The sequence below is a fragment of the Leuconostoc sp. BM2 genome, from assembly GCF_002095565.1.
GTDB classification, from domain to species: domain Bacteria; phylum Bacillota; class Bacilli; order Lactobacillales; family Lactobacillaceae; genus Leuconostoc; species Leuconostoc falkenbergense.
Genome location: NZ_MOWQ01000010.1, coordinates 1 through 49,551 on the forward strand (window position 1 = coordinate 1; position 49,551 = coordinate 49,551).

Here is a 49,551-nt window from a genome sequence, read left to right on the forward strand (position 1 = left end):
AATCGCAGACGTGGCGCGCCATAAGCTTTATAGTTATTTTGCCAAATTTCACGCAACAAAGCTTTTAAAATCGTGTCTTCTCGTTGTCGTTGGCTCTCAGTATAGTGAACCCAATCAAAGTAGGTGCTTTTGGGTATTTTGAGTAGGCGAAGCACCATCATGAGTTTAAAATGCTGTTTTAGCAATGATTGGACAATAGGAAAATGGGTCTTACGTGTTACTTGCGATGTTCGCCCAGCAAAACGGCCGCAATTTTTAAAATTTCGTTTTCTTCTTTAAGTCTTGCGACTTCTTTCTGCATTGCGTTAAATTGGGCACGAGTCACTGGCTTACCAGTAACGTCCGTCCCAATGATTTGGGCTTTCTTCACCCAACCCGTGACGGTTTGTACAGCCAAATGGTATTCATTGGCTAGAGAATTAGCAGAACGTCCCTCGTTATACAAGGCGACAATTGATGACTTAAATTCTGTTGAGTATCGCTTAGCTTTCATAATATAAAAAAACTCCTATACTTGATTATCTCGGATTATGCCCTAGAAATAAAGCAGTCCGGATTTTCAGTATACGATCATTTTGCATCCGCCACTGCTTTCTCCGCCGCAGCTAACTTATTTTGATCCTCACCTGACAACTCACTTGACCACCCATAAACCGGCTCATTTTCAATCTCTGTTGCATAAGCATAGTCCACAGCATTCACATTAGCACCCAGTATATTAGTTTCTTGCGAACCGACGAACACACTACTGTTGTTATATTTATAAACCCAATGATTCTTGTCATATTCGTCTAAATCATACGCATTATTATGACCATTATCTGAGCCGACATCATATCCTAAGCGCATTAGATCATCTCGGGCATTTGACCTCAACCCATTAAACAACGTATATGATACCGGACATCTTTTCTTAAATTCATCATCAATTGTTGTGTCATTGGTTTTTGCCGCCGTCACACTTTCCTTATATTCAGCACTTGCCGTAATTTGATCAAGTTGGCCTTTGACACGGAAGTAATCAAAGAATATGGCTGTCATCATATCACTCGCCCATACAGTATAGTGACTCATGACATATTCAGCAAATGCTTCACGCGTTGCGAACGTTTGCGTATTAAACAATTCTCTTAACGATTCATAATTACTCATTACTCGGAAAATATTTTCTTCTTTAAAATTAGCGCTAACTATAGCAGCTCCGAACTTACAAAAGTCGTTGAAAACTTGTAGATTCTCTGATTTTGGTACTTCTACAGCTTGTTGTTTCTTATCATCGAAGCCCCAATCAGAGGTATGGTAGAGCGCAGCGTATTCATTCACATACTTTTGCACATCATCTTTGTCCTTACTGGCAAGGTTAATGTGATGACCTGATTGATATTGAGAAATTTTCCCAGCAACGGTGCCAAATGGTGTTCTCGTATCTTTAAGCTTGTCCTTAAAAGATTCGATTCTATTTTCAATTGAGGCTTGATTAATCTTATCTGATAAGGCACTGCCAAGGTTGTCTAGGTGTATACCAAGATCGTCAAGCTTCTTACTTATCTCATTGAGTTTTTCGTCTGTTTTATTTCTTGCAGCTGGTGTAATCCAGTCAATCAAACAACCCAGTAATGCACCAAGCGGTCCAGCAAAACCAAGTGCTTTCATAATAGTTGGCTTGTTGACTGCTTCAATGAACTTTTCACCAATAATTGTAGCGATATAACTGGCCGATTGAGCTGCTAAGGTCGCATCAGAGGTAGGCTTGTTTTCACCATACATCGCTTTTTGTTGTTGATAATAGTTTGTCTTCTTGAATTTTTGTTGGAAATTCTTATCATCAAAAGCGATGATATCCGATTTCTTTACGTCACTATCTGCTTTATTCGAGTCAGTAGTACCTGAATCATCTTGTTTTGTCGCTGTAACGGTATTAGTCTTTTTGTCGGCAGACTTTTTCTCGTCCGTTTTTTGCGCCGGCTTAGCTTCTGCCGCTTTCTTAACTTGTTGTGCCACCGCCTTTTGAACCACCTCAGCGTGCACAACTTCAATGCCACGCGTGGCACTGACAAAAATTGGGCTTAGAGCAACGCTGATTAATAGCGCTGATTTAAGTTTGGACATGTTTGTTTCTCCCTAATCACATTTTTGTTCATCTCATGAACTCTTTGAACATTTATATAGTTTATACGCCAAATATGTCTACCCCATGAACGAATTATGAATTGAATTTCGACCAAATGGTCATAATTTGGTGAAAAACACTTGTACAGTATACAAATTTTCATGATTTCAGGACAATTGTGGTGTTTTTGTAAACAAAATGTGAAGTTGGAATTTTGATCAATTGTAAGCGTTATCACACAAAAACCGGTTGAATATTGTTAGAATTCAACCGGTTTACTGCAATAAATTTATGCCTCAAGTTAATTTACTTACCAACTTGATGAACCACAACTTCATACGTATCACCCACATTACCAGTATCCGATAACTGATATGGCATAATGTTGTATGTTGCAGTCTCGTGCTTATTTAACTTGTAAGTCTTACTGAACTTCTCTGGGGAAAAGCCAAGATATGGCGTGCCGTACTTGCTAGCACCATCCCAGTTAGTTTGACCAACAAAGACATTTTCACCGTTGACATTCACAGCAACACCTGTGTTATAGGCAGATACCTGCCCGCTCAACGTAAAGCTAGTGTTTGTCGTGTAGACATCAAAATGGTGGCTATTAGGTCGTTGCACCCAATTCGTGTCAGTGTCAAGATGAATTGCTGGTTGACTCAGGTTAGTTTTCAACACATGTTTTTGTGTCTTGGCAGTTGTTTCACCTTGAACTGTTTGATCATATTTCACGACAAACGCTTTTTCAACAACAGGTCCAACGTGATGCGCTACAAACTTAAAGCTACCATCTGGGTTAATGGTGACTTGATTTGATTTGTCGTCTGGGTTAGCACTATTCAAGACAAAACGCAGATTTTTGATAGAAGGAATTGCATAACCCGTGATTGTATAATCTTGTGTGAATGGATTATAGCACGTTAGAGCACCATTTTCATCAAGCAAGTTGCTTGGTGTAACTGCGATATCAGAACCAATCATCATAATTGGCCATTTATCATTAAGCCCCAAAGACTCAGCATTGTGTTCTGGTTTTAATGGTAGAATTGCGTCATTTTCCTCGCCATTGTCTTTAACAGATGATAAGCTTTCGCCTTCTGGTAAACGATAGACCGGCATGCTAAATGTCTTACTAAAATCAGACAATTGCCAACGATAGTGATACAAAGGATCGTTGGGCGAAACATCTTTTTGTAAACAAGCATCATTGAAAAACCAGTTTTCACCACCTGCTGGTGTTACAATACGCGGCAATATATCACTATACTCGGCTTCATAACCAGTAAACTGAACACTCTGAAGACCGTTACTAGCACAATCCTTTGATCCTCCACCTTCATAGTTGCTAGCTTTTTTTAATAGATTAAGACTGTTATTTTGTAAGTTAGCTAATGTTTGTGCGTCCCAAAGGCCGATCTGACCACTATAGGCCCCATCAGCAGGTAATTTAGTGGCCTCAACATTCTTTTCTAGACCATGCTGTCCAGTATAGACTTGCATATTTAAGTGATTATCAGTCCAAGTTGGGTGTGCAACACAAATCGTGCCAGATTCCTTATCAATCACTTGATTATTATAAATCAACACCTTATCTGGCATATGAGCACCAGTGAAAGCACCTTTGATATTTAGGCTACTTGTACTATACGGCACGACAAGAATTTCATGATTTCCTCGCTTAATCCATTTACCATGAGATTCGTTTGCTAAAGCTGTTTGATCTATTTCAGTATCAATTCCCTCGCCAACAGGAATCTCTGGTACCACAGGCTTAGTCAACTCTTTACCAGATTCGTCAGTAAACTTAAGATATCCAAGTTTACCCACTTTAATTCTTGTTGACCAGTTACCCTTTTTAGCCGTCACGGCAACATGGTCAATTTGTTTGTCTTGACTATCAAATGACGTGACATTAAATTGTTTATTTTGATTCCAAGAACCATTAATTTGCATTGACCAATACTTTGAATCTACTGCTTTTAAATCAAAGGCGTTGATACTTTTATGCTCACTTGGCGCACTATTGGGATCAACGTGTTCTCCAGTTTCAACATGAACACGATTTGCATCCATTGACAAGTTACTATTCTCACCATCAACTTTAGTTATTTTAATCATATTTTGATAATCAACAGTAAATTTGCTTGCCAATTGATCTACTTGAGTATTAGTTTCTTTGGTACCCTCAACGGGTAGCTTAAATTGACTTTCATACCAATCGCCATTTCCAGCACGGTCACGCAAAGTAATTTCAACCTTGTTATCTTGCTTTTTCAAGTTTTCAACCTGGTCTTTGTTCAAAAGAATATCAAAATAATTGTGTAACCAGCCAGAAGCTTTCTCCTTCTCAGGTGTGTCAAACTGATTAGAACTTAGGATCGAATTCAAACGTAAATCAACTCTGCCACCCACGTAATCATTAGAAAGGTCAAACAAACCAGAACCTTTTTCATCAATGTCGGCAGTTAAATGAAACCCGTCTTTTTTATACTTCAAATGTGCATTTTTAACTTTCGGCATGATATTATCGACGGTTAACTTACGGAATACCGTCTCAGTTTTAGCACCATCTAACATTTTGGCTTTGGTGCGGATGTAATAGACCCCATCAGCTACCTTTTCAGATTTACCTGTTTTAGTATTTGGTACAGTGCCATTCCATTCTGTACTAATTAGTCCCGGCTTAGACTGCTGATAAGTTGCTAAATGCGTCAGGACGGTCTTTTTATCCGCTCCCAACACGTCAACATCAATTTGTTTCGTCCAACGTAACATGTATTCTAAATCAACTGCTGACTGATGCGCACTACTCTTTTGAAATGAGATAGCCGCGTGATCATTATCACTTGTATATTGTGTAACGTATTCATTAGAAGCAATACCCGTATTTCCTGTGACTAATGGTCGCAAATAATGAGAATCACCTAAATAACCCCAGCCTTTAATTGATCCTTTTTCTTGTGCTGGCTTATCAATGACTTGTCCTGCGTCCCAATCACCATAGTAGCCAAAGTAAGGAATATTGGCTGCAGGTTCGCTGTCTTTGGTAGATTTAACTTGAACATAGCCTTCTACCCAGCTCTGCTTAGTTTGAGTTTTTGGCACAGTGACTGTCACGGCAACCGTCTTTGTCTGACCAGCTGGCACAGAAACTTGATTTTTACTGGTTGTCAATTTAGCGTTAGCAATGTTATGCTCACTCACTAAATCGAGATAGGGTTGTTCATCACGATAATAGTAAGTCCCAACACCATTCAAACTGGTTGTATCTAATGCTATACCGTCGGAGTTATAGGTTGTTCGAATACCCACTTCGTTTGGTGACTTGGAATCAGTGGTACGAATTTCAGTTGCCACACCACCAAGTCCTTTAATCGAATAGGTAGCTGCTTTATTACCGACGTTTTTGATATTCAAGCTAAATGTCTTCGTCTGTCCACTAAAGCTCTTCAAATCAACTGCACCATCTTGATCTTTGGCATCAGTAACAACTGTGCGTGATTTAATAGCATTGTCAACTTGAACTAAACCAGCACCTTGTTGACGTGGTGAATAATAAGCTTGACCATCTTTACTGTATACTGGTTGTGCTGTATTTTGTAGCAATGTCTTCATATTCTTGATGAACTTGTTGCTACCTTGACCAAGATTGATATGTTGTTTTTTAGCTTGTTGCTTCAACAATGCCACTGTTCCAGCAACAAATGGTGATGCCATACTTGTGCCACTCATTTGTGCATAATCTTTATTAGACAATGACCAAATATTACCGCCAACACCGGTAACATCAGGCTTCAAGTTCAAGTCTGGCGTACATCCCCAAGATGTGAACGTACTCATCTTGCCTGTGTTTTGATTATCTGAAGTTGTCGTCGTTGGTGCACTTAGCGACGCGTTTGCTACTTCTTTTCTTTTATTAGCGTCTTCATTTGTTGCATCTTCTGGTAGTACCTCTTTTTCATAATAATCAGGCGCTAATTCTCTTACCTTAGCAAGCAATTGTTTCCCACTTTGATAGGATATCAACATTGCAGGTGCATTTTCATCATCTACCGGTGCAGAATCGCAGCCAGGTAATGGTCGATCTTTATAATCAATTAAAATCACCATGTCGACATTGTTATTTTTTGCAGCCTTCTGCATATCTTTAACTGTCGTACCGGCATTAGGATCCGGATTGTATTGAATGATTTTGATTTTATGAGCGTCCGAAGAACGATCGAAACCTTTTGAAAACCAATCGGCTTTTTTTGTCTCGTCAAAGTTTCTCTCGCCATCAACCCATGGCACATCATTATCCTTAATCGTATGTTCCTTCGTCCAAAAGTTATCTGGAATCCCTGGTGACACACGCACCGGCACTTTATCACTAAATGTCTTGCCTGTGCTATCTGAGAAGTTTGTCGTCAACGCATGTGTTTGCGTACCTTCCATTGATGCTACTGATATAGCCCCGTCAGCAAGTGACATGGAACTAATTGAAATATCTTCTTCAGGATTATGGGCAACAGTATGTAAATCAGATTGTTCAGCTGATGCTCGACCATCATTTGACGCTGCCACAACCGGGACAACACCCAACTTTGCCGCTCGATTTAAAGCAGCCGTTTCTGGCATCAGACTAGAATAGTTAGTCAATGATGATCCCAGTGACAAGTTCAACACGTCAGCGCCAAGCTTCACTGAGTCTTCAATGGCGTCCACAATCGAGTCGGTTGACGCCCCATTGTGATGATTACTGAACACTTTCATATCCAGCAATTGCTCTTCAGGTGCCACCCCTTTGACTTTACCGTTAGCCGCCAAGATACCAGCCACGTGCTGTCCGTGTTCGTGAGTAATACCGCTGTCTTTTAACTCATCTTGAGAATCAATGTTATCCGCATAATTGTGGGCAAATGGCACTTTGTTGGACTGGTAAACACCATACGAACTGAATTTTTGGAACAGTTTTGAACTATCTTTGCTTAACTTAGCCTGTTTACTACCTATGGTGGTTAATTTCAAATCAGGGTGTGTGTAATCGATGCCCGAATCAATGTCAGCAATCAACATGCCACTGCCGTCGCCGCCATGCGCTGAACGCCAGTCGTCAGTCACTTGGGCAAGATCATTATCATTAGAGTTTGCCGGCTGATAAACACTTTGAATGTGGACTTCTTTCACGCCAGCAATCGCTGACAATTGCTTCACTTGTGTTGGCTTAGCCATAATCGACAAAGTATTGACCAAATACCCACTTTGTTTTAGAACTTTTTTACCGGTGATTTGCTCGGCACGATTTTTGATTGGCGTTTGCTGGTCAATTACGTTTTGCTCGGCTTGATTGATACGATTTAGCGTTGCTGACGTACCGTCAGGGTTTGGGGTGCTTGATTTTTGCGCTGCTGCCTCATCTGACAAACTCAAAGTCATTTTGACATAAGTATTAGACTTTTCTGCTAACGTCATTTCCTTAGGCTTTTTGCCTTGCGCAGTGAGTTGCGTGTCATAAGGCGTCTCAATCCCTTTTGTTTTCAAATCATCAGCTTTTTGTGCTTTAGTTTTGACAACCGCTGTCGGGAAGTTCTGGACGACCGTCTGCACCTTTTGCTGTTTTGCGGTCTTGTAGGGCGCTAGGCGATGCTGCTGATAGGTGTTGACACCAACCGTTGTACCAGCAATAGCCATCAAGGCAAAGCCCGAGAACATTAGATAAGCTTGTCGTTTTCTCATATTCTTCTCTCATCTTCAAATTTTTTGTTCATGAACATTGCACCATTATAGTATAAAATTTACCCCATAAACCATTTTTTCACAGTTTATTTACAAACTTCTTTTTTTGAACACAATTCCTCATAAAAGCTATTTTAAAGCCTTTACAGCAACTTTCAGGGGTTTAATTAACCTATTCCACGTCCATTATCAACCACATTTTGAAAATGATAATTTTATTATTTTTAGCACATATTTGCAAAAAAAAAAGCCAATAACATGTTATTGGCTTAGTGAAAGATATTTATTATAAGGTCACGTTGTGGTGAACTTGTTGCACGTCTTCATCTGACTCTAAGGCGTCAACTAATTTTTCGAATGCTTCTAAATCGTCACCTTCAAGTGTCATTTCTGATTGTGGCAACATCGTAATTTCAGTGGTTGAAAATTCAGATACACCACTGTCGCGCAATGCCGCAATTGCTTGATGCAATGCAGTTGGCTCTGTATAAACAACGACTTGATCATCTTGTTGTTCCGCATCACGAACGTCTACTTCGGCGTCTAATAATGTCTCTAAGGCACCATCAGCATCATCCCCTTCAAAGACAATCACACCAGTCTCATCAAAAAGATAGCTAACTGAACCTGAAGCGCCATAAGTGCCACCATTTTTGTTAAAGGCCGTGCGAACGTTGGTTGCTGTACGGTTGACGTTAGAAGTTAAGGTATCCACAATAATTAATGACCCATTGGGACCAAATCCCTCATAGCGTCCTTCAATGAAAGTCTCATCGCCCGAACCCTTGGCTTTTTCCAAAGCACGTTCGATAACGTGCTTTGGCACCTGTGCCTGCTTGGCACGTTCGATAACAAACTTCAAAGTTGAGTTAGCTTCTGGATCAGGACTACCACCTTGCTTGGCAGCAGCATAAATTTCAATCCCATATTTACTGTTAACTTTGGCGGCAGCACCATCAGTCTGCGCCTTTTTCATTTTAATGTTTTCCCATTTACGTCCCATGAGGTCACCTCTTTTAATTTATATCTTTTAATATTATACCGGTTCGTCGCCTATTTCACCACACGATACTGGCCCGGCTTCAAATCAGCAATGTGATATTCCCCAATATGCGTGCGAATCAACCGTAACGTCGGAATTCCCACAGCTGCTGTCATACGACGCACTTGACGATTGCGCCCCTCTTTGATTTTGAGTTGAATAAAACTCGTCGGTTGATTTTGCCGGACGCGGATCGGCTTTTCACGCTCCCATAGCCATTTTGGATAAGGAATTCGTTTCACTTTGGCCGGTAAGGTCATGCCATCTTTGAGCATGACACCTTGCGCTAATTCACGCAGTTGGGCTTTTGTTGGAATACCGTCTACTTGAACGACATAAATTTTGTAGGCTTTATTCTCGGGGTCAGTTAGTTCATGGTTCAACTTGCCATTGTCGGTTAGCAACAACAGCCCTTCACTATCCATGTCTAAACGCCCTGCCGCATAAACGCGCGGAATGTCAATATAGTCAGCTAAAGTGGGTCTCCCTTGATCATCTGTGAATTTTGTCAATACATTATAAGGTTTATTAAATAGTACAATCATGCTGTTGTAGTAGTGTCCTTTTCATTGTAAAAAAAGAAGCAAATCAATGCGGTGATTTGCTTTAATAGCATTATTATTGTATCACATCCACCAATAGTCACTGTAACAAACTGAGAGATTATCCCATTTCTTGTACCATTTTTATCAAACGATAAGGACTTGCTTCAATTTATACTAGTTAGTGAGGGAAAATTATGAAAAATAGTCTATTAATTGTTAATCTTGGCACGCCAGCCGAGCCTACCACACAAGCAGTCAAACAGTATCTCAAAGCCTTCTTGTCCGACCATAATGTCATTCAAATGCCAAAATGGTTATGGCAACCAATTCTCAATCACATTATTTTGCCAACTCGTTCATGGCGTTCAGCGACGTTTTATCAACATGTTTGGCAACCATTGGGTTCACCTTTGATGCAATATACAAAATTGCAAGCACAACAAATTCAAGCGCTTTTGCCTGACTGGCAGGTTAGCTATGCCATGACTTACGGTCAACCAAGTATTGCTGGTGAACTACACAAATTACAAAACGCCGGTGTTGACAACATCGTTGTCCTCCCACTTTTTCCACAATACAGTACTACAACCACAAAATCCATTGTTGAACAAGTCGAAGCAACAGGAATTCCCACACAAATCATTACTGACTTTTACCAACACGAACATTATCAACAACTTCTCGCTAAGACGGTGGCTAGTCAGTGGGATCCTGATAAATACGATCAGTTGCTGGTCAGTTACCACGGCATTCCCAGCTCGTATGTCCGCAAAGGCGATCCATACTTACAACAATGTACGGACACAACCGCAAATTTGATGTCATCGGTGCCGTCACTCAACCGCGACAATGTCACCCAAGTATTCCAGTCAAAGTTTGGTCCCATGCCCTGGTTAAAACCTTATCTACGGCCAACCTTGCAACAATTACCTGTACTCGGTAAACGACGTATCTTGATTGTAACACCATCATTTGTCGCTGATTGTCTCGAAACCCTTGAAGAAATTAATGTCCAAGGCTATCAAACTTTTGGTAGTACGGGCGGCGAATTGTATGATGTCGTGCCACCTTTTAACGATTCCCCTGACTTTTCTAGCTTTTTAGCACAGTTAGCCACTGACGAGGTGGCTCATGACTGAGAAAAGTCTCTCTGAAATTAACAATTCTGTTACCGTGCCAAGCGTTTATGAAAGTGCATTTTGGCGAAAATTCTTAGCTTATAGTGGCCCCGGCGCTCTAATTGCTGTGGGTTATATGGATCCGGGCAATTGGCTCACGTCGATAATGGGTGGTATTCATTATCGTTATTTACTATTGTCAGTCATTTTGATGTCAATTTTAGTGGCGATGCTAATGCAATATTTAGCCGCCAAACTTGGTGTTGTGACACAACTTGATTTGGCACAAATTATTCGTCAGCATGTTAATCGTCCCGTTGCAATCTTATTGTGGTTATTATCTGAACTCGCCATGATGGCAACCGATATCACCTCGGTAGTCGGTTCTGCGATTGCATTAACGTTACTGTTTAAAATACCATTATTTATCGGCATTTTAATTACTAGTTTGGACGTTTTATTGCTACTCGCTTTGCTACGATTTGGTATTCAACGCGTTGAAGCCATTGTGTTTATTTTAATTTTTGCTGTTGGTTTAGTATTTGCTTACGAAGTTGCATTATCACAACCGCAACTAGGTGATTTATTACGTGGCTATTGCCCACAAATTAGCTTAATCCACCATTCGCAATTAATCCTATCACTTGGTATTATCGGTGCCACAATTATGCCTCATAATTTATTTTTACATTCCTCTTTGTCGCAAACCCGTCGTTTTGACCACGACGATTCGGCGCAAGTTGCTGAAGCTGTGAGATTTTCTAAATGGGACTCCAACGTTCATTTACTCGTTGCTTTGATTATCAACTCTTTGTTACTGATTCTTGGCGCTGCCCTGTTCTATGGTACGCAAGCCAATCTGTCTGCTTTCAGCGACTTGTACCATGCGTTGCAAAATCCCCATTTAGCGGGTAAAATTGCGTCACCATTTTTGAGCACTTTGTTTGCTATCGCCTTACTCGCCTCAGGTCAAAACGCCACCATCACTGGTACATTGAGTGGGCAAATTGTCATGGAAGGTTTCACAAACTTGAAACTACCACTCTGGTTAAGACGTGTTATCACGCGTCTCTTGGCAATTATCCCTGTTATTTTACTGGTGATCTTATTTGGCGCAAAAGAAGGTGTGCTCGACCAACTGATTGTTTACTCACAAATTTTTCTCAGTATAGCGTTGCCATTTTCGATGTTTCCACTCGTGTATTTCACCAGCAAAACACGCTACATGACGACAAGATTTGTTAACCAGAAGTGGGTGACTGTACTGGGTTATTTGATTGCGAGTGTTTTGACTATTTTGAATGTGCAGTTGATTTTAAGTGTGTTTTAAAAATGCCATTTTTTCTAAACATAGAAAAATCACAAACAAATCACAATTCAACCACAATCTCACAATATCTAGGTTATATCATGATTATAGAATATATTTTGATTATTAACTACGAAGGAGCATTGTATGAATTCATCACTTGTAAAAACTATTTTCTTAGTTGCCGCAACTATGAGCGCAGCATTTGCCATGTCAAACACGGAGGTCAGTGCAGATACTCATCGTGTCGTTAAAGGTGAAACCGTTTATGATATTGCGCTAGCCAATAATACCTCAGTTTCAGAAATTGTCCGAATTAATGGTCTCCCCTCAAATGGGCATTGGATATATGTTGGAAACGAATTGAAAGTTAATGAACAATCAGAAACCAATACATCGGACAAAGAAAACAATCACGACGCTGCATTCGTAGCTATTGATAAGCGTAACGAAAATATTAATAACGCAAAAAATAGCTATCCATTTGGGCAATGCACTTGGTATGTCAAAGCGAGTTTAGGCTGGGTTGGTAATTATTGGGGTAACGCACAGGACTGGGCCAAGTCAGCAAAAACAGCGGGGTATCAAGTTAACGGAGAAGCCAAGCCGGGTAGTGTTGCTGTATTTTCACCTGGACTCCACGGTGCAGATGCAACCTATGGGCACGTTGCTGTCGTGGAAAAAGTTAATTCAGATGGCACAATCTTAATTTCTGAAGGAAACGCTGGCCGCGGTCTTTATAGCACCAGAACAGTACCTACTGCGAGTGTCCAATTCATTCATCAAAATTAATTGCCATATCTTATCAACATACAATAGCCATAACACTAATATCAGTGTTGTGGCTATTGTTTTACTCAACATAAACTCGTGCAATGTTTGGATGGTTCATTTATAACGACTTATCAAGCCATTTTTTATGATAAATCGCTTGCATATGCATAGCAATGAAAAATCAGTTATTGTACCTTTGGTGCGCCCTTCCAAACAGCAATTTCTCCGGTGCCACTTTTGTTATCAATATAGTCCGCCACATTATCGGATTGATACGCTTTAACAAATTTTTTGATTGCAACACTATTTTTCTTGCTTTTTGTTGTTGCAATAATATTAATGCCGCCATGTGTACTCTTATTAACTGGCTGTACATATATCGCTGACTTGATCGATCGACCAGATCCGACGATAAAGCTAGGATCAATTGAGGCAACATCTACTTCCGGTAAAGTTCTAACCAATTGATCAGTTGCTAATTCTTTAAATTTCAGATTCTTCTTATTCTCAACGATATCTTTTACCGTTGGATCTTTTACATTACTGGCTATTTTAATCAATCCTGCAGATTGCAATACCAACAAAGATCTGCCTTGAGTGACCTTACTATTAGAAATACCAACCGTTCCATTTTCTGGAATATCTTTAATTGATTTGTGCTTGTCGGAATATAAGCGACCAGCCACTAAAATTGTTTCCCCCACAGGTACAATATTAGACTTATGGCTCTTGTTCCAATCATTCAAAAAGATGTAATGCTGAAAAGCATTTGCGTCAATATCGCCGGATGTTAACGCCGCGTTAGGTTGTGTATAATCCGTGAACGTTTTTATTTTTAAGGTCAATCCTTCTTTTTTGGCATTATTTTTTATAATTTTCCATTGCTTGTCTGTGCGTTTATCGCCTGCCATGATACCAACTGTCAGTGTCTCTTGATCTTTACTTTTGGTCTGTGGACCAAAGCTGGCATAGGCAATGCCGGCGATAGCGACGACAGCCACACCACCAACAAGCCATTTAGTTGTTTTACTCATGATACGTATTTCTCCCTGTTTTCTCTAATTGATAATTCCTGATTTTTAGAATGGCGATGAACAAGCTATTTTTTCAATCAAAAAAGCCGCTTCTGTACTTTATAGATACAGAAGCGGCTTACCATAAGCGCGATACCATTCTGAGTTTGGACTATTTGTTACCAAATAGTTGCTCACTAACCATCGGGCATCGGGAAATGATCCTAGCCGAATGGTGTGCCCGTTAACGGGGGCCAAATCGTTGCAAACTAAACGGTAAACCGACTCGTCTGCACCAATCACAGGTCATTTTCACAATCGCACGCACGCTAACTCACATCTCCCGTTAGCTTTCTTGGCTTTGATAAACTGTTACTTTCCTGTTCAATTCGTTTCATTCTAAAAATCGTTATAGATAATACTACATCCCATTCATTCTAATGTCAACACTTTTTATTTTTTGAATAGTAAACCAAAGACGATTAACACAATTAAGCTGGCACCAAATAGGGCGTAAGTGCCTAGTGCCTGAGCCAATAGCCCTGAAATGAAAGCGCCAAATAGAAACGCTAGAACGAGCCAAAGAAAATGAAAAGTATTGCTCAAAAATTGTTTGTCCCCAGTGTAGAAAAAGTTGGTAACGTTAGTGCCGATACTGCGTAAATTGCCTGTTGACATGACGCTTGTGAACGGAAGACCTTGCAATTTAGGAAAGGAATCAAGTTGAATGGCTAGAAAGAAAGACAAAAAAGCAATGAAAAATGTACTGCTCAAGTACTGGTGCATGGCAACGATGGCCGTAATACCAATAAATTCAAGTAAAATACTGTGCTGTTGAAGGGACAAACGTCCTTCAGGCCATCGCTTTTTCAGAATTGTATTGCAAGCGGCACCAATAGTGAAAAAAAGAATTGGCCAAATAAAAATCATGCTGGCGCCAAAGCGTCCATGGGCTAAATTGAATCCAGCCTGAATGAGGTTACCTGTTTGTAGACTAGCAAAACGTGACTCATGATATTGAAATGTGTAAGCGTCAACAAATCCAGAATTCATCGCTAGTAGTAAGCCAATCGGCAATCGTTCGTGAATGGGGTGTTGTGTTGTAAGCATTATTGTCTCCCTAAATAATCGTTGCGTATCTTTCCACTTTAGCACTTTGACATTATTTTAGGCAATAAAACCTTTAATTATCTAATTCTCCTAATGGTGAATGCCTTTTTTGATATAATGGGAACAAAGAATTAGGGGAGAATGAGATGAAGTGGCGATTTTTAATACTGACTTTGTTGTTTGCTATGTTTGGCATACAACAGGTTTCAGCGGATGATGACTATGAGATAACTAATTGGCAGCAAACAGTTGCAATTCAGCCTAATGGTGACGCTAATGTGACTAAGCAGGTGAGCTATTCGTTTGATGATGATATGCATGGCGTGGTTATGCGAGAGGGTTTGGCAGCAGGTAAAAAAGCGTCAGCACTGACGTGGGGTGGCTTAAAATCAATCAAAGTTGCGGTGAATGGCCAAGCTCCGACAGTCATTCAACCAAGACAAGGTGCGGCGCAAACCGGTTACGTTGAAACAAAAACGTCAAACGCAGTTAAAGAAAAAGTGTATTATCCAGTTCGAGAGAATGATAAGTTAGTTGTCACTTATCAGTATGTTTTAAAAGGGCTGGTCACAAATTGGGACGATGTCGCTGAGATTAATTGGCGACCAATTTCTGACTGGGATGTTGATTTAGACAAGGCAAAGTTGGTTATTAAATTGCCTAAAAAATCACCTAAACAACTAAAAGCTTGGGTGCATAGTCGGGCAAAAGGAGATGTTAAGCTAGATAAAGCACAAGGTGAAGTGATTGCGATGAGTGATACTGTTTCGGCAGATGAATCATTAGAAATTCACATGTATTTTGACAGCGATCAGACACCGCTTAATCAATTACGTCGCTCTGGCAAACGTGCGAAACGGATTAACCAGCAAGAAGCAGCGATCGTGGTTAAACATAACCGATTTGTTTTTTGGATGATGATTATTGCTTTCTTGGTTTCACCAATTCTGTTTGTGATCGTACTGTTTATCGTATTTTTGCAAAACAAAAAAGTGCGTTATCAACAGAATTTGGCAAAACAAAAAAGCGGTACTACTGGTGAACCAGTCCATATTTTTGATTTACCAAACGATCTTGGACCGGCATTAATTGCTGAGCGATTAGCAGAAAAGTCCGATGACGCCAAAATTGTCGTGGCAACGTTGCTTGATTTAGTGGCCCGTCATAAAATAACAATGACTTATCAAGGCATGAAGCGACCAGATGAGATTACCTATCAAGTGACTGATGAAAATGGCTTGCAACCATTTGAATTATCTTTTGTGAGAATGATTTTTGGCAAAAATCGTGATTTAGTCCGTCATGGCGATTTTAAAAAGAAACAATCACCAGTTTCAAAAAGTATTAGAAAACGAATTGGCGCTTTCAAGCAAGCATTAGCCAAAGCAGAGCAACAGACACGCATTGTTGACAAAATTGCTACGCAAAAAGCGACTGATGCCAAAACAATGGCGTTGGGTGGCTTAATTGTATTATCAGTGATTTCAGCAGTTGTGTTAGGAATTATTGCTGATCAAACACAAGTGTCGAGTATCTGGGCCATTATCGTGATTGAGAGCGTCGTAGCGCTTGTAACGTTATTATTGACAGCTACTCAAAAAACGATTTTCTTCACTGTACCAGACGGTATGCAGGAACAATGGCAGTGGCAAGGATTTAAAAAAATGTTACATGATATTGCACACTTACAAGACAAGCAGGTGCTAGACGTCCAATTGTGGGATAAAATTTTAGCTTATGCAGTCATCTTTGGGGAAGCCAAGAATGTCGCTAATCAAATGAAAATTTGGGCTAAAGACATGGATTGGAATACTGATAATACATTGTTGTTTGTGCCATATTATTTGTATGGTAGCGACTGGAGTGATGGTTTTGTCACTAGTATCAATCAAGATGGTGCTTTCCAATCAAGTAGTAATGTGAGTGGTGGCGGTGGCAGCTTTTCTGGCGGGTCATCCGGTGGCGCTGGTGGCGGCGGCGGTGGTGCTTTTTAACATCGAGTGGTCATAAATTAAACAACATTTTTCAAAAAAATTTGTTATACTATATGTATAAGTTAATTTCTGAGGGAGTAACTGACGAAATGTTCGTGGCTGAATCGTCAAAGCAAAACAGCAATGTTTTATATCGCGCTATGCGCCGGTTCAGCATTAAACAGTGAGACTCATGTAAACGTTTATTTGCGTTTGCATGGGTCTTTTCATTTTGTTAGTCTTAGCTTAACCTCAAGCGTATAAGGAGAATTTCGATGGCAGATAAGCCGTTATATAACCAAGACAGTACGGATGTTTTGGTAGCATTAAAAACTGATGCAAAAATCGGTTTGACAGGTCAAGAGGCAAAGGAGCGCTTTGAAAAAAATGGTCCTAACCAGTTGAACGAAGCAAAATCAACTAGTTTAGTTCAGAAATTCATCAACCAGTTTAAGGATTTGATGATTGCTATCTTGTTAGCTGCTGCAATCGTGGCGGCGTTTACAGGTGAACTGGTTGACGCCATCTTCATTTTGGCCATTGTCATTATCAACGCTGTTTTTGGTGTTTTCCAAGAAGCCAAGGCCGAAGATGCCATCAATGCGTTGAAAGAAATGTCTACCCCTAATGCAAACGTCATTCGTGATGGCAAGGAAATGTCTGTGAAATCAACGGATTTGGTTGTGGGTGATGTTGTCCGTCTGGAGGCTGGAGACATTGTGCCAGCTGATTTACGTTTAATTGAATCAGCTTCTCTTCAAATTGAAGAGGCCTCACTGACTGGTGAGTCAGTACCTGTTGATAAAATTGCAGATACACTTGTTGACAGTGATTTGCCGCTGGGTGATCGTACCAACCTTGGATTTATGAATACTAACGTGACTTATGGCCGTGGTGTTGGTGTCGTAACAGGTACGGGAATGCAAACGGAAATTGGGCACATTGCCGGCATGTTAGAGGCAGCCGATGAAACCAAGACACCATTGCAGGCAAATTTGGTCAAGTTAGGTCAAGTTTTGACTTATTTGATTTTAGGAATTGCTGTGGTAACGTTTGTTGTTGGTTTGTTGCGTGGTAGAGAGACCATTATTGATATGCTGTTGACCTCCATCTCTCTGGCTGTTGCAGCTATTCCAGAAGGTTTGCCAGCGATTGTGACAATCACATTAGCATTAGGTACCACGCGTATGGCCTCGCGTCATGCTCTCGTTCGTAAGTTGCCTGCCGTTGAAACATTAGGCTCAACTGATATTATCGGTTCTGATAAAACAGGAACGTTAACGCAGAACAAAATGACAGTCGAAAAGCTCGTGGTTGATGCTGAAATTTCAGACGCTGATAACACAGGAGAATTGACTAATACGTATGCCAGATTAGCTGATATTTTGGCATTGAACAACGATACAAAGCGAACAGAAAATGGTTTAGTTGGTGATCCAACCGAAACGGCATTAATTGCCTTCAATGAAAAGCATGATCGTGATATTGACAAGTTATTTAACGAGATGCCACGTGTTGCAGAATTGCCCTTTGATTCAGAACGTAAGTTGATGTCAACGGTTCATCCGGCACCCAATGGTTATATTATTACGGTCAAGGGTGCACCCGATGAACTATTAAAGCGTGCTACACAGATTGAAATGTCCGGTCAAATCGTTGCATTGAGCGATGATATTCGTGCTAAACTGCTGGGAATTAATTCTGAGCTGGCAACGCAAGCGTTGCGTGTGTTAGGATTTGCTTACAAATTAGTTGATGAAATGCCTACTGAGATGACGACACAAGTTGTTGAAAATGATTTGGTATTTACTGGTTTTGTGGGCATGATTGACCCAGAAAGACCAGAAGTTGCACAGGCTGTTGCCGAAGCAAAAGCTGCTGGTATTCGACCAATGATGATCACGGGTGACCATCGTGATACAGCCGCTGCAATTGCGATTCGTTTAGGTATTTTGGATGAGAAAGACATTGATACTGCTGTCATTTCTGGTTCTGATATTGACGCGATGAGTGAAGCCGAATTTGCGGAAAATGTCACTCGCTATAATGTCTATGCTCGCGTTGCGCCAGAACACAAAGTTAAAATCGTCAATGCTTGGCAGAAAAAAGACAAAGTTGTCGCGATGACTGGGGATGGTGTTAACGATGCGCCGGCTTTGAAAGCTGCTGATATCGGTATTGCAATGGGTATTACTGGAACAGAAGTTTCTAAAGGTGCTTCTGACATGGTTTTGGCTGATGATAACTTTGCAACGATTGTGCATGCTGTTGAGGAAGGTCGTAAGGTCTTTGCTAATATTCAAAAAGCATTACAGTACTTGTTAGCTTCTAACTTAGCGGAAGTGATTTCAATCTTTGTGATGACACTTTTGGGTTGGAATATCTTAGCGCCAATTATGATTTTGTGGATTAACTTGGTAACCGATACTTTGCCAGCGATTGCCTTAGGTATTGAACCAGCAGAAAAGGGTGTGATGAAACGCAGTCCTCGTGGTCGTGGTGCTAGTTTCTTGTCTGGTGGCGTTGGTCCCGCTATTATTTGGCAAGGTATTTTGCAAGCTGTTATTGTGTTGAGTGTGTATGGTTTTGCTTTGGCAGCACCCGTTCATGCGGAGAGCCATTTGGCGCACCAAGATGCTTTGACTATGGCATTTATGACACTCGGATTGATGCAAATGTTTAACGCGATTAACGTTAAGTCGGTGTACGGTTCTATGTTTGGACCACAGGCCTTTAGAAACAAGATGTTCAACTGGGCATTATTAGGATCACTTGTAGTCATGGCAGCTGTTGTTGTGATTCCGCCTTTGAACCCATTGTTCCATGTCTCGCATTTGGATACTTATCAATGGGCAATTGTGTTAGTTGCGGGAATTAGTATCATTGTGATTGTGGAACTGGTAAAATTGGTTCAACGAACAATTTTCAAAAAAGGATAATAGGACATTGGCAAAATTTAATCCCAAACAAGCACAAGTTTATGTGCAGACTTTGCAACAAGTTTTAACAGCAACTCAGGAAACAGCTGATCGCGTGACACCATTTTTTACTAAATTAGATGATGCAAAACAAGAGAACAAGGTAACTGACATTCCTGCAGCAGAATTCGCTGAAATTAAAGCCGAGTTTGAAGACGCAGTGACGAGTTATCAGGAGAATGCTGCACGTTTGAATGCTGCACAAGCACCAATTCGTATTTTGGGTGTGCATAAGTCATTAGCAAAGAATTATGAATTGTACGCTCAAGCAACAGCGTTGATGAGCGATTCACTAAATGTAGCCGATCAAACAATCGATGATGATAAATATGAACAGTCTGAGGCTGATCAAGCTCAATATTTGAACAAAGTACAGACAAATGTATCAAAAATAATGACTTCACAAATGTAAATCGGTCTAGACCAAAAAGAGGATAAACACCACATTGAACGGTGCTTATCCTCTTTTTGGTCTAGTTATTTTTTCAAAGAATTTCATCACAAAAGTGATTTAAACCGTGAAATGAAAGCGTTTACATGATAAGATAAAGACGAAGCACAACTTAAATGGATGCCACTCATGAAGTAAAAAATGACGCTTCACATATTTTTTCATTGCATCCAACATGAAGTGGAGGAGACTTTCATGCAGAGAATAACAGATTGGTTACAGAAAAATTTGGTGCCGATTGGCGCGAAACTATCGTCTATTAAGGCACTGAATGCTATTCGTGATGGTATCGCCTTGGCGATTCCTCTGATTTTGGTCGGATCTTTGGCGATGATTATTCGTAATTTTCCAACCCCTAATGATATGTGGGTGACATGGATTACTGCTAATGGTGTCTTAAATTGGTTGGTGAAAATCATTTACGGTACGTTTTACTTAGTCGGTATCGTTTCAGTCGTTGGTATCGCTTCCAATTATGCCAAGTTGCTATCACCAAAGGCTGATGGTATTTCAGCAGGTGTCTTAGCACTTGGTGGTTATTTCGTTTCGACACCATATTTAAATGGTGCTAACGGCAACCAAGCGTGGGGTGCTAAAGTCGCAATTGCCGACCAAGGAATTGCATATTCAGCAACAAACGCTAACGGTATGTTTGCAGCGATTATTATTGGACTGGTGTCAGCAGCCATTTATGCTTGGTTCTTAAATCATAACATTACCATCAAAATGCCTGATTCAGTACCACCAGCCGTTGGACATTCATTTGCGGCATTAATTCATGGATTTGTGATTATTTTGCTCTGGGCCTTGCTTTATGCGCTATTCCAAGCAACTGGCTTGGTATCTATTCACAATATTTTACAAATGATTTTGGGTGATCCACTAAAAGCGTTCGGTGGTTCATTAATTGGTGCAATTGTGGTAGCGGTGCTTGTGTCGCTATTCTGGTTCATTGGAATTCACGGTGGTAACTTAGTTGGTGCTATTATGTCACCTATCTTCTTGCAATTGATGCAAGAAAACGTTGACGCAGCCAAAGCAGGTAAAGCATTACCAGAAGTTATTACACAGCCATTTATGGATAATTTTGTCTATATTGGTGGTGGTGGTGCGACGTTAGGTTTGATGATTGCACTCGCTATTTTTGCAAAATCAAAGCAAAATAAAGCAATGCGACCACTGACATTAGTGCCTGGTATCTTTAACATTAACGAGCCGACAATGTTTGGTTTGCCAGTTGTTTTGAATGTTTACTTAATCGTACCGTTCCTGATTGTGCCAGTGATGAATGTCTTGATTTCATATTTTGCGATGTCATCAGGATTAGTTGCACGTACAACAGGTACACCTGTACCCTGGACGATGCCACCAGTGATTTCTGGTTTCTTGGCAACCTCAAGTATTTCTGGTGCGGTGTTACAAATCGTTTTGATTCTCTTGGATCTATTAATTTGGATTCCGTTCTTCAAAGTGTTTGATAAAGCGCTTTTGGATGAAGAAAAGCAAGCTGATAGCGACGCTGTTGTTGGATAGTATAAAAGCTTTAATCAAATTTTTGATTAAAGCTTTTATTTTGAATCGTAATCAATGTTTTTTGGGTAAATGAACCTTGAGCGAGTTGCGACGCTATGGGTTGAATATTTGCTTGCCATGTTTGATATTGATTGGGGGATATGTCGCTGATATGATTGAGCTCATTGAGACTGTTGATGGTCAAACCGATGTTATACTTTTTGATAATACTGGCAAGGACACTTTTTTGCCAAGCAATTAAAGGTAATCCTGCTCTAAGATAAAGACTCGCTTTGTGTGGTGCGTTGTATTTAGTGTAGCTTTGATATGTTTTGTCTTCAAAATCATTATCCCATATCAAACCAAATCCAGAGGTAAGTTGGTTTAAAATATCATCAGGGTCAAAATTACCATGGTAACTAACCTGATTAGGGAAAACAAAATCACGCCATTTTTTGGGAACAGAGCCAAATAAGTTGATTTGTGGCCCGTCGTAATTTTTTAGCCAAGGTGACTTTTGAAAAGTACCAGCAAAGTTAATGAGGTGGCTATATGAAGCTAAGTTGTCGACTTCCCCAAGATAATCAAATAAAGGTTGAATAATGAAGTTTGAGTTGACGCCCATACCTCTAAGGGTGTTGGCCATGGCCTCTGAATGAACAATAATAGTATTGTACTGCTTTAAAACAGACAATTCCCAAGCATCGGTTTTGACCAGGCGAAGTGGTTCAATATCATGAATTAAAACAATACTGTGTGCGGAACGGTTATTAATCTCCTGTACCCACTGTTGCTCAAAATGGCAACTCATATAGCTAGGGAATTGATGAATTACAATATCATCTGCTTTGACAGCGTTAAGCCAAGTTTTAATATGGTTCTGTCGCGTTTCATTGTCAAAACGAACATCATTGTAGCGGGCAATAGGTAAAATTGTCCAACCTTGTTTCTGAGCAATTTGAGCATAATCTGATTTTGCTTTTAAAGCACCTGGTGGCATCCATGGTTCAATTGTGTGCGTGATGAAATAAGTCATAGCGATATTATACCAAAATCCGAACTATTTTTTTGAAAATCAATTAAAATCCGAACTATATTAGAAAGATAATTGCAATATTCGGCAATTAGTTGTCTTTTTAACCAAATTTTAACATAAAAATCTGCTTAAAGTCGGATAATGTAGATATTAACTTTTGGGAGAAGAAAAACATGCAACGTTCAGCAAAAATTGGTATCGGTGCGGCGGCAATCGTCGTTATTGCGGGTGGTATATACGCGGCAACACAACAATCAACAAAGAAAAGTTCTGGCTATGCTGTGGCTTTGGTAACAGATGGTGGTGGCATAGATGATCGATCATTTAACCAATCGGCATGGGAAGGGTTGGAGTCTTATGGAAAAGCCAATGGCCTGAAGCAAGGAAAAGGCGGGTACAACTATTTTCAGAGTACAGATACATCAGAAATAAAGACTAATTTGCAAACGGCCGTTAAAGGTGGTTATAAGTTAGTTTATGGTGTTGGATTCGCGGCGGCACCTGCTGTAACTAGCGTTGCTAAAGCTAACCCTAAGACAAATTTTGCCATTATTGATACAGTGATTGCTAAGAAAAATGTTGCTTCATTGACATTTAAAACAGAACAATCATCATACTTGGCTGGTGTTGCGGCAGCTAAGCAATCAAAGAGCGGCACGGTTGGTTTTGTGGGTGGCATACATGGTGATGTCGTCGACACTTTTGAGGCCGGTTTTAAAGCCGGTGTTAAGGCAACGAACACTAACATCAAAGTATTAACGCAGTATACTGATTCATTCACGGATGCCGCCAAAGGCAAGACAATTGCTGCATCAATGACTGCCAATGGTGCCGATGTTATTTTCCAAGCAGCTGGTGGTGCTGGAAATGGTGTCTTTGCAGAAGCTAAGGCAGCAAACCAAAAAGAAAGTGCCGATTCCGATAAGAAAATTTGGGTAATTGGTGTTGATCGTGATCAAAAGTCTGATGGTAATTACAAGGATAAAGATGGCAAGTCATCTAACTTCACCTTGGTATCAGCAGTAAAGCGCGTCGATAGTGCGGTTGAAGATGTTGCGACAAAGGCCAAAAATGACAAATTCCCTGGTGGTAAAACAATCACATATGGCTTGAAAGAAAAAGGTGTCAGTCTATCTAAGGATTCTGCTTCTAGCAGTGTTTGGTCAGCAGTTCAGTCAGCACAAAAGAAGATTGTCGCTGGTGATATCAAAGTACCTGTTCATCCATAATCTCGTTTTAAAAATTAATCGCAGTGATGCGATTTTTTTTGTATAACAATATAAAAACGAACAATTATATATATTTTGAATTTAATTTCGTCTTTTGTTTACAAATTAGTCATGATTCCCCTTGAAAAGTCTGTATAATAGTCATTGGAGTTTAGGAAAAGGATGACTATGATGGATTTTAATACAGTTTTTGATTATGAAGACGTTCAACTAATCCCCAATTTGGGAATACTTGAATCACGTTCCCAGGCGGATACGTCAGTCAAATTGGGACGATATACCTTTAAGTTACCAGTTGTAGCAGCCAACATGCAGACGGTTATTGATGAACCGTTAGCAAAACATTTAGCGGCCAATGGTTACTTTTATGTGATGCATCGTTTTGAACCAAGTAAACGATTAGATTTTGTTAAAAGTATGCAATCTGAGCAGCTGATTGCGTCTATTTCTGTGGGCATTAAGCCGGAAGAATATCAATTTATTGATGATCTTAAATCAGCAGGACTAGTGCCCGAATTTATCACTGTTGACGTTGCGCATGGGCATGCTGTACCAGTTATCGACATGGTAAGGTACATTAAAAAAACTTTACCAGATAGTTTTGTTATCGCTGGTAACTTGGCAACGGCCGAGGCTGTTAGGGATCTTGAAAATGCCGGCGCCGATGCTACTAAAGTGGGTGTGGGTCCTGGGAAGGCTTGTATTACGAAATTAAAAACCGGATTTGGGACTGGCGGTTGGCAATTAGCGGCATTGCGCTTATGTGCTAAGGCAGCAAAAAAGCCAATAATCACTGATGGTGGTATTCGTCATAATGGTGACATAGCTAAATCAATTCGGTTTGGTGCGACAATGTGCATGATTGGCTCATTATTTGCGGGCCATGACGAAACACCTGGTGATATTGTCGAAATCAATGGTGACAAATTTAAGATGTACTTTGGTTCTGCTTCACAGTTTCAAAAGGGTGAATACAAGCATGTTGAGGGTAAAAAATTGTTAGTACCTTATCGTGGTAGTATTGATACCACGATACGTGAAATAAAAGAAGATTTGCAATCATCAATTTCTTATTCTGGTGGTCGTGAGCTAGCAGACCTTAAACGTGTTGATTATGTCATTGTTAAAAATTCGATTAGTAATGGTGATACTTATTAAAAATAGAAAAATATGTTAAGAAAACTGACATGATATTGTGTGATCGTCAGCTTTTTTGCTATACTGGAGTATTATGAAAAAGATATGGATATTTTGTGTTGCTTTTTTAGCAACTGTCACAATGATGATGGGTATCACGAAGGTTGACGCCGCACAGCCTAACTACATTATCACAACTGATGCGACGTACCCTCCGTTTGATTTTCAAGATAAAAATAATCAATACACTGGTATTGACCAAGAAATTTTGAAAACAATTGCCAAACGCGAAGGTTTTACCTATACGCTTAAGCCAATGAGCTTCAATGCTGCTACGCAATCAGTAACATCTGGACAAGCGGACGCAGTGATTGCAGGTATGTCAATTACTGATGAGCGTAAACAAGTTTTTGATTTTGGGACACCGTACTATAAGTCTGGAATTGCTTGGGCGGTTAAAAAAGGCTCAGCTATCAAGTCATTGCAAGATTTGAAGGGTAAAACTGTTGCGATTAAAACAGGAACTGCTGGCGCTGATTATGCTTTATCAATCCAGAAAAAATATGGCTTTAAGGTAACTTATTTTAGTGATTCTGATACACTTTATAATGATGTGATTAATGGCAACTCACAAGCTACTTTTGGCGACTTACCAGTTTTGCAGTATACTATCAAAAATGGTACCAAGTTAAAAGTGATGAACCCAACTAATCCATACGAGGCTGGTTGGTACGGTTTTGCGGTTAAAAAAGGTGATAACGCGCAATTGTTAGCTTCTTTTAATAAGGGATTCGCCGCGATTAAAAAAGATGGCACTTATCAAAAGATCGTAAACAAATATTTAGGCGCTCCGGCTTCAGAATTTACTGGTAGTAAATCAGACAATAGCTCGGTATTTGGTATTTTAAAGTCCAATGAAAATGCCTTTATGAAGGGATTGTGGCAAACAATCCTATTAACATTGTTTGGTATTATTTTAGCTTCAATTTGGGGCATTTTACTTGGTATCATGGGTGTTAGCCAAAATAGTGTGATTAGGGGTATCTCAACCACAATCATTTACATCTTCCGTGGTATGCCGTTAATGGTATTAGCATTTTTCATTTATATTGGACTGCCTGGCGTTATTGGTACTAAAATCCCAGCATTTACGGCTGGTGTCATCACACTGATTTTGAATGAGGGTGCATATACTGGTGCGTTTGTACGTGGTGGTTTTAAAGCAGTTGACAAAGGTCAAATGGAAGCGGCACGAAGTCTTGGATTTACTTATGGTAAGTCAATGTATAAAGTGATTATGCCCCAAGGACTCAAAATTATGGTGCCGAGTTTTATTAATCAATTCATCATCACTTTAAAAGATACATCAATTTTGTCGGCAATTGGTATTTTGGAATTAACACAAACAGGGACCTTAATTGTCTCTCGTAACTCACAGGGCTTTCGTGTATGGGCTATTATTGCTGTGATATATTTGGTTGTAATCACGTTACTGACTTGGTTTAGTAATTGGGTAGAAAAGAGGACGCGTTCATGAGTGAAGCACAAGTAAAAGTGCATGTTGATAAAGTTAATAAATCTTATGGTGAAAACCATGTTTTGCGCGATATTTCATTGGATATTGCCGAAAACGAAGTGGTTGTTATGATTGGACCATCAGGATCAGGTAAATCAACCTTTTTGCGGATGTTAAACCAATTAGAAACACCTGATAATGGGACAATCATTGTTGATGGCTATGATATTTCAGATAAAAATACGGATATCAACAAGGTTCGCGAAAACATCGGTATGGTGTTTCAAAACTTCAACTTGTTCAATAATTACACCGTGCTAGAAAATATCATGTTAGCACCTGTTGAACTCAAAAAACTAGACAAAGTTGCAGCAGAGAAAAAAGCACGTGAACTTCTTGAAACTGTTGGTTTATCTGATAAAGCGGATATGCCAGTTAGTTCCTTATCTGGTGGTCAAAAGCAACGTATCGCGATTGCACGCGCATTAGCAATGACGCCAGATATTATGTTGTTTGATGAACCAACTTCTGCGCTGGATCCTGAAATGGTTGGCGATGTACTTGATGTTATGAAAAATTTGGCCGAGTCTGGTATGACAATGATTATCGTGACACATGAAATGGGCTTTGCCAAGCAAGTAGCTGATCGTGTTGTTTTCTTTGAATCAGGTAAAATTCAAGAATCAGGAACACCAGATCAAGTATTTGATGCACCAAAGAATGAACGTCTACAAGAATTTTTGAGTAAAGTCACGCATGCTTAACCGTGGCGTATGAATGACAGGTGGCCATAGCGCCACCTTTTTTGGGGAGAAAAAATGTTTAAAAAAGGTATACTAATAAGTTTTTTGGCAATGTTGTCGATTACCACGTTTGTTTTTGCAATGGGTGATAATTTAGTTCATGCGGATAAACCGAATTATATCATTTCAACTGATGCAACCTATCCGCCGTTTGATTTTCAGGATAAAAATAATCAGTATGTGGGTATCGATCAAGATATTTTGAAAGAAATTTCGAAACGAGAAAATTTCACTTATACGTTAAAACCAATGAGCTTTAATTCAGCAGCACAACTTGTTTCAAATGGACAAGCTGACGGCATTATTGCGGGTATGGTAATTACGGAGGAGCGTAAGGCCGTTTATGATCACTCAACACCTTACTATAAAACGGGTGTGGCTTGGATTGTCAAAAAAGACAGCAAAATTAAGTCATTAAAAGACTTAAAAGGCAAAACTGTTGCTTTAAAGACGGGTACGGCCGCTTCAGAATATGGTAAATCTTTGCAAGCTAAGTATGGGTTTAATGTTAAATACTTTAACGATACAGACACAATGTACAATGATGTTGCGGTGGGCAATTCTGCTGCAACATTTGAAGATATGCCAGTTATTCAGTATGCTATCAAAAATGGTGTTAAGTTGAAGGTTATGAATGCCGATAATCCAGGGAACGCTGGTTGGTATGGATTTTTTGTTAAAAAAGGTGAGAACAAAGCGCTGTTGTCAGCTTTCAACCGTGGTTTTGCTGCTATTAAGAAAGATGGTACGTATGACAAAATCGTTGCAAAATATCTAGGTGCTAATCAATCTACATTCACTGGCGCCAAAAAGGATAATTTTTCTGTTCTGGGTATCTTAAAGGCGAATAAAAGTGCCTTTTTGAAGGGCCTGTGGCAAACAATTATGCTCACATTCCTTGGCATTATTTTAGCTTCAATTTGGGGTGTCGTGTTAGGCGTAATGGGTGTTAGCCAAAATAAATTTGTACGTGGCGTATCGACGACGATTATATATATTTTCCGTGGATTACCACTTATGGTGTTGGCATTCTTTATTTATATCGGTTTGCCTGGTGTGATTGGGGCCAAAATTCCTGCTTTCACTGCCGGGGTATTGACATTAGTTCTTAATGAAGGCGCTTATACAGGTGCTTTTGTCCGTGGTGGTTTTGAAGCGGTGGAAGTTGGTCAGATGGAAGCAGCACGATCGTTGGGATTACCTTATCGTACAGCAATGCGGCGTGTAATTATGCCGCAAGGTTTAAAAATTATGGTGCCAAGTTTCATTAATCAATTCATTATTACATTGAAAGACACCTCAATTTTGTCAGCGATTGGTTTGCTAGAATTGACACAAACCGGTTCCTTAATTGTTGCACGTAATTCCCAAGGTTTCCGCGTATGGGCAATTGTGGCTATCATGTATCTGATTATCATTACATTACTTACTTGGTTTAGCAATTGGGCGCAAAAAAAATTGCAATAAAACAAAAACACTTCCAAATCGTATGATATGATTGGAGGTGTTTTTTTATGATTGTAGCCTATAACCAGCGTCAAAAATACATTTTAGCTAAAGATGCGCAAAAAGATCAATCGTATTTTTGTCCAGGTTGTCGTGAGCCAGTTATGCTAAAAGTGGGTGATGTTAAACAAAAACATTTTGCGCATTATTCAGGCACACTTTGCCAAACACTAACTGAAAATGAAACGACAGCTCATTTGTCGGGTAAAATGCAGTTAGCACAGTATTTGCAGCAATTTGGTCATGTGGAAATTGAGGCTGTGATTGCTAGCATACAGCAACGTCCGGACATTTTATTGACGCAAGGCAATCAAAAATTAGCAATTGAATATCAATGCAGTCCTATTTCTCAAAAAAGGTTAATGCAACGAAATGCGGGCTATCAATCATGTCACATCAAAGTTATTTGGATCCTAGGGGAGACCTACTATCAACGTAATTTAAGTCAAAAAACAATTCTAAAATTTATGGCTGCACAGCAGATTGTATTCTATTTGTCGAGTAATCAAATGTTTGTCCATCGTCATCATTTCATCAAAGCCGATTTTTCACGTGTAAAATATACCGAGAAATGTCATCATGATTTGTTCATAAAGCCGTTGCAATCGCTGACATATCAACATGACGTAAATAAGCAACGCTATAAAGTCCATAGTTTACTCATGCAACAACGTGTTGATAAGTTTTTAATTAATCATTTATATCAACATAATCGACGATTACCTGATGCGCCTGAATGGGTATTTCAAGGGTGTACGTTTGGTTTAAATGTTGCAAATTGGCATTTCCGATTATTAGTTGTGTTACTATTAGAAAAAATTGGTTTACAGCATGTTATTAAAAAAGAAAAATTAGGTCAAATATTAGCACAATACTTCTTAGGTGATGATGATTTTAAAATCGTTCAGTTACGACAAATATTTTGCAGTTTAGAAAATCATAATTTTATTTTACAGCAAGGTGGTTATATTTTAATTCGACGATTGCCTAAATGGTTGAACGCAAAGTAACATCATTTACCGTGAATATGATAGAATGATTAGTATTGAATGATAAGGAGAGTGCGGAGTTCCGCACGTTTATAATTATGGCACAACAAATACTACGTTCTGAAGTTCCTGAAAATTTAACATGGGATCTCAGCACAATTTTTGAATCAGATGATGCATTTGAAGCGGCCTTTAAGTCAGTTCAAACAGCAGCAAAACAATTAAGTCAATATGTTGGGCACGTTGGTGATTCAGCTACTACATTGCTGGCTGCATTAGAAGCGGACCTTGCAGCTGAACGCGAATTTGAAAAAGTGTATGTCTATGCACACCAGATTTTTGATCAAGACACTACTAATCCTAAATATGCGGCTTATAATGCACAAGTTCAGAGTTTATATGCTGAGTTGAGCGCAGCAACGTCGTTTTTTCAACCAGAAGTCTTAGCTATTCCTGATGCGACTTTGACTCAATATCTTGCTGCAGAGGGATTGGCAAAGTATCAACATTTCTTTGATGTTTTACTTGCTCAAAAGCCTCATACGTTGCCCGCTGATCAAGAAGCGCTCTTAGCAGGTGCGAGTGACATTTTTGGCGCATCCGAGCAAACTTTTGGTGCGCTTGACAATTCCGATATTACATTTGGTAATGTTCATACTGAGACCGGAGAAGTAGTGCCATTAACAAATGGTTTATATTCACTCTTGTTAGAATCTCAAAACCGTGATTTGCGCCAAGAAGCTTTTACAACCCTATATGATAGTTACATTGGATTACAAAACACATTTGCGTCAACACTATCTGCTCACGTTAAGGGACACAATTTTTTGGCCAAAACTCGACACTATGATTCAGCGCGCCAAGCTGCTGTTTCAGGAAATAATATCCCTGAAAGTGTTTTTCAAACATTAACGACAACTGTGGATGAAAACTTACCATTATTGCATCGATTTGTTGCTTTACGAAAAAAAATTCTGGGTGTAGAAGATGTGCATTCTTATGACTTGTACGTGCCATTGGTTGATGAAATTGACTTTGATGTAACCTATGAAAAGGCCCAACAAATTGTCTTATCAGCATTGGCACCGTTAGGAGCAGATTATGTTGCCATTGTTCAAAAAGCATTTGACGAACGATGGATTGATGTTGTCGAAAATAAAGGTAAGCGTACTGGTGCTTATTCAAGTGGTGCTTACGACACTAAGCCATTCATTCTGTTGAATTGGCAAAATAATTTGAATAATATCTACACTTTGGCGCATGAAATGGGACATTCCGTTCATTCTTATTTAACACGGCATAACCAAGAGTACCATTATGGTGATTATCCTATCTTTTTGGCAGAAATTGCCTCAACAACTAATGAAGGGTTGTTGACGGACTATTTGCTCAAGACCAATAGTGATCCTAAATTCCGTGCTTATGTTTTGAACCAATACTTAGATGGCTTCAAGGGAACGGTATTTCGCCAAACTCAGTTTGCGGAATTTGAACAATGGATCCACGAACAAAGTGCTGATGGAACGGCTTTAACTGCTGAAGTCATGAGTGATTATTATGGTGAGTTGAATCAAAAGTTCTATGGACCAGATCTTTTCCCTGACGAAGCTATTGCTTATGAATGGTCTCGTATTCCTCACTTTTATTATAATTTCTATGTTTATCAGTATGCTACTGGTGAAGCTGCCGCAACAACTTTGGCAGAACGTATCTTGAATGGCAACGGTGCTCAAGACTATAAAAACTATTTAAAGTCGGGTAATTCAGATTATGCGTTGAATATTATTCAAAAAGCAGGCGTCGACATGAGTCAATCTGGCTATTTAAAACAAGCCTTTGAAGTGTTTGAAGCACGTTTGTCTGAATTAGAAACATTGCTATCCAAGTAGAAATAAACGGTCCAACGGGCTGTTTTTTTGCTAAAATAACAGTTAGGAGAAAAAAATCATGACTGTACCACAAAATCTTGCTGACGTTGCTAATGCAGCACTTAATGATACCTATACCCCGTATTCTCACTTTCCCGTTGGTTCTGCTTTACTAGCTGAAAATGGTGAAGTTTTTAAAGGTGTTAACATTGAGAACGTCTCATTTGGATTAACTAACTGTGCGGAAAGAACTGCCATTTTTACAGCTGTTGCAGCTGGTCATCGGCATTTTCATGGACTTGTTATTTCTGGAAAAACTGATGAGCCAATTGCTCCATGCGGCGCTTGCAGGCAGGTAATGGTAGAGTTTTTTGAACCTGACATGCCAATTTGGTTAATTAATGACCAAGGACAAGAAATCGAAACTAACATTGCAGAATTAATGCCGGGCGCATTTAATAATTTACAATAAGGAGTTTACTCATGCCTCAGATTTATCTTGCAGCACCATTTTTTTCAGATGAACAAATTGATCGTGCAAAACGTATTGAATCAGCATTAGATGCTAATCCAACTGTTAAAGATTATTACTCACCACGACAAAATCAAAAAACTGAAAATCCGGAATTTAGTGCCCCTTGGGCGGCCGAAGTATTTCAAAGAGATGTTACCAATGTCATGGCGGCTGATATTATTGTATCAGTGATTGATTATCGCGATAATGATGCTGATTCGGGTACTGCTTTTGAGCAAGGAATGGCTTGGGTGGCTAAAAAACCAATAGTGGTCGTTAATGAGTTACAGTTTCCTGTTAATTTGATGTTATCTGAGTCATTAACAGCTTATGTGACAGCAGCAGAAGCTTTAAAAACATATAATTTTGAACAAACACCGAAAATACCATTTACAGGAGAACTATTCTAATGAAAAAAATTTTGGTTGCGAATTTAACAGCAAAAAAAGCGGTTAAATATTTGGAAGAAAAGGGATTCGAGGTCATTATTAGTTCTCAGGCGAGTGACGATGACTTTTTGGCACACACGGATGTGGATGGCATTCTGATAATGATGCACCCTTTTGGTGAATCATTGATGTCAAAGATGCCTAATTTGAAAGTGATTGCACGACACGGTGTCGGTTATGATAATGTTGATTTGGCTGCTGCTGCCAAACATGATATTGTCGTCACGAATACTCCTGGTGCAAATGCGACAGCTGTTGCTGAGACGGCTATCATGCACATGTTGATGGCTGGTCGCCTATATTACCAGCGTCGTGAATTACTCACAGATACTACAAATGCTGATTACTTAGCAGCGCATAATGGTCAGGAAATATCAGGTAAAACAGTAGGAATCATCGGGTTTGGGCACATTGGTCAAAATATTGATCGATTGTTAACGGGATTTGATGTGAATGTTTTAGCTTACGCAAGACATTCACATGAGGTAGTGAACGGTCGGATGGCTACGCTAGACGAAATTTATGAACAATCTGACTTTATTGTGACCGCGCTACCAGCCACACCGGAAACGACGCACATGATTAACGCAGATGTTTTCTCAAAGATGAAATCTTCAGCGGTTCTCGTTAATATTGGACGTGGTGCATTAATTGACGAATCAGCATTGATTGATGCCCTGAAAAATGATGTGATTGCTGGTGCTGGTTTGGACGTTGTCGAACATGAACCAATTAGTGTTGATAATCCGTTGCTACAATTACCCAATGCATTTGTGACACCACATGTCGCTATGATTTCGCAAGAAGCAATGGATAATGTTGCCATTAAAGCAGCAGAAGATATTGTCAGAGTATTATCAGGGGAACAACCACTGTTTCCTGTTAATTAGCTTACTTTTTGTCAATAGTATAAGATTGTGTTAGAATGAACACAAGAGCCTGGAGGAATAATTATGGCAAAGTTGGCAGAACATACAGAAAATCTTTTGTGTCAGAATTTTACAAAAACATTCGAAATTCTTGGTCGTAAATGGAATGGTATGATTATTGAAACGTTACTGGTTAGTGGACCAAAGCGGTTCTTAGAAATTTCACGTGCTATTCCAGCTTGTTCAGATCGCGTTTTGGTTGAGCGTTTAAAAGAACTAGAAGCAGCGCATTTAGTGATTCGTCAAACTTATGAAGATTCTAATTTGATTGAATACAAACTAACTGAAGCTGGTGAAGCGATGCGACCAATGATGAAAGCAGTTCACGAATGGTCTGATAAATTTAATAATGTTGCAAAACTAGAAGTTCCTGACAGCATGACAGAAGTTTGATACAATAGACATAGTAAGATTACGATGAATGACCTAGTAATGATTAAGCGCCAATAGCGAGCGGTGAATAGTGAAAGACCGTGGGTAGCTAATGATGAATTTCAGTCAGGAGTAATGGCTTAATCGCCAGCGTTAGTCCACGATACGGACGCCAAAGCTGACAACGTTCAGAAATTTGGGTGGTACCGCGTTATTTGACGTCCCATGTTATCTTTTTTAAGATAACATGGGATTTTTTGTTAGAAAGGAAAAATGATGAGTTTAATTGATGATTTAAAACAGCTGAAACAATCTGCTGTCTCGCGCATTAATTCGCAAGATGCCGATATTGAACAATTGCGTGTTAAATTGTTGGGTAAAAAAGGTGAGTTGACTGCTTTATTGAAGGGCATGAAAGATGTCGCTGCTGAAAATCGCAAGGCAGTTGGTGAAATTGGCAATGACGTTCGGCAAACAATTACTGAATTATTGACCGAAAAAAAAGCTGCTGAAGCTGAAGCAGCTTTGTCCAAGCAATTAGAGGCTGAAACAATTGATGTTACAATGCCAGGGGCCCAATCACCCATTGGACAACCACATGTGCTTCAACAGATTATTGATGAAATTGAGCAACATTTTTTGGGTCTTGGATTTCAAGTAATTGATGATACAGTCGATTCACCAGAAGTTGAGACGGATGAGTATAATTTCGAAAGAGAAAACTTGCCAAAAGATCACCCTGCACGTGATATGCAGGATACATTTTATATTACGCCGGAAATTTTGCTTCGAACCCAGACATCACCCGTTCAGTCACGTTCGTTAGAGAAACATGATTTTTCTAAGGGGCCTCTTAAAATGATTGCACCGGGAAAAGTTTACCGTCGTGATACTGATGATGCTACACATTCGCACCAATTCCATCAAGTTGAAGGCATGGTTGTTGGTGAAAATATTACTATGGCAGACTTAAAGGGCACTTTATTATCCGTTATGCAGGAATTGTTCGGTGAAAAGCATCAAATTCGGATGCGTCCATCATACTTTCCATTTACGGAACCATCTGTGGAAGTCGATGTTTCCTGGGATGAAGTGACACCTGATACAAAACCAGAAGATATTAAATGGATTGAAGTTTTGGGAGCGGGTATGACGCATCCTAATGTATTGCGTATGGACGGTGTTGATCCTGAAAAATATTCAGGGTTTGCCTTTGGATTGGGACCTGATCGACTTGCAATGTTGAAGTATGGTGTAGATGATATTCGACAATTCTATCTGAATGATGTTCGTTTTTTGTCACAATTTAATCGGAAGGGGAATTAATCATGAAAACGAGTTTAGCTTGGTTAAATGAATATTTGGATGAGCCACTTGCTTTAGATGAGGTTGCTGTTAATCAACTGGCTGAGCAAGTTGCGCGTACAAGTGTTGAAATTGATAGCTATACCACTATTGCGCGACAACAAGATGGTTTGGTTGTGGCAAAAGTTTTGAGCGTTAACCCACATCCAGATTCAGATCATATGGTTATCACACAGATTGATGCTGGTGAGTCTGAACCGATTCAAATTGTCACTGGGGCGCCAAATGTCGCTGTCGGGCAATTCGTTATTTTGGCAAAAGTTGGTGCACATATTATCAACCATGATAGTGGCGAATTGGTGACGCTTTCTGCAGTGTCACTACGAGGACAAATGTCTTATGGTATGTTGGTCGCTTTGCAAGAAATAGGGTTTGATAACAAGATTGCACCTAAAGATTTTGAGTCTGGTATCTATGTTTTTGGTCCAGATGATGGTGTGCAACCTGGCGATGACGCAATTGCTGCTTTGGGGATGAATGAACCGGTCTTAGATACTGATTTGACGCCAAATCGCTCAGATATGCTTTCTATGATTGGAACAGCGTATGAGTTTGGTGCAATGCGACATGTGAAGGTTCAAGAACTCGACTTTGAATTAGTTGAGTATGAAACAACTGCTGATAGCCAAGTATCAATTCAAATTGATGATCCATCTTTGGCACCAAAATATGCATTGCGGGTTGTTAATCAAGTTACTGTGCAGGATTCACCACTTTGGTTACAAAAAAAGTTGTGGAATGCAGGCATGAGACCAATCAATAACATTGTTGATATTACCAATTATATGATGCTGATGTACGGACAACCCTTGCATGCCTTTGATTTAGATAAGCTATCACACAAAGAAATCCATGTTCGCCGTGCCAATGAAAATGAATCTTTGGTCACATTGGACGGTCAAAATCGGACACTACGTGCTGAAAAAGATATTGTGATTGCCAGTGGACAAGATGGTTTAATGTTAGCCGGTGTTATGGGTGGCATTAGTTCGGAAGTTGATACCAACACTAAAAACATTGTGATTGAAGGTGCTATTTTTAATCCAAGTCTTATTCGTGCAACAGCACGTCGACATAATCTTCATTCAGAAGCTTCTGCGCGATTTGAACGTGGTGTTAATTGGGACAATACCTTTACTGCTTTAGATCATGCTGCAAGTTTGGTAGATAATTTGGCTAATGGTCAAGTGGCGCGTGGCCGCGTTGAAGCATCTAATCAGCAACGTGAAGCGATTCATATTTCATTAACTGCTAAACGAGTTAATCAAATATTAGGAACTTCTCTTGATGTGACTGCAATTGCAGGTTATTTTGATCAATTAGCATTCACATATCAGATTAATGGTGATCAGATTTTAGTTGATGTTCCTGCACGCAGGCCAGATATTAGTATCGAAGCAGATTTGATTGAGGAAGTGGCACGACTATTTGGTTATGATAACTTGCCATTAACCTTACCATACGGTCCAACAACCCCAGGTAAATTAAGCTTGCTGCAACGTCAAATCAGAGGAACTCGACGTATTTTGGAATCATTAGGATTAAATCAGGCCATTTCTTATGTCTTAACGACACCCAACAAGGCACAACTATTTGCAGAAAATTCGACAGATAACGTTGTGACACTTGACTATCCAATGAGTTCTGACCGAACAACTGCGCGACAAAATCTATTGGCTGGTCTTTTAGACGATGTCGTCTATAATGCGGCACACGCTGTTCATGATATTGCGCTTTATGAGCAAGGACGTGTTTTTATTGCCAAACAAAATGATCAGCAACCAGCAGAAATTGAACATGTCGCTGGGGTGTTAACTGGTAATCGATTTGCATCCACTTGGCAAAAAGGTAAGCAAGCACAAGCAGTTGATTTTTATGACATTAAGGGTGTGGTAGAAAGTTATTTAAAACAGATTGGCGTGAATGATGTCAGTTATCGAGCAACTAATCGTCATCTTAATATGCATCCTGGTCAGACAGCAGATATCTATTCAGGCACACAGTACTTGGGATTTGTAGGACAAATTCATCCGCGCTTGACGAAGGCGCAGAAACTAGCGCCAGTGTTTGGATTTGAGTTGAATCTTTTTGCTGTGTTGCAAAATGTGCATTCGAGTGTTTCTTATGAGCCAATTTCCCGTTTTCCTCAAATGAGCCGTGATATGGCGTTGCTTGTAGATAGTCAGGTGACATCTGCTGAAATTGAACATGTCATTCGAGAATTTGCTGGCCAGCATTTGGTTGATGTGACATTATTCGATGAATACACTGGTGATAATTTACCAGAAAACAAAAAGTCTTTGGCTTATACTCTGACATATCAAAATAATAATGAAACACTTGTTGAAGCTGAGGTTAACGCTGATTTTGAACACGTTATAAGCAAATTGCAATCGCAATTTAATTTGACGATTCGCTGATTATTTTTCTAATTTAATTTGAGTTGTGCTTGAAAACACGTTATAATTGAATGCAGACTATAAAGTTACAGGATAATTTCATGGCAAAAATAATCATACAAGGTGGCCATCGCTTACGTGGTGAAGTCACTATTGGTGGCGCTAAAAATTCAACAGTAGCACTGATTCCGGCAGCAATTTTGGCCGATACACCGGTTAAATTCGACACAGTACCACAAATTTTGGACGTCAAGAATTTGCAGCTTATTTTGCAAGCGATGAATGTTAGTTCAACGTTTGAAAATGGTGAATTGACAATTGACCCAACACATATTACTGAAAGTGACTTACCAAGTGGTGCAATTAAATCATTGCGGGCTTCGTATTATTTTATGGGCGCTTTACTAGGACGTTTCAGTCGTGCGACAGTGACTTTTCCTGGTGGAGATAATTTGGGACGACGGCCAATTGATCAACACATCAAAGGTTTTGAGGCGCTGGGTGCGACAGTGACGGAAGTCAATGATATTATTCATATAGACGCTACCAGTCATGGCCTGATTGGTGCGCGTGTCGCGTTGGACACAGTTTCTGTTGGTGCAACTATCAATATTATTTTGGCTGCTGTGCGTGCTAAAGGGCAAACAATCATTGAAAATGCTGCGCGCGAGCCTGAAATTATCGACATTGTCACATTCTTAAATAATATGGGCGCTAGTATTCGTGGTGCAGGAACTGATACCATTCGTATCGCTGGCGTGCCTAGTTTGAAAGCACGAAACACACATACCGTTATTCCGGACCGAATTGAGGCCGGAACATACATGAGTATGGCTGCTGCATATGGCGACGGTGTGACGATTAAAAATGTCATTCCCGAGCACTTAGAATCATACACTTCTAAGCTGATTGAAATGGGCGTTAATTTAGATATTGGTGAAGATACAATTCATGTTTATAAGTCAGATGAATTGAAGCCTGTTGCTATTAAGACAATGCCTTATCCTGGTTTTGCGACTGACCTTCAACAACCAATTACACCGCTGTTGTTGTTAGCTAACGGAGAAAGTACAATTGTCGATACGATTTACCCCAAACGAGTGAAGCATATTGCTGAACTGCGTCGAATGGGTGGCGATATTGATTCGGCTGTTCCTGGCGAAATCAAAATTAATCAATCACCGCGCCTGTTGGGTACAAGTGTTCAAGCTGCTGAAATTCGCGCTGGCGCGGCGCTTGTTATTGCTGCTATCATGGCAGAAGGTGAAACAGTGATTAACGACGCAGATCATATTTTGCGTGGTTATGACCGTATTCAAGAAAAGTTAAGCCGTTTAGGCGCTGATGTGACGATAGAAGGCATTGATTTGATTAATTTGATGCCTTAAATAGTTGCATGTTAGTACAAATTTTGATACAATAATCTAGTTAATAACTGACTCTAGGTCACGAGACTTAGGGCGCTAAGGAGAAACGAATCATGCAAGCAGAAATTCACCCAGATTATCATGCAGTTGTCTTCGTCGATGCTTCAACAGGTAAGAAGTTTTTGTCAGCTTCTACTGTGACATCTGACACAACAACTGAATTTGACGGTAAAGAATATCCATCAATCCGTATGGATATTACATCAGACTCACACCCATTCTATACTGGTAAGCAGAAGTTTACTCAAGCCGATGGTGCAGTCGACAAGTTCAACAAGAAGTTTGCTGGATTTGGTTTCAAGAACAACGAAGACAAGTAATTGTTCATTCAAAAACGTTCACCTTGGTGAGCGTTTTTTATGTATGAGGGCAGAACTATCGCACGCACAATTTTACCGGTTAAATTAGGGCAAGAAATAACGGCAGTTGTGGATGATATCCGTATTGATGGTATGGGCATTGTTCATGTGACCGAGCACTATCCCTTATATATTGCGGATGCTATTCCAAATGAGAAAATTCGTTTACGCGTCACACAGGTAGATAAATTTTCGGGTTATGCACAAGTAATTGAACGGATAGTATCTTCCAATGCTAGACAAGACAATCATCGTCAGTATTTGATTGAAGCTGGCACAGCGCCTCTAGTTAACTTAAAATATGAAGCGCAACTCGCTTTAAAACAAAAGCAAATCCAAAAATTATTTGCTAAAAAAGGTTTAACGGTCACTGTTGCACCAACTGTTGGGATGCAAAATCCAACATACTATCGCAATAAAACGATTGTACCAGTGAAATGGCAAAATGGTAAATTGACCAGTGGTTTTTATCGTCGTGGCAGTCATGAACTAGTGCCCATGACGGATTATTTTGTGAATGACGCGGAAATTGACCAAGCTATTGTTGTCGTTAGAAATATTTTAGAGAAATATCAAATTTCAGCTTTCGATCCAGATACGCAACAAGGTGCAATCCGTTATATTATGGTTCGGAGAGGTTATTATTCCCATGAATTAATGGTTGTCTTAGTTTCTGACGTGTCAACTTTATCTAATGAACCTGAAATTGTGAATGAAATACATGAACAACTACCTGAATTAAAAAGTTTGCGATTAAATTATAGTCCAAAACGAGAGTTTGTGCTATTGAGCCCTAATAACAGAACGTTATGGGGCGAAGATGCAATTCATGATACATTGTTGGGCTATGATTTTATTATTGGTCCTAATTCTTTCTACCAAGTTAACCCGCAAATGACTGAAATATTATACGATTTAGCAGCTCAAAAAGCTGAATTACAAGCGGATGATGTTGTTATTGATGCGTATTCGGGCATTGGCACGATTGGTATTAGTGTGGCTAATCGTGTTAAAAAAGTGATTGGTGTTGAAGTTGTGCCTGGTGCGGTTGCTGATGCGCAGTTGAATTTGCTTAACAATCAGATTACTAATGCGACGTACATTTTAGCTGATGCACCTGAACAATTTAAACGTTGGCAACAAGAAGACCTAAAACCGGATGTTGTATTTGTTGATCCGCCTAGGCGTGGGTTAACTGCTGAATTAATTGAAGCAACAGTTGACATGAGACCAGATCGTTTTGTATATATTAGCTGTAATCCTGTAACACTTGCTCGAGATGCTGTTGAAATCATTCAACGAGGTTACCACATTGACGGACCAATATTGCCCGTTGACCAATTTCCGCAAACGTCTCATGTTGAAAGCATAACGGTATTTCGAAAGGATTAAAATGAATTATTCTGTATCAAAAATAGGACAAATATTGCATGCGCCTACTCAGTTAGGTGATGTGATTGTCAGGGGTGTTTCTTTTGATTCGCGCCAAGTTAAACCGGGTGATTTGTTTGTGGCAATGGTAGCACAAAAAGATGGACATGATTATATCGAACAAGCATTCAATAATGGGGCAGTAGCTGTACTGGCTGATAATCAACACCAAATACCATCAACTATTGCCGCCGTGATAGTACCCGACACATTGACAGCACTTCAAGCGTTGGCACAATATCGACGACAAGATATTAATCCCAAGGTTGTAGCAATCACAGGCTCTAACGGTAAAACAACCACCAAAGATATGGCTGCAGCGGTTTTGGGTACAAGGTATAAAACTTTTAAAACACCCGAAAACTTCAATAATGAAATTGGCGTACCGCTAACACTTTTGACGATGCCAGAAGAAACCGAAGTGCTCGTTGTTGAATTGGGTATGGATCGTTTTGGTCAACTTTCCGTCTTGTCAGACTTGACCATGCCGGATATTGCGATTATCACGATGATTGGTGAGGCGCATATCGAATTTTTCAAGACGCGTGCCAATATTGCTAAGGCAAAATTAGAAATCACTCAAGGCTTAAAAGCTGATGGTACACTGATTATACCTTTTGACGAACCCTTGTTGACAACAGCTGCTGTTAGTCAATCGGTTGTTCATTTTGGACAGAAAATCAGTGATATAGATGAAAATGAAGGTGAAACTTCTTTCACGTTTGATAATACTCGATTTGCTATTCCATTGCGAGGTCGGTATAATATAATGAATGCGCTCGCAGCGATTTCAGCGGGTATCTTATTACATATTGACACAAAAGACGCCGCAAAGGCACTTAAACATTTTGATTTGACTAAAAATCGTACTGAAACGCTCACGACAGCTCACGGCGTGACTTTGATTAGCGATGTTTATAACTCAAATCCAACTGCTGTAGCTGCCGTTTTGGCAACACTGAAGACGATTCCTAGTGTACACAAGTATATTGTGCTAGGAGACATGTTAGAATTAGGCGATCAAGCGCAAAACTTGCACGCTGGTCTGGCAAAAGCGGTGACAGAGGCGAATGTTGATGGCGTTTACTTAGTTGGAAAGTTAATGAGGATGTATCTTTATCCCATTTTGCAACAACGTTTTGATTCAACGCACTTGCACCAATATGAAACAGATCAGTTAGCCGAATTAATCACAGATTTACAGACGTTAGGTGAAAACGGGGACGTGATTTTGCTTAAAGCAAGTCACGGAATTCATCTTGAGAACGTTGTTAACGCATTAGTAAAATAATTTAATGTGTCGGGGGACACACCTATGCAACGAAAGCAAAGTCGAAACATTAAGCGAAGAAAATGGATATTTGTAATTTTTTTGCTGAGTTTGTTACTGGGCACTTTGTGGCCTTTAACACTAAAAGAGGCGACAGTTACATTGAAACCTATTAAAAATGATGACTTTAGTGTCAATAATGTCAACATTTTGGGTCGAAATGTTGTACCCCAAAATGCGCTTGCCAAAGATGCGGATAACCAGTTAAAGCAGTCACACTATATCGGAACTGCTTTAATTGTTCACAAAAATAAAATTATTTTACAAAAAGGCTATGGTTATGCGGATGCTAAAACGAAACGCCTTAATGACGCCGCAACACTGTTTCAGATTGCTTCAATTCAAAAAGGACTCACAGCAACATTGGTTATGAAAGAAATTGAATCTGGTAAGCTATCTTTTGATACGAAGCTTAGCCAGTTTTATCCTAATGTTGCTAATTCTGATAAAATCACAATAAGTGATTTGATTACGATGACTAGCGGGCTAAGTCAACACATACAGCCAGTAACTTTTGAATCAGAAGCGGATAACATTGATTTTTCTGCGGATCATGCAGTTGTTATTGGCGAGCCTAGTATTGGCTATGGTTGGTCATATCAAGCTGTTAACTATCGTTTACTGGCCGGCATATTGATGAAAGTGACACATAAAACTTATACACAATTGTTTGACCAAATGTTTGATCGTCACTACCATTTAAAAGCGGTACAATATGATGCATTCAAAACATCAGCTAATCGTGCAATTGGCTATGATGATTCATATGACAAGCCGTATAGTGATAACGATGTTGCCTATCATCGTGAAACAGGAACTGGTAATGTTGCAATGACAACAGGTAATTTGTATCGATATTATTATTTGATGATTAACAAAAAAATGATACATAGTCCAGCCCAATTATGGCAAACGAAGCCCGGTGAAAGCTATGCTGCAGGTATGTATCATTTCCCAAAATATATGACTGCACATGGCATACTACCGGGATATGAACCAACTGTAATATTGTCCAAAAAAGGTCAGGATGCTGTTGTGCTATTGAGTAATCAATATTACAAACAGCATACTTTCCAACCATTAGCCAAGAAAATATTTACACAAATGACTGCCATTCCTACAAAGTGAATGGTTTACGCACAGTACGTGCAAGGAGAAAAATTTTGAAATTTAGCGAATTAGGTTTGTCACAAGATATCTTAGATGCCATTAAAACACATGGTTATGTCGAAGCGACACCAATCCAAGAAAAAACAATTCCGTTGACATTATCAGGACGTGATGTTATTGGACAAGCGCAAACGGGAACCGGTAAAACAGCTGCTTTTGGTTTGCCAATTTTGGAACACATTGATTTAAATAATAAAAACATTCAGGCTCTGATTGTTTCACCAACACGTGAATTAGCGATTCAAACAGCAGATGAATTAAAAAAGCTCGGACATGACAAACATGTTGATGTGCAAGTTGTGTTTGGTGGCGCTGACATTCGCCGTCAAATTCAAAATTTGAAGTCACATCCACAAATACTTGTCGGTACACCTGGTCGTTTGCTAGACCACATTAACCGCAAAACAGTTAGATTGGATCACGTTCGTACCCTTGTGCTAGATGAAGCCGACGAAATGTTGAACATGGGATTCTTGGACGATATTGAATCAATTATTGATAAGACACCAGCTGAACGTCAGACGTTGCTATTCTCAGCTACAATGCCACCTGCTATTAAGCGTATTGGTGTTAAGTTCATGACTAACCCAGAGCACATTCAAATTGAAGCTAAGGAATTGACAACTGATTTGGTTGATCAATACTTTGTACGGATGCGTGAAAATGAAAAATTCGATACGATGACTCGTATTTTTGATGTCCAAGCACCAAAATTGGCAATTGTTTTTGGTCGCACAAAGCGTCGCGTTGAAGAATTAGCTCGTGGTTTAGAAGCTCGTGGTTACCATGCAGCTGGTTTACATGGTGATTTGACGCAACAAATGCGTTCACGTGTTTTAGCTCAGTTTAAGTCACATGAAATCAATATTTTGGTGGCAACAGATGTTGCGGCTCGTGGTCTTGATGTTAAAGATGTTTCTCACGTCTATAACTTCGATATTCCACAAGATCCTGAAAGCTATGTTCACCGTATTGGCCGTACGGGTCGTGCAGGCGCCAAGGGTGTATCAGTGACGTTTGTGGCACCAAATGAAATGGATTACTTGCGTGCAGTTGAAGAGTTGACTAAAAAACGTATGACGCCTCTTGAACCTGCAACATTACAACAAGCACGTGTCGGTAAAATTAATAATGCTGCCGGCGAGGTGGCAAAGTTAATTCAATCAACTGATGTAGCAGAAATTCAAGATCAAGTTAATGCTTTGACTGCACAATATTCTGCTGAACAGTTAGCGGCAGCTTTGTTATCTAGTGCAGCTGATTTAGAAAAGCAAAATACACCAGTTGAAATCACACGTGAACGTCCATTACCACGACGTAGGGGTGGTGGTTCACGCAATGGTGGTGGACGCCGTGACGGTAACCGCGGTGGTGGCTATCGTGGCAATCGTAACCGTCGTGGCAATGGTGATCGTAGTAATGATCGTCGTGGCACAAGTGAACGCCGCTTTGGTGATTACAAGCGTCGTGATGGCCGTTCAAATGAGAGTCGCCGTAATAGCGGCGGTAGTCGTCGCGAATTTACCGTTCGTGAAAAAGGATAAAATACTGTTATTGAATTAACGGTAAGATAAATAAACACGATGAAACCGTCCAAACAAATTGGACGGCTTTTATTTTTCAAGATGATATTAGCTTATAATGGATACAAGACTATCTTTGGTGGAGGGAAACATGAGAACAGTTGCAGAAGCTATTGCCTATATTCATAGTCGCCCAAAAGGCGGGCAAAAAGAATCATTGGAACGCATGCATGCCTTACTTGACCGTTTGGGAAATCCAGAAAAGATCATACCACCGGCTATTCATATTACAGGAACTAACGGGAAAGGATCTGTTGCTACTATGTCAAGCAACATATTGCATTCCGCGGGTTTTCATACTGGTTTGTTTATTTCGCCTTTTATTACAGATTTTCGGGAGCGAATTCAAATTGATAACCAAATGATTTCATCGGAGGATTTGCTGTCAACTACCCAAGATGTAGCAGATGTTTTAACTGACCTTGATCGCGATTTGGCGCCAGATATTCCGACTGAATTTGAAGTCTTAACAGCTATTATGTTTACTTTTTTTGCCCGACAAAACCTTGACGCACTAGTGATTGAAGTTGGTATTGGTGGCTTACTTGACTCGACCAATGTGATGCCAAATGCACGTGTGGCTGTCATTACAAGCGTTGGCTTGGATCATCAAGCCCTATTGGGGTCCACTATTGCTGATATTGCTCGACAAAAAGCAGGTATTATTCACAACGACATGCCTGTGGTTATCGGTCAAGTTTCCGGTGAGGCGCGATCCGTTATTGAAAGCTATGCTTCAAAGGTCATAGTTGGTCATTTGGGTGAATTTAATCCTGGGCTGCCTGGAGATTATCAAATTGTGAATACAGCTACCGCAATTGCTGCCGTACGTGCTTTTGATGAACAAATTCCAGATTCAGCCATTACTCGTGGACTTGAGACAACACGTTTTCCTGCGCGGTTTGAGCTATTGCGTACAAATCTAATGATTGATGGTGCACATAATGCACAGGGGCTGCACGCCTTGTACAAGGCACTAATCAAGTCCTATCCAACAGGCAAGATTCATTTAATTATTGGCAGTTTAATGGATAAAAACGTGACAGATTCTTTTTCTGAAATTTTGACTCAAGATCGTTTTACCATTACCTTAGTGCCATTTACTGGGCCTAACGGTAGACATAGTTTGAATATTGAAGCAACTGCAAAAAAATATCCAGTGCAAACAGCAGTGAACTGGCAAACAGCTGTAAAGCAATCTGACGCTGATTTAACGGTATTAACAGGTTCATTATATTTTGTAAGTAAAGTGAGAGAAGAGTATGCAAAGTGAAAAATTATCATTACGCTTAGTTTTTAGCGTTTTGGCAATTGGGATTTTAGGATTTACTGACATTATGTTAGAAACAGCATTAAATGTTAGCTTTCCGATATTAATGACAGAATTTCATGTCACATCAAATGTCGTGCAGTGGCTGACGTCTGGTGTGATTTTACTGACAAGTATGGTGGTTATTTTATCACCGTGGTTGAAGAAAAATTTTACTAACCGTAGTCAATTTATTACTGCAACTATTATTTCTTTAATTGGTGTATTAATTAATGCGATTAGCGGTGATTTTGGCTGGACATTGTTTGGACGGCTACTACAAGGAATTGGCGGTGGTGTTGGTTTTCCTTTGATGTATAACGTGATTTTTGAACAAGTGCCAGAGAAAAAGCGCGGGACAATGGTCGGATTGGGGTCACTTATTATCTCGTTTGCCCCAGCAATTGGACCAGCTTTTGGTGGCTTTTTAACACAAAATTACGGTTGGCATATGGTGTTTTGGGTGGTGTTACCAATTCAGCTTTTTTCACTTGTATTAGGTTGGTGGACAATTCAACAGGTTGCACCATTAAAAAAAGAAAAACTAGATTTGATTGGTTGGCTACTGCTGAGTTTGTTCTTCGTAGCGGGTATTTCTGTTATCGAACGTACCAGCACTCATGGATTGATTAATACTTTAAGTTTGAGTATGATTGTGGCGATGATAATTGGTTTAGCGGGTTATCTATTTCTTGCAAAGCGAATTGCCAATCCATTGATTAATCCGGCAATTTTCAAATATAAAACTTTTCGCTTTGGTATGGCAGCTTCGTTTACGACACAAGTTGTTAATTTAACGTTTAATTATGCGGTTCCGATGGTATTACAAATTGTATTATTGCAAAATTCTCAAGTAGCAGGATTGGCACTGCTGCCTGGCGCATTGGGATACGCGCTGATGGCTATTTTATCAGGTCGGCTATATGATCGCTTTGGTGCGCGTGTACCAATCATTACTGGTTTGATATTGATGTTGACGGGAACTGTTTTGATGGCGTCTTTGCCGATTAGTTTGACCTGGTTGACACTTGGCTTTATGGTTATACAGGTTGGTGCTGGTTTTTGGTTTGGTAATAACATGACTTTCACAATAAGTCAGGTGCCAGTTAATTTTCAGAGCGCGGGTAATTCAATTTTTTCAGCGACTAATAATTATTCTGCCGCCATTGGGATTGCCTTAGCTGCCGGTATCATCGCTACTTTTCAAAAGCATGCCGATGATGTTCGTGATTTGGTCGTAGCAACTCATTCGGGCACCATTTGGACATTTAGAATTGATGTTGTATTGATTGTGTTGTCTGCCATTTTGTCATTAAGTGCATTACATTTTGGGAGAAAGGGCTTACGTTAACGTATTATGTTGTAGAGGTAAACAACATGATTACTAACAAAATTAAGCAATTTTATAGACTATTTGGACAAGAGGAAGGCTCTGCACTACGTACTTTTCAACGTTACTTTCCTGAACCATATACGTTAAATGAAATAACGCATGATACAGCTGAGGACTTTGCTTCACATAATGAAGTTGCTAATCAAGCGTTATTGATCGGTGTTGAAATAGGAAAAGCCGTTGCTTTCCAAAAAAGGCCGATTTTACTAAACGCAAAATATTCGACTAAAATGGGAATATTTGCTCAAAAAAAAATCGGTCATTTGCCTCAAGAGCAGCTATGCTTGGCGCTTTTGGATGCACAGCTAAATGTTATTGGTTGGGAAACTGTTTTTGTTGGTACTGTGAGTCACGTGCAAGCGTCACCTAGAGAAATTTTCCAGCGTGTTTTGAAAGCCAATGCGCTAGGATTTATGATTGCTCATAATCATCCTAGTGGTTATGTCATGCCCTCGAAAGCAGACATTGCTTTTAGCCAGCGACTTGCAACACTTGGGCAACAAATGGATATTCATTTGTTTGATTCATTTGTTGTGACGCAAAGTGATTATTGGAGTATGTCTGAAAAAAAGCAGCTAAAAAAGCTATCCCGTAATAATTAGGATAGCTTTTTTAAACAGCGACAGGTGCTTTGATAGCAGGTTCGCTGTCGTAATCCAGAACTTTGATGTCATCCATTGTGTAGTCAAACAGTGATTTTACTTCAGGATTTAACCATAATTTTGGCAGTTTATGCATTGGTCGTGAAAGTTGCTCGTTAATCTGATCAATGTGGTTGTTATAAATATGTGTATCGCCAATTGTATGAATAAAATCGCCAACCTCATAGCCAGTTTGAGCAGCAACCATATGAAGCAATAAGGAATATGAAGCAATGTTAAACGGCACGCCAAGGAAAAAGTCACCAGAACGCTGATATAGCTGTAAACTAAGCTTACCATCAGCCACATAGAATTGACTTAAGACGTGGCAGGAAGGTAAAGGTGCTTGTGGTGTGGTTTCGGCGTTCCATGCTGTCAAAATTAATCGGCGAGAATCAGGTGTGGTTTTGATTTGATTAATGAGACGATTGACTTGATCGATGGTGTCTTCACCAGCAGTTAGGCTATTTGTTTCCCAACCGCGCCACAACTTACCATACACATCACCAATGTAGCCAAACGTTTCCTTAAAATCATCATCATGAAGGATTTTATCGACAAAAATAGCTTTTTGTTCCTGATATGCTTTGTTGAATTCAGAATCATGTTGTGATCGTCGGCCAAAATCACTCATATCAGGACCAGCATAGGCATCAGATTCAACCCAATTTTTAAAAGCCCATTCATCCCAAATATGATTATTGTGTTCGAGCAAAAAGCGAATATTATTGTCGCCACGTAAAAACCATAAAAGCTCACTTTTAATTAAGCCGAAAAAGACTTTTTTTGTGGTTAAGAGTGGAAATCCTTCTTGCAGATTGAAACGCATTTGTGTGCCAAACAGTGAATGTGTACCAGTTCCGGTACGATCACCCTTTAATGTTCCCTCATCGAGAATTTTTTGTGCTAAGTCTAAATATTGTTGTTCATTTTGAGACATGTCTATTTTTTGTACGCGATTTAGCTATTGTAAACAGATTGGTACGCGCGATTCCTTTCAAAAAATCATTACTTAAGGTAGATTGCAAGAATTAACCGAACACTGCAAACTGCTGAAAAACCTTTCGTGGTGATTGCCAGTTGAGTGTTTTCATTGGTCTCGCATTGATCCAATGATTAATTTGATCTAATTCTTTGGCGCTA

38 protein-coding genes and 1 pseudogene are annotated in these 49,551 nt (G+C 39.7%); 29 read left to right on the top strand and 10 right to left on the bottom strand.

Annotated features, from left to right (window positions below; all coding sequences use genetic code 11):
- Positions 1-217 precede the first annotated feature (217 nt).
- The 5 genes from BMG01_RS04565 to BMG01_RS04585 form a co-directional block, all read right to left on the bottom strand.
- Positions 218-493, bottom strand: coding sequence for a transposase (locus BMG01_RS04565; RefSeq protein ID WP_004910748.1), 276 nt, complete (start codon positions 491-493; stop codon positions 218-220).
- A 77-nt stretch (positions 494-570) separates the two neighbouring features.
- A complete protein-coding gene (locus BMG01_RS04570; protein WP_036068549.1) occupies positions 571-2,109 on the bottom strand; it encodes a hypothetical protein in 1,539 nt (512 codons plus the stop codon).
- A gap of 307 nt (positions 2,110-2,416) precedes the next feature.
- Entirely contained in the window at positions 2,417-7,828 is a 5,412-nt protein-coding gene (locus BMG01_RS04575) for a S8 family serine peptidase (RefSeq protein WP_004915726.1), read from the bottom strand.
- 286 nt (positions 7,829-8,114) lie between these two features.
- Positions 8,115-8,831: a YebC/PmpR family DNA-binding transcriptional regulator gene (locus tag BMG01_RS04580; protein WP_004915723.1), complete on the bottom strand. Its 717-nt coding sequence runs from the start codon at positions 8,829-8,831 to the stop codon at positions 8,115-8,117.
- 50 nt (positions 8,832-8,881) lie between these two features.
- A complete protein-coding gene (locus BMG01_RS04585; protein ID WP_004915722.1) occupies positions 8,882-9,415 on the bottom strand; it encodes an rRNA large subunit pseudouridine synthase E in 534 nt (177 codons plus the stop codon).
- A gap of 194 nt (positions 9,416-9,609) precedes the next feature.
- Between BMG01_RS04585 and hemH the strand changes: the two genes are divergently transcribed.
- The 3 genes from hemH to BMG01_RS04600 all read left to right on the top strand — a co-directional run bounded on the left by hemH (position 9,610) and on the right by BMG01_RS04600 (position 12,634).
- Complete coding sequence (gene hemH, locus BMG01_RS04590) at positions 9,610-10,554, top strand: ferrochelatase (protein ID WP_004915720.1); 945 nt, start codon at positions 9,610-9,612, stop codon at positions 10,552-10,554.
- Positions 10,547-11,863, top strand: coding sequence for an Nramp family divalent metal transporter (locus tag BMG01_RS04595; protein ID WP_004915717.1), 1,317 nt, complete (start codon positions 10,547-10,549; stop codon positions 11,861-11,863). The genes hemH and BMG01_RS04595 overlap by 8 nt, the downstream gene beginning before the upstream one ends.
- Before the next feature lie 126 nt (positions 11,864-11,989).
- Positions 11,990-12,634 (top strand): CHAP domain-containing protein, encoded by a 645-nt coding sequence (locus BMG01_RS04600; RefSeq protein WP_004915714.1) that lies wholly within the window; start codon positions 11,990-11,992, stop codon positions 12,632-12,634.
- A gap of 167 nt (positions 12,635-12,801) precedes the next feature.
- On the opposite strand, the gene BMG01_RS04605 is transcribed toward BMG01_RS04600, so the two are convergent.
- Together BMG01_RS04605 and BMG01_RS04610 are read right to left on the bottom strand one after the other, a co-directional pair.
- Positions 12,802-13,650, bottom strand: a complete 849-nt coding sequence (locus BMG01_RS04605) for a MetQ/NlpA family ABC transporter substrate-binding protein (RefSeq protein WP_004915711.1) — start codon at positions 13,648-13,650, stop codon at positions 12,802-12,804.
- 432 nt (positions 13,651-14,082) lie between these two features.
- Entirely contained in the window at positions 14,083-14,739 is a 657-nt protein-coding gene (locus tag BMG01_RS04610) for a YoaK family protein (RefSeq protein WP_004915779.1), read from the bottom strand.
- Positions 14,740-14,885: 146 nt separating this feature from the next.
- On the opposite strand from BMG01_RS04610, the gene BMG01_RS04615 reads away from it, so the two are divergent.
- The 4 genes from BMG01_RS04615 (at position 14,886) to BMG01_RS04630 (ending at position 21,674) form a co-directional block, all read left to right on the top strand.
- Positions 14,886-16,733 carry a DUF2207 domain-containing protein gene (locus tag BMG01_RS04615; protein WP_004915780.1) on the top strand — a complete coding sequence of 616 codons (1,848 nt, stop codon included), beginning with the start codon at positions 14,886-14,888 and terminating at the stop codon, positions 16,731-16,733.
- Positions 16,734-16,987: 254 nt separating this feature from the next.
- Positions 16,988-19,651: a cation-translocating P-type ATPase gene (locus BMG01_RS04620; protein ID WP_004915781.1), complete on the top strand. Its 2,664-nt coding sequence runs from the start codon at positions 16,988-16,990 to the stop codon at positions 19,649-19,651.
- 7 nt (positions 19,652-19,658) lie between these two features.
- Positions 19,659-20,102 carry a hypothetical protein gene (locus tag BMG01_RS04625; protein WP_004915782.1) on the top strand — a complete coding sequence of 148 codons (444 nt, stop codon included), beginning with the start codon at positions 19,659-19,661 and terminating at the stop codon, positions 20,100-20,102.
- A gap of 234 nt (positions 20,103-20,336) precedes the next feature.
- Positions 20,337-21,674 carry a PTS sugar transporter subunit IIC gene (locus BMG01_RS04630; RefSeq protein WP_004915784.1) on the top strand — a complete coding sequence of 446 codons (1,338 nt, stop codon included), beginning with the start codon at positions 20,337-20,339 and terminating at the stop codon, positions 21,672-21,674.
- Between the two features lie 10 nt (positions 21,675-21,684).
- Here BMG01_RS04630 and BMG01_RS04635 read toward each other — a convergent pair whose 3' ends face one another.
- The gene (locus BMG01_RS04635) at positions 21,685-22,689 is read right to left on the bottom strand and encodes a sugar transferase (protein ID WP_004915786.1); all 1,005 of its coding nucleotides are present in this window, start codon (positions 22,687-22,689) and stop codon (positions 21,685-21,687) included.
- A 173-nt stretch (positions 22,690-22,862) separates the two neighbouring features.
- Between BMG01_RS04635 and BMG01_RS04640 the strand changes: the two genes are divergently transcribed.
- The 22 genes from BMG01_RS04640 (at position 22,863) to BMG01_RS04745 (ending at position 48,369) form a co-directional block, all read left to right on the top strand.
- Positions 22,863-23,918: a BMP family protein gene (locus BMG01_RS04640; RefSeq protein ID WP_036067577.1), complete on the top strand. Its 1,056-nt coding sequence runs from the start codon at positions 22,863-22,865 to the stop codon at positions 23,916-23,918.
- 171 nt (positions 23,919-24,089) lie between these two features.
- Complete coding sequence (locus tag BMG01_RS04645; protein WP_036067247.1) at positions 24,090-25,076, top strand: GMP reductase; 987 nt, start codon at positions 24,090-24,092, stop codon at positions 25,074-25,076.
- A 73-nt stretch (positions 25,077-25,149) separates the two neighbouring features.
- Positions 25,150-26,592: an ABC transporter substrate-binding protein/permease gene (locus BMG01_RS04650; protein ID WP_004915792.1), complete on the top strand. Its 1,443-nt coding sequence runs from the start codon at positions 25,150-25,152 to the stop codon at positions 26,590-26,592.
- Positions 26,589-27,335: an amino acid ABC transporter ATP-binding protein gene (locus tag BMG01_RS04655; protein WP_004915796.1), complete on the top strand. Its 747-nt coding sequence runs from the start codon at positions 26,589-26,591 to the stop codon at positions 27,333-27,335. Before BMG01_RS04650 ends, BMG01_RS04655 begins: the two co-directional genes overlap by 4 nt.
- A gap of 54 nt (positions 27,336-27,389) precedes the next feature.
- A complete protein-coding gene (locus tag BMG01_RS04660; protein WP_004915798.1) occupies positions 27,390-28,841 on the top strand; it encodes an ABC transporter substrate-binding protein/permease in 1,452 nt (483 codons plus the stop codon).
- A 47-nt stretch (positions 28,842-28,888) separates the two neighbouring features.
- Positions 28,889-29,890 carry a competence protein CoiA gene (locus BMG01_RS04665; RefSeq protein WP_004915800.1) on the top strand — a complete coding sequence of 334 codons (1,002 nt, stop codon included), beginning with the start codon at positions 28,889-28,891 and terminating at the stop codon, positions 29,888-29,890.
- A gap of 77 nt (positions 29,891-29,967) precedes the next feature.
- A complete protein-coding gene (gene pepF, locus BMG01_RS04670; protein WP_036067578.1) occupies positions 29,968-31,758 on the top strand; it encodes an oligoendopeptidase F in 1,791 nt (596 codons plus the stop codon).
- Between the two features lie 58 nt (positions 31,759-31,816).
- Positions 31,817-32,209, top strand: a complete 393-nt coding sequence (locus BMG01_RS04675) for a cytidine deaminase (protein ID WP_036067580.1) — start codon at positions 31,817-31,819, stop codon at positions 32,207-32,209.
- 11 nt (positions 32,210-32,220) lie between these two features.
- Positions 32,221-32,661 carry a nucleoside 2-deoxyribosyltransferase gene (locus BMG01_RS04680; protein WP_004915811.1) on the top strand — a complete coding sequence of 147 codons (441 nt, stop codon included), beginning with the start codon at positions 32,221-32,223 and terminating at the stop codon, positions 32,659-32,661.
- Positions 32,661-33,590 (top strand): phosphoglycerate dehydrogenase, encoded by a 930-nt coding sequence (locus tag BMG01_RS04685; RefSeq protein ID WP_004915814.1) that lies wholly within the window; start codon positions 32,661-32,663, stop codon positions 33,588-33,590. The genes BMG01_RS04680 and BMG01_RS04685 overlap by 1 nt, the downstream gene beginning before the upstream one ends.
- A 63-nt stretch (positions 33,591-33,653) precedes the next feature.
- Entirely contained in the window at positions 33,654-34,022 is a 369-nt protein-coding gene (locus tag BMG01_RS04690) for a helix-turn-helix domain-containing protein (RefSeq protein ID WP_004915817.1), read from the top strand.
- A 255-nt stretch (positions 34,023-34,277) separates the two neighbouring features.
- Positions 34,278-35,327, top strand: a complete 1,050-nt coding sequence (gene pheS / locus BMG01_RS04695; RefSeq protein ID WP_004915820.1) for a phenylalanine--tRNA ligase subunit alpha — start codon at positions 34,278-34,280, stop codon at positions 35,325-35,327.
- Between the two features lie 2 nt (positions 35,328-35,329).
- Positions 35,330-37,786 carry a phenylalanine--tRNA ligase subunit beta gene (pheT, locus tag BMG01_RS04700; protein ID WP_036067581.1) on the top strand — a complete coding sequence of 819 codons (2,457 nt, stop codon included), beginning with the start codon at positions 35,330-35,332 and terminating at the stop codon, positions 37,784-37,786.
- Between the two features lie 80 nt (positions 37,787-37,866).
- Positions 37,867-39,153 (top strand): UDP-N-acetylglucosamine 1-carboxyvinyltransferase, encoded by a 1,287-nt coding sequence (locus BMG01_RS04705; RefSeq protein ID WP_004915827.1) that lies wholly within the window; start codon positions 37,867-37,869, stop codon positions 39,151-39,153.
- A 92-nt stretch (positions 39,154-39,245) separates the two neighbouring features.
- Positions 39,246-39,512, top strand: a complete 267-nt coding sequence (locus tag BMG01_RS04710; protein ID WP_004915829.1) for a type B 50S ribosomal protein L31 — start codon at positions 39,246-39,248, stop codon at positions 39,510-39,512.
- Positions 39,513-39,551: 39 nt separating this feature from the next.
- Positions 39,552-40,943, top strand: coding sequence for a 23S rRNA (uracil(1939)-C(5))-methyltransferase RlmD (rlmD, locus tag BMG01_RS04715; protein WP_004915832.1), 1,392 nt, complete (start codon positions 39,552-39,554; stop codon positions 40,941-40,943).
- A gap of 1 nt (position 40,944) precedes the next feature.
- Positions 40,945-42,273: a UDP-N-acetylmuramoyl-tripeptide--D-alanyl-D-alanine ligase gene (gene murF / locus BMG01_RS04720; protein ID WP_004915833.1), complete on the top strand. Its 1,329-nt coding sequence runs from the start codon at positions 40,945-40,947 to the stop codon at positions 42,271-42,273.
- A 24-nt stretch (positions 42,274-42,297) separates the two neighbouring features.
- A complete protein-coding gene (locus BMG01_RS04725) occupies positions 42,298-43,440 on the top strand; it encodes a serine hydrolase (protein ID WP_004915835.1) in 1,143 nt (380 codons plus the stop codon).
- 35 nt (positions 43,441-43,475) lie between these two features.
- Positions 43,476-45,026: a DEAD/DEAH box helicase gene (locus BMG01_RS04730; RefSeq protein ID WP_004915836.1), complete on the top strand. Its 1,551-nt coding sequence runs from the start codon at positions 43,476-43,478 to the stop codon at positions 45,024-45,026.
- Positions 45,027-45,156: 130 nt separating this feature from the next.
- Complete coding sequence (locus tag BMG01_RS04735) at positions 45,157-46,338, top strand: folylpolyglutamate synthase/dihydrofolate synthase family protein (protein ID WP_004915839.1); 1,182 nt, start codon at positions 45,157-45,159, stop codon at positions 46,336-46,338.
- Positions 46,328-47,725 carry an MFS transporter gene (locus BMG01_RS04740; protein ID WP_004915841.1) on the top strand — a complete coding sequence of 466 codons (1,398 nt, stop codon included), beginning with the start codon at positions 46,328-46,330 and terminating at the stop codon, positions 47,723-47,725. Before BMG01_RS04735 ends, BMG01_RS04740 begins: the two co-directional genes overlap by 11 nt.
- A 26-nt stretch (positions 47,726-47,751) precedes the next feature.
- On the top strand, positions 47,752-48,369 hold the full coding sequence (locus BMG01_RS04745) for a JAB domain-containing protein (protein ID WP_004915843.1): 618 nt from the start codon (positions 47,752-47,754) through the stop codon (positions 48,367-48,369).
- Positions 48,370-48,379: 10 nt separating this feature from the next.
- Here the strand turns inward: BMG01_RS04745 and BMG01_RS04750 are convergent, their stop codons facing one another.
- Positions 48,380-49,348: a thymidylate synthase gene (locus BMG01_RS04750; protein ID WP_004915845.1), complete on the bottom strand. Its 969-nt coding sequence runs from the start codon at positions 49,346-49,348 to the stop codon at positions 48,380-48,382.
- A 91-nt stretch (positions 49,349-49,439) separates the two neighbouring features.
- A pseudogene (locus BMG01_RS10910) lies at positions 49,440-49,551 on the bottom strand (IS30 family transposase); the annotation flags it as partial.

Coding starts and splice junctions, on each gene's coding strand:
- BMG01_RS04620 (WP_004915781.1), top strand. CDS start 16,988: ATGGCAGATAAGCCGTTATATAACCAAGACAGTACGGATGTTTTGGTA.
- BMG01_RS04665 (WP_004915800.1), top strand. CDS start 28,889: ATGATTGTAGCCTATAACCAGCGTCAAAAATACATTTTAGCTAAAGAT.
- BMG01_RS04585 (WP_004915722.1), bottom strand. CDS start 9,415: ATGATTGTACTATTTAATAAACCTTATAATGTATTGACAAAATTCACA.
- pheT (WP_036067581.1), top strand. CDS start 35,330: ATGAAAACGAGTTTAGCTTGGTTAAATGAATATTTGGATGAGCCACTT.
- BMG01_RS04680 (WP_004915811.1), top strand. CDS start 32,221: ATGCCTCAGATTTATCTTGCAGCACCATTTTTTTCAGATGAACAAATT.
- BMG01_RS04705 (WP_004915827.1), top strand. CDS start 37,867: ATGGCAAAAATAATCATACAAGGTGGCCATCGCTTACGTGGTGAAGTC.
- pheS (WP_004915820.1), top strand. CDS start 34,278: ATGAGTTTAATTGATGATTTAAAACAGCTGAAACAATCTGCTGTCTCG.
- pepF (WP_036067578.1), top strand. CDS start 29,968: ATGGCACAACAAATACTACGTTCTGAAGTTCCTGAAAATTTAACATGG.
- BMG01_RS04570 (WP_036068549.1), bottom strand. CDS start 2,109: ATGTCCAAACTTAAATCAGCGCTATTAATCAGCGTTGCTCTAAGCCCA.
- BMG01_RS04710 (WP_004915829.1), top strand. CDS start 39,246: ATGCAAGCAGAAATTCACCCAGATTATCATGCAGTTGTCTTCGTCGAT.
- BMG01_RS04575 (WP_004915726.1), bottom strand. CDS start 7,828: ATGAGAAAACGACAAGCTTATCTAATGTTCTCGGGCTTTGCCTTGATG.
- BMG01_RS04565 (WP_004910748.1), bottom strand. CDS start 493: ATGAAAGCTAAGCGATACTCAACAGAATTTAAGTCATCAATTGTCGCC.
- BMG01_RS04635 (WP_004915786.1), bottom strand. CDS start 22,689: ATGACTTATTTCATCACGCACACAATTGAACCATGGATGCCACCAGGT.
- BMG01_RS04640 (WP_036067577.1), top strand. CDS start 22,863: ATGCAACGTTCAGCAAAAATTGGTATCGGTGCGGCGGCAATCGTCGTT.
- BMG01_RS04600 (WP_004915714.1), top strand. CDS start 11,990: ATGAATTCATCACTTGTAAAAACTATTTTCTTAGTTGCCGCAACTATG.
- BMG01_RS04610 (WP_004915779.1), bottom strand. CDS start 14,739: ATGCTTACAACACAACACCCCATTCACGAACGATTGCCGATTGGCTTA.
- BMG01_RS04645 (WP_036067247.1), top strand. CDS start 24,090: ATGGATTTTAATACAGTTTTTGATTATGAAGACGTTCAACTAATCCCC.
- BMG01_RS04750 (WP_004915845.1), bottom strand. CDS start 49,348: ATGTCTCAAAATGAACAACAATATTTAGACTTAGCACAAAAAATTCTC.
- BMG01_RS04725 (WP_004915835.1), top strand. CDS start 42,298: ATGCAACGAAAGCAAAGTCGAAACATTAAGCGAAGAAAATGGATATTT.
- BMG01_RS04675 (WP_036067580.1), top strand. CDS start 31,817: ATGACTGTACCACAAAATCTTGCTGACGTTGCTAATGCAGCACTTAAT.
- murF (WP_004915833.1), top strand. CDS start 40,945: ATGAATTATTCTGTATCAAAAATAGGACAAATATTGCATGCGCCTACT.
- BMG01_RS04740 (WP_004915841.1), top strand. CDS start 46,328: ATGCAAAGTGAAAAATTATCATTACGCTTAGTTTTTAGCGTTTTGGCA.
- BMG01_RS04745 (WP_004915843.1), top strand. CDS start 47,752: ATGATTACTAACAAAATTAAGCAATTTTATAGACTATTTGGACAAGAG.
- BMG01_RS04615 (WP_004915780.1), top strand. CDS start 14,886: ATGAAGTGGCGATTTTTAATACTGACTTTGTTGTTTGCTATGTTTGGC.
- hemH (WP_004915720.1), top strand. CDS start 9,610: ATGAAAAATAGTCTATTAATTGTTAATCTTGGCACGCCAGCCGAGCCT.
- BMG01_RS04650 (WP_004915792.1), top strand. CDS start 25,150: ATGAAAAAGATATGGATATTTTGTGTTGCTTTTTTAGCAACTGTCACA.
- BMG01_RS04660 (WP_004915798.1), top strand. CDS start 27,390: ATGTTTAAAAAAGGTATACTAATAAGTTTTTTGGCAATGTTGTCGATT.
- BMG01_RS04690 (WP_004915817.1), top strand. CDS start 33,654: ATGGCAAAGTTGGCAGAACATACAGAAAATCTTTTGTGTCAGAATTTT.
- BMG01_RS04605 (WP_004915711.1), bottom strand. CDS start 13,650: ATGAGTAAAACAACTAAATGGCTTGTTGGTGGTGTGGCTGTCGTCGCT.
- rlmD (WP_004915832.1), top strand. CDS start 39,552: ATGTATGAGGGCAGAACTATCGCACGCACAATTTTACCGGTTAAATTA.
- BMG01_RS04655 (WP_004915796.1), top strand. CDS start 26,589: ATGAGTGAAGCACAAGTAAAAGTGCATGTTGATAAAGTTAATAAATCT.
- BMG01_RS04630 (WP_004915784.1), top strand. CDS start 20,337: ATGCAGAGAATAACAGATTGGTTACAGAAAAATTTGGTGCCGATTGGC.
- BMG01_RS04735 (WP_004915839.1), top strand. CDS start 45,157: ATGAGAACAGTTGCAGAAGCTATTGCCTATATTCATAGTCGCCCAAAA.
- BMG01_RS04595 (WP_004915717.1), top strand. CDS start 10,547: ATGACTGAGAAAAGTCTCTCTGAAATTAACAATTCTGTTACCGTGCCA.
- BMG01_RS04580 (WP_004915723.1), bottom strand. CDS start 8,831: ATGGGACGTAAATGGGAAAACATTAAAATGAAAAAGGCGCAGACTGAT.
- BMG01_RS04685 (WP_004915814.1), top strand. CDS start 32,661: ATGAAAAAAATTTTGGTTGCGAATTTAACAGCAAAAAAAGCGGTTAAA.